We start from the raw sequence: 57,671 nt of genomic DNA on the forward strand, positions 1-57,671 counted from the left end.
GACGGAGGAACTGCTTTCTGTGGTGAAAAATACCAGTGATTTTTCGGACGCTTCCTATCTGCCCATGCGGACATATGGCAGACACACCGGGAAATCCCTGAAACTGTCCTGGAAAAAGGTGCGCGGAGCGAAAAACTATGTGGTTTACGCGGGTACACCCAACGGAACGTATCGGAAGGTGAAATCCACAGCCGGAAGCTCTGCCTCTGTGCGGAAGATTTCCGGAAGCCCTGTCCGGAAAGGGACTTACAAGGCAGTGGTGCTTGCTTATAACAAAATAGGAAAGGTGACTGCTGTATCCCAGACCGTTTTTACCGGAGGGGCAAAGAAGAAAATCCGTGTGAAAACCGCGAAAATCCGGATGAAAAAGGGCCGGTCTTACCGACTGAAGGTTTCTTCCGGGCAATCCAGAAAATACCGCGGCCTGCGTTATGTTTCCACGAATCAAAAGGTGGCGGCAGTCTCCGGCAGCGGAAAAATCCGCGCGGGGAAGCGCGGAAGGGCATATATTTACGTATATGCCCAGGACGGGTACAGTAAGAAAGTTAAGGTACAGGTAAAATAATATGCAAGGAAGAAGCACCCGGATTCCGGTAGAAGAGGGAATTCGGGTGCTTCTGCATCCGGAAACCCAAATGTGATAAGCGTCATGTTTTGCGCAGAATATTTGCGTAAGATGTGGCGCTTTTTGGTGATCGTGATAAAGTATGGGGTATCAGAAACTGAAGATGAGGAAGAAAGGACGATGGAAATGAAACTCAGACAGGCAAAGGGAAATACCTGGTATCTGGAAGACTGGCAGCTGATTCCGCTGTATAGGACAGACTCGCGCCATTGTATCCTGATAGATTCCGGGGATCTGACGCAGCGGGACAGCATCTGGCGCACACTGGAAGCAAATGGAATCCGTCCGGTCGGAATACTGGGAACCCATGTGCATACGGATCATTCGGTGAACCACGGATTTCTGAAGGAGAAGTATCGGATTCCGCTGGCGCTTCCGGCCGGGGAAGCAGCCATCTGCGCAAGCAGTACAATGCTGAAAGCCTATTATTACATGGTTACGGAAGGCCAGATTCATGCCTTTGAAGACTATTCCAATATGCTTGTAAACACGGAGTACAGCATCCCTGCAGGAAAAGAAACGGTTACATTCTGCGGCGCGGATTTTCAGATTCTGCGGACACCGGGACACTCGCCGGATCATATTTCCGTCATCACGCCGGATAACGTGCTGTGTACGGGAGACGCGCTGTTTTCCTCCGACTATCTGGTAAAATCAAAATTACCGTACTTTTTTTCGCTGCAGACAGCGATCGATTCCATGCAGGCATTAAAAAGTCAGAAGTCTGCGTGCTGTATCATGGCGCACTGCGGTGTAACCGAGGCGCTGCTGCCGGTAATCGAGGATAATATCCGCAGCATCGACACATGGGCACAGCGAATTCTGACGCTGGCAGAGCAGCCGCTTACCGTCAGCGAATATATTGCGGCAGTCTGTAAAGAATATTCCCTGCTTTCCTCCAGGCTGTTTAAGACCACCCTTTATGAGCGGAATATCCGTGTGTACATCGAATATCTGACGGACCGTGGAAAACTGACAGAGTACGCGGAGGAGGGAATGACGTATTATGTAAAATCTCATTAAATGTCATAAAATAATTGACAACATATTCTGACGTGCTAAGATAGAAATATAAATATTACATCAAAAAACAAATACATGAAAACAGCAGTGAACGAAATGAAACGCTGCTGACAGAGAATTTAACGGAGGGATACGATGAGAAGAAATGGGATCAAACGAAACCAGCCGGATGGCTATCGTGAAACTATTCAACGGGGAATTCAGGCGGTGCGGCACAGTTCCATGCGGCTGACAGAAGGAGTCGGGACAGAAGAAGAAAAGACTGAGAGACTGCGCAGGGAACTGGAAACTGCGGACGCTGTTGTCATAGGTGCGGGAGCCGGTCTTTCCACAGCGGCAGGGCTGACCTACAGCGGAGAACGGTTTAACCGGTATTTTTTCGATTTTGCGGAAACTTACGGAATACAGGATATGTATTCCGGCGGTTTTTATCCATTTCCGGATGAGGAAACCCGCTGGGCCTGGTGGGCACGTCATATTTACTTCAACCGGTATATTGACCCGCCGAAATCGGTATATCATCAGCTGCTGTCGCTGGTGAATGAGAAAGATTATTTTGTGATTACGACGAATGTGGACCACCAGTTTCAGAGAGCCGGCTTTGGGAAGGAAAGACTGTTCTATACCCAGGGAGATTACGGCTTGTTTCAGCAGGAAGACGTCTCGCTGCAGAAAACTTATGATAATCGGGACTGGGTGATGGAAGCAATGGCGGCGCAGGGATTTGCGCGGGATGAAAACGATCTCTTCCATGTGCCGGAAGACAGAAAACTGCGGATGCGGATTCCGACAGAATTGATTCCGGCCTGCCCGGATGACGGAAGCGCGGTTACGATGAATCTGCGGGCAGATGATACCTTTGTGGAAGATACAGGGTGGCACAGAGCATCTGCCGCTTACGCGGAGTTTCTCCGCAGACAGGAAAGCCGCCATGTGCTGTTTCTGGAACTGGGAGTGGGTGCTAATACCCCGGTGATCATCAAGTATCCATTCTGGGCGTATACGGCGGAAAATCCGAGGGCCTTCTATGCCTGCGTCAACAGAGGTGAGGCATACTGCCCGCGGGAGATTGCAGAGAGATCCGTATGCATCGACGGGAATATTGAAGAAGTATTGCAGAAGATGTTTAAGAAAAAGAACCAAAGAACCTAAAACAATCCTTGACGCAGGGGCATCATATGTGCAATTATTTTAGAAAAAAGGGAAATGAACCCGAAATATAAAATGGAGAATATGACAATGATAGAACGTAAGCGTTATCTTGATAAACTAATTTCCAGAATTGACAACAAGATGATCAAAGTGATTACCGGTGTCAGGAGATCGGGAAAAAGCACACTTTTATTCAATTTGTTTTATCATTACCTGATAAATTCCGGTGTTCCGGAAGATCATATCATTATGCTTTCGCTTGATGATATTGACAACAGTGAATACCGGGATCCGGAAAAATTGTATGCATTTCTGAAAGAAAAAATCCGCAATTCTTCGGAACAATACTTTATCTTTCTGGATGAAATCCAGCTTGCGATTTCTAAAGAAGAACTGAAACAGAAAGATACAAATGTCAGACTGTACGGCGTCCTGAACGGATTGCTGAGAAAAGGAAATGCAGATGTTTTTGTCACAGGCAGCAACTCGAAACTGCTTGCGACAGATGTGCTGACAGAGTTTCGCGGAAGAGGTGATGAAGTTCATATATTGCCGCTTGTATTTTCGGAATATTACCCTGCAGTTCATCAGCCAAAGGAAGAGGCCTGGCGGGATTATCTGCTCTATGGTGGGATGCCGCATATTCTCTCGTTGCATAATGATGAGCAGAAGACGCAGTATTTGAATTCCCTGAACAAAGAGATTTATCTGCGTGACATTCAGGAGAGATATGAAGTGACCAATCTGACGGGTATGGAAGAACTGATGAAGGTCATTGCATCATCAGTCGGTTCATTGACAAACCCTCAGAGAATTTCTGATACCTTTAAAAGTTCAGGAATGAAGGGGATCTCGTCCCCGACGATCAAAGAATATCTTACATATCTTCAGGATGCGGGCTTAATTTCTAAAACGGAAAGATATGACGTAAAAGGAAGAAAATACATCTCAACACCAGTGAAATACTATTACGCAGATACCGGGCTGAGAAACGCACTGCTCGGATTCCGTCAGTTTGAAGAAACGCATCTGATGGAGAATGTTATTTACAATGAGCTGCTTTATCGCGGGTATTCTGTCGATGTTGGTGTGGTACCTGTTCAAACGGCAGAAAATGGGTCAAGAATGAAAAGAAAGCTGGAGATTGATTTTATTGCCAATCAAGGCAGCAGGCGATATTATCTGCAGTCAGCCTTTGCAATCCCGGATCAGGAAAAGATGAATCAGGAACAGGAATCACTGGTTCGTGTACCTGATTCGTTTAAGAAAATCATCGTCACAGGTACGAATTCCCCTCTTTGGAGAAATGAACAGGGAATTACGGTCATGTCGATTTATGATTTCCTTCTGAATGACAACAGTCTTGAGATGTGATTTGCAAAAGCATAGGCGGCAGACTGCAGAAACAAGCAGAAAATATATTCTGGTGCGCAATAAATTAAATACCCCGGTGATCATCAAGTATCCCTTCTGGGCGTATACAGCCGAAAATCCGAAGGCCCGCTACGCCTGCATCAACAAAGGCGAGGCGTACTGCCCGGAGGAGATTGGGGACAGAGCCGTGTGTGTGGACGGGGATATTGGTGAGGTACTTAAGAAATTGAAAATATTTTCTGCAGACGTCGAGGCATACTGTCCGCAGGAGATTGCGGACAGAGCCGTGGGTATGGACGGAAATCCCGGGACAGCACAGAAAAAGCCGGTCTAGGCATCTGCCCGGGTCAGATGGCGGATCCAGGTATAGCTGCGGAATTTGATAAAGGTGGGCAGCCCTTTGAAAATCTGATCCGACTGGATGCAGATGACTACCAGTTCCACCGGAAGTTTCCACCAGAAAGCAGCCATGAAGGACAGAGGCATCACGATGCACCAGGTGCTGATCAGGTTCATCTTCATGGTGAATTCTCCGTTGCCGGCGCCCTGAATGATGCCGAAGCTGACAGGCATCTGATAAGACATGCCGATCATGACGAAACTTAAGATAATCAGCAGATGGTAGGCAATGGTCATGGTGTTGTCATTCAGGGTATACAGAGACAGCAGCGGTTTGCTCAGCAGGGCCAGCAAAGCAGCCAGAATCAGGCCGATTACCACATCGATCACCGCCATGGTGCGTCCGTCGGATTTTACCCGTTCAATGTCGCCCCGTCCGATGGACTGGCCGATCATAGCTGCGGAAGTGGCTGACATGGCGAGAATAACCACTTTCAGATAGGTATAAAAGGTAGTGGCTACCGAGTTTGCGGCGATAGCGTCTGCGGACAGATGGCCCAGAATGGCTGTCTGGAAAGGAACAGAGACTCCCCAGAATACCTGGGATACCATGATGGGAAGGTAGACCTTGGTGTAATCTTTCCGCAGCAGTTTGTCCACATGGAACAGCTCCCGGCAGAACAGATGAAGCTTGGTATCTGCCTTCAGCAGGAAAATGACTACGATGAGGAATTCCACGATACGGGAAATCAGGGTGGCGATGGCGGCACCTTCCACGCCCATGCGGGGGAATCCCAGATGGCCGTAAATCATGGCATAGTCCAGTACGGTGTTTATACCCAGGGATACCACAGAGATGTAAAAGGAGATTCGGACGGTACCTACGGCACGCAGAACGGCCATAAGAATATTCGAAAGGATGAACAGGATAAAGGTCCACTGGATATAAAACAGGTATTTGGCAGCTTCTGAAGTAATGCCGGCGTCATTGGTAAAGATATGGATCACCGGAACCGGCGCGATAGCGCAGAGGGCGATGATGACAATGCCGACGATCAGGCCGAGGCGCAGGGCGATGCCGGTCAGGCGCCGGATGGGATCTACCCGTTTTTCACCCCAGTACTGGGAAGCGAGAGCTACCAGCGCGTTGCCGATGGACAGCGCGAACTGATCTACCATGAAAAAAATCTGGTTGACAGTGGCAGCGCCGGACAGCGCGTCCTGGCTGTAACGTCCCAGCATAATGTTGTCCACCATGTTGACGCTGTAAGATACCAGATTCTGCAGTGCGACAATAATCAGCATGCCGAACAGCGCCTTGTAGAATGTCTTGTCTTTTGTAAAAAATGTTCCCTGTTTTGCGGGCATGAAAGGTTTCCTCCCTGTATAAGTTTCCAAATGTGGAATTTTCGTTTTGTCATGGCTTTTCCGCCATGCGCCGCCAACCGCTCTCTCGATGCCGTTCCCTGACGGTCACGTCCTCTCGATTGCGTTTGTCGCCCTATGAATCCGTGGCCAGTCCTGTCTGCCGGTGAGCAAGTTCCCCGCAGCCACTCCTGTCCACGTCTTCGCATGGCTTGTTAGTCGATAACATTATAAAAGATGATCCGCTTTTTAGTAATCCAATAAAATATAAAAAAAATACCAGTGAAATACCAGGTATACCCTGGTATTTTGTGTTATAGTAAGCAGTAAAAGTATGCAGATAGAACAAACAGAGGAACAAACAGAGGAACGAACAGAAGATTGAACAGAAGAACGGAGCAGAAATGGGCAGACCGTTTGAAGTAAATGGGAAGGAAAGAAACAGAAATGGATTTTGAACGCTATAATAATCAGGTGATCCCGCTGGAGACGATGTCCGGCCTCCACGTGGAATCCGTGGAAGAATTTCTGAACAGTCCGAAAGCGTTGCTGACGATTCTGGACAATATTCAGGAGGGGATCTATCTGATCAGCCCGGACCTGAATCTGGTATATCTGAACCAGGCACAGCGCAAATGGTATCATCTGGACAGGATTTCCCCCGGCGTGAAATGCTATGAAGCCTTTCACAATCGGGAAGAACCCTGTGTCGGCTGTCCGGCGATTCTGAGTATGCGCACCGGAAAGCCCCAGTATGATCTGACCAGATATGAGCAAAACGGCATGGATTTGGGAGTGCTGAGAATTTACAAAACAGCCATTACAAACAGCAGGGGAGAAGTGGTCCTGGTCCTGTGTTATACCCAGAACCTGACATCCATGATTTCGTCAGTGGTTGACCAGGTGGTATATCCCGGCGGCTCCAGGGCCGCAAGGCGGGCGGAGCACCGGGAACTTTCCCCCCGGGAGCAGGAAGTGGCGCAGCTGATACAGAAAGGATATACCAGCCGGCAGATTGCGGAGATGCTGGTGATTTCCAAAAAAGCCGTGGATTTTCACCGCAGCAATATCCGCAGAAAGCTGGGACTGTCCAGAGGAGAAAATCTGCGGTCCTGTTTAACCGGAAAACAATAGAAAGAATCAGATTTGGGAAGTACTCTGTTCTTTCCGAAACTGCCGCGGTGTCATATGGTATTTTTCCTGAAAGGTGCGGTTGAAGGTGGCCTGGCTCTGAAAACCGGAATCCAGATATATGGTGGTAATCGGTTCATCGGTTTCCGCCAGCATGGTGCAGGCGTAATCCAGCCGGATGTCATTCAGATACTGGTTGAAATTGCAGTGGAAGGTCCTGGAAAAAATACGTGACAGGGCAAAGGGGCTGCAGCCCAGATCCTCCGCCATTTTTGTCAGAGTGACAGGTTCATGGAAGTGGGCGGCCAGATAGGTGACGGTCTGGTAGACCAGATCGTGCTGTCCTGTGGATTCCCGGCTGACTAAAGGAATGGCGTTTAACGCGTGTGCCAGGATAATCTGCACAAAGGAGCGGCAGATGACGGCATAGCTTTTTTCCCGCAGATTTTCCCTGGAGATATTGGAAGCGGAAGGAAGCGAACGGGCTGCCCGGCGTTTGGGCATGGCGGCAGGAAGGCTGACACCGGGGGGCGCGTTTTTCAGCAGGTAGTTCAGGGCATAGGGAATATCCGGATGCACCGCGTCTTTTTTGATTACAGGATCCGTGGACTGGGTGACCAGCATCAGTTCCACAAAGGAATCAAAGAATATCGGCTCTGCCAACAGGTCAATATTGCGGCATCCGGCGGGATCGAAGACCTGGCTGTGATGAATCTGATTCGGAAAGACGACGGCAAAGTCCCCTTGCTCCATATGGTACAGATGGGTATCGATGCCAAGCTCCATGCTCCCCCGGGTGATATAGATCATTTCCACAGAGTGATGGAGATGGGGCGCATAGTGTACAGAAGCGAGTTCTGAAATTTCCAGAGAATTCTGGTTTTCTCGATAAATTGGTATCACGGGCAGTCACTCCTCAGGTGTTTGCAAGATTTGATTTATTTTTCTTCTGGTTTGCGAAGTATTATATATTAAAAATGTCTATAATACAATTGTAAACAAGATAAGGATGCACTTAAGGTACAAACTTTAATTGCTTACATATTGTATGAAAGGAGATTTTTATTATGTCAGATATAGCAGCAAAAATGCAGAATGCACAGAATAAAGTAAATTATGAGAAAAGAGAGCAGAAGGTTTCCCTGTGGAAGAGATTTGCGGCTTTTTATCGGGAAGGCATGATTGTGAATGGCAGAGCAATGGCCATGAGAGCAGAATCTTATCCTCGTTTCTGATGACAGACACAGACCCGGGAATACCGATGACACAGATGCGTACTTTTGAAAAGAGCTGATTTACACCTGTGACGGCAATGTTGCCGCAGTCGTGTAAATACAGCTCTTTTTGTGTTATAATAGACAAATCATGTGTTAGAACGAGTATCATATCCCGGAGGAGTCAATGAAGACATTAAGTATCGTCGTGCCGTGCTATAATTCCGCGGCTTATATGAGAACCTGTATCGATTCTCTGCTGACCGGAGGAACCGACATGCAGATCCTGATTGTGGATGACGGATCCGACAGGGATCGGACAGGAGAAATCGCGGATGAATATGCCAGGAACTATCCGGGCATCTGCCGGGCGATTCACCAGGAAAACCGGGGACACGGCGGTGCGATTAATGCCGGACTGGCGGCTGCTGAGGGGATGTTTTTCAAAGTGGTGGACAGCGATGACTGGCTGGAGCCGGAGGCGCTGCGCAGCATGCTTTCTGTATTGAACCGGATGATGCGCCGCCAGGACTGTGCGGATGTGGTGTTCAGCAATTATATCTATGACAACAGAGAGCGGAAGCATACGAAAACCATGCAGTACCGGAAATATTTTCCGCAGCACCGCATGTTTGGCTGGGAAGAGACCCGGCCGCTGGGGCTTTCCACTTATGTCCTGATGCATGCGCTGATTTACCGCACGGCGCTGCTGCGGGAAGAAATCGGACTGCATCTGCCGGAGCATACCTATTATGAGGATAATATCTATTCCTTTGTGCCGATGGCGCGGGCGCAGCGGCTGTATTATGTTGACGTGGATCTGTACCATTATATGCTGGGGCGGCCGGATCAGTCCGTCAGCACAGAGATGATGCTCAGGCGTGTCAGACAGCAGTACCGGATCAATCGTCTGATGATCAAAGCAGCAGAAGACATGAAATCGCTCACCGGCCGGCAGGCAGGATTTTTGACCCATCAGATGGCCCTGATTTTTATGGTAACCACCGTATTGTGTCTCCAGACCCGCCACAGGGACCAGCCGGCGAAGCTGTGGAAACTGCTGCAGGCTTCCAATCCCGGCCTGTATACGATGGTGGCACACAGTGCCATGGGACGCGCGGCCCGGATCCCGGGGCCGGTGGGGCACGGAATCATTCTTCTGGGAAATTATGTCGGCCAGAAAATAATCGGATTTCGCTGATCCGGGAAGCGGGGATCCGCCGGCGGAGAAGGAAAATCCCGCGGGTTATCCGGGGAGTGTACGGAAAGCCGCAAAAGGAAGATCCCGCGGACGACCCGGAGCGATCGGAAAACTGCAGACAGTCAGTGTCCGTACAGCGCAGCAAAGGTGCGGAAAAAGGCCTGGGCATTGTCCGACGGATGCTGCCCGCTGCGGCGTACCAGGCAGAGATCGCTGGTCAGGCTCTCTTCTGCCAGAAGACGCCAGGACAGCTGGGGGGCCAGCGGCAGTACGGAGGTGGGGACCAGCGCGACGCCCAGGCCGGCAGCCGCCCACTGGATGCTGGTACGGGCATCATCGTTGATGCAGGAGTAATCCGGACAGAGCTGTTCCGCTTCCATGGTCTGCCGGATCTGTTTTTCCCAGCGGCGGTAGACGATCAGCGGCAGGTGGTTTAAGTCTTTCAGCGTAACGGGCTGATCGGCGGGCAGATGACGGAAATATTGTTCTGTGCCCGCAGCAGCGAAGGAATCACTGCGGATACGCAGGATATCCAGTCCCCGGGACAGGAAAGGGGTGCGTATCAGCGCCAGTTCGATCCGCTGCCGTTCCAGGGCATCCAGCAGCAGGAAAGTGTTGCTGTCAAAGAGTTTGAACCGCACTTGCGCGTGATCCCGGCGAAAGGCGCGGATACCGGCAAACAGTTCCTCACAGGTTCCGGAGGAAATGATGCCCAGTTTCAGGCTGCCTCCCTTTCCCGCATGCAGGCTTTTCAGATCTTCTTCAGCGGAATCTTTCAGATCCAGGATTCTCTGGGCGTAATCGTAGAGCAGTTTCCCGGCTTCCGTCAGGCGGATCTGGCGGGCCCCTCGTTCAAACAGGAGTACCCCGTATTCCTGTTCTAATTTTCTGATCTGCATCGACAGCGGCGGCTGTGACATATGCAGACGTCTCGCGGCACCGGAAATGGTGCCTTCTTCTACTACGGCAGAAAAATAAGTCAGTTGTTCCATATTCATAAGGATTCTCCTTTGGCAGGTGCGTTTGGCAGGCACGGGAAATGTCCCGCGGAGCAGGCAGTCCCGGGTGAGTGTCTGTGTCATAAAACACTTTCTATATAAAAACAATATACATTTCTATAATATATATATGCTCTATATAGGAAGAACTATGTTATTATAACACAGGAAAGAGAAAACAGATGGGAGAATCATTATGAGAAAATTGCTTGTTTATATGAAAAAATACCGGAGAGATGCCGTGCTGGCACCGGTATTTAAATTAGTGGAAGCCTGTCTGGACCTGCTGATCCCCATTGTGGTGGCAGCCATTATCGATCACGGGATCGCCCAGGGAAACCGCCCTTACATTGTGAAGTGTTTCCTCCTGCTTCTGGTAATGGCAGCAGCCGGCATGGGCATATCCTTCGCGGCGCAGTGGTTTGCGGCCCGCTCCAGCGTGGGATTTGCCACAGAGATCCGCCAACGGCTGTTTGACCACATCCAGAAGCTGTCCTATACGGAGCTGGATACACTGGGCACGGATACACTGATTACCCGGATGACCAGTGATGTGAACCAGGTGCAGAACGGTGTGAACCTGGCTCTGCGGCTGTTATTGCGCAGCCCCTTTATCGTGGTGGGATCCATGGTGATGGCCTTTACCATTGATGTGCGCTGCGCCCTTGTTTTTGTGGTGACGATTCCGGCACTGAGTGTGATTATCTTCGGCATTATGTTTGCCAGCATTCCGCTGTTTAAAAAATCACAGGCCGCCCTGGATCGACTGCTGGGCACCACAAGGGAAAATCTTACCGGTGTCCGTGTCATTCGGGCTTTCTGCAAGGAAAAAGAAGAGGTGCAGGAGTTTGATGCCAGGAATGAAGCCCTGACCAAGATGAATGAGTTTGTGGGAAAACTGTCGGCACTGATGAATCCTGCGACCTATGTGGTCATTAACGCCGCTACAATTTTTCTGATTCATGAGGGCGCGCTCCGGGTGAATCTGGGGGCGATCCATCAGGGGGACGTAGTGGCCCTGTACAATTATATGGCGCAGCTGATCATTGAGCTGGTGAAGCTGGCCACGATGATTATCACGATTAACAAGTCGCTGGCCTGCGGCGAACGGATTCAGAGCATTTTGGAAGTGGAGCCAGGCATGGAATATCCACGGCTGCAGACACAGGACCGGCAGCCCGTGCCGGCCGGCGCAGGAGCAGAAGGAAACGAAGATGCGGTGGCTTTCCATCATGTATCCTTCTCCTATGACGGTTCCGGGGAAGACGCAGTGTCAGATATCGATTTTTCTGTGAAAAAGGGCGAGACTGTGGGAATTATCGGCGGCACCGGAAGCGGAAAAACCACTATTGTAAACCTGATCCCGCGATTTTATGATGTGACACAGGGCAGTGTGGAAGTGGACGGAAGCAATGTCAGGGATTATCCGGAAGGGAAGCTGATCGAACGGATCGGCGTCGTGCCCCAGAAGGCAGAACTTTTTGAAGGCAGTATCCGTGAGAATCTCCAGTGGGGAAAGGCGGACGCTTCCGATGAAGAACTGTGGGCGGCTCTTGCCACGGCCCAGGCCACAGAAGTGGTAAAAGGAAAAGACGGACAGCTGGATGCCCTGCTGGAACAGAACGGCCGAAATCTGTCCGGCGGTCAGAAGCAGCGGCTGACCATTGCGCGGGCGCTGGTCAAACAGCCGGAAATCCTGATTATGGATGATTCCGCCAGTGCGCTGGATTTCGCGACAGATCTGAATCTGCGCAGAGCGGTGCGCGCGCTTGGACAGCGGATGACTGTGTTTATCGTGTCCCAGCGAACGGCCAGCGTACGGACCGCGGACCAGATCCTGGTGCTGGATGACGGCAGACTGGTGGGACGGGGCACCCATGAGGAACTGATGCGGGACTGCGGCGTATATCAGGAGATCTATTACTCCCAGTATCCGGAAGAACGAAAGGAGGCGCAGGCATGAGCAGAGGATTCCGACGTGGCGGCGCGCAGAAGCCGCAGAAAGAAAAACAGAATGCCATGGATACGTCTTCCAGCATGGCAGTGTTAAAGAAAGTGCTGGCAGTCATCGGCCGGTATAAGGCGCTGCTGGCAGCCAGCATTGTGATGGCGGCTGTCTCTGTCATCATTCAGCTGTATATTCCGAATCTGTACGGCGATGCCATTGACGGCATCGTGGCGAAACACCGGGTGGATTTCTCCTTGGTGGCCTGGTACGGGCTTCGCATTGCGGTGCTGATGGTGCTGGCCGCACTGGCGACCTGGATCATGAACATCATCAACAACCGTCTGACGTTTCGGACTGTCAGGGATATCAGAGCCCGGGCGATCCGCCAGATTCAGGATCTTCCTCTGTCTTATCTGGATTCTCACAGTTCCGGGGATATTGTGCAGCGTGTCATCGCGGACATCGATCAGCTGTCGGATGGCCTGCTGTTAGGATTTACGCAGCTGTTTTCCGGGATTGTCACGATCATTGCCACACTGGTCTTTATGTTCCAGAGAGATATCGGAATCACCGTGCTGGTGATTGTGATGACCCCCCTGAGCTTTTTTGTGGCCCGTTTTATTTCCACCCGTTCGTTCCGGATGTTCCAGAAACAGACGGCAGTCCGGGGCCGGCAGACGGCGCTGATCAACGAAATGGTCGGCAGCGAAAAAGTGGTGAAGGCTTTCGGCCATGAAGAAACAGCCTCGGAACAGTTCCGTAAAGTGAACCTGGAACTGCAGGAATACTCCCAGAAGGCGGTGTTTTTCAGCTCCCTGACCAATCCGGGCACCCGGGCGGTAAATAATGTGATTTATGCGCTGGTGGCACTGGTAGGCGCCTTTCGGATCCTGGGCGGCAATCTGACCGTAGGCGGTCTGACCGTGCTTTTGTCCTACGCGAACCAGTACATGAAGCCTTTTAATGATATCAGCTCAGTGATTACGGAGCTGCAGAACGCGCTGGCCTGCGCGGCCCGGGTATTCGCGCTGATCGAGGCGGAACCCATGAGCAAAGAGCCGGATCGGGAACTGCAGGTGGCTCAGGGCAGTGTTGCCATTGAACATGCGGCGTTTTCTTATGAGAAAACAAAACCGCTGATTCAGGACTTTAATTTCCGGGCAGAGCCTGGTATGACCGTGGCGATTGTGGGTCCGACCGGATGCGGGAAAACCACACTGATCAACCTGCTGATGCGTTTTTACGATGTGGATGAAGGGAAGATTTCTGTGGATGGACAGGATATTTACCAGGTGACCCGGCAGTCCCTGCGGCGCGGATACGGTATGGTTCTGCAGGAGACCTGGCTGAAACAGGGAACCGTGCGGGAGAATATCGCTTTCGGACGGCCGGAGGCATCCGAAGAGGAAATCATTCAGGCAGCCAAAGAGGCCCATAGCTGGGAATTTATCCGCAGGATGCCGGAAGGGCTGGACACGGTGATTGACGATGACAGTCTGAGCCAGGGACAAAAACAGCTGCTGTGTATCACCCGGATCATGCTGACGCTTCCGCCCATGTTGATTCTGGACGAGGCGACTTCCAGTATTGATACCCGGACGGAAATCCGGATCCAGGAGGCATTCAGCAAGATGATGAAAGGACGGACCAGCTTCATTGTGGCACACCGGCTTTCCACCATTCGCAGCGCGGACCGGATTCTTGTCATGAAAGAGGGAAAAATCATTGAACAGGGAACCCATGAGGAACTGATGGCAGCCAATGGTTTTTATACGTCACTGTATAATTCCCAGTTTGCCGGCACCGCTTCATGAATGGAAAAGAAATCAGAAATTACGGCTTGCAATGGCGAAAAAGCAGGGCTATAATAGAATTAACAAGTGAACAGCGGGGAGCTTGAGGATGACAGCATCCGGACAGGCTGAGAGGAAGGTACACCTTCGACCCATACACCTGATTTGGATAATGCCAACGTAGGAAAGTCTGGAAATAAGATGAGAATACAGGGAAGACGCCAGTCAGGCGCCTTCCTTTTTTTCGTGTTTTTCGCTGTTTGCACAGGAATGAAAGGAAAGGAGCAGGGACCCGAATGGTACAGATTAACGGAGTACAACTGGACACAGCCGGCAGGACACTGGCGGATTATCTGCGGGAAGCGGGCTATGATCCCCGCGTCATTGCTGTGGAATACAATGAAGCAATTCTGCCCAAAGACAGGTATGCCGCTGTGATTCTGCAGGATGGCGATGTGGTGGAGATCGTACAGTTCATGGGCGGCGGCTGACAGACCGTCTGCAGACCGTAAGACACAGGAAGGGCGGAAGTTCCGGACAGAGTTCCGTCTGGGCAGAAACAGAAAGAAGGAGCAAAATGGAGACACAGGACAAATTAGTCATTGGCGGAAAGGAATTTTCCTCCCGGTTTATTCTGGGATCGGGGAAATATTCCCTGAAACTGATCCGGGCAGCAGTGGAAGATGCCGGCGCGGAGATCGTGACACTGGCGGTACGCCGGGCAAATACAACGGAAAAAGAAAATATCCTGGATTATATTCCGGAAGGAGTGACGCTGCTTCCCAATACTTCAGGAGCCAGGAACGCGGAGGAAGCCGTGCGGATTGCCCGTCTGGCCCGGGAGCTGGGATGCGGTGATTTCGTCAAGATCGAAATCATGCGGGATTCCAAATACCTGCTGCCGGACAATCAGGAGACGATCCGGGCGACAGAGATCCTGGCCCGGGAGGGGTTCGTGGTACTGCCTTATATGTATCCGGATCTGAATGCGGCCAGGGATCTTGTTTCGGCCGGCGCGGCAGCCGTGATGCCTCTGGCTTCCCCCATCGGATCCAACAAAGGACTGGCCACCAGAGAGTTTATTCAGATTCTGATTGATGAAATCGACCTGCCCATCATTGTGGACGCGGGAATCGGCAGACCGTCCCAGGCCTGTGAGGCAATGGAAATGGGCGCGGCGGCGATTATGGCCAATACGGCACTGGCCACAGCCGGGGATCTTCCGCTGATGGCTTCGGCTTTTCGCAAAGCCATCGAAGCCGGCAGACAGGCATATTTATCCGGACTGGGACGCGTGCTGCTGCGGGGAGCGGCGTCTTCCGACCCGCTGACCGGATTCCTGCATGACTGAGGAGGTGTACAGAGCAATGGAAAATGAGTTTATCTTTGACTCGGACCAGATGACGGCAAAGAGCCTGGAAAAAAAGCACCGGCTGGAAACCGATCCCTCCTCCCGGACGGATCATATGAAGTACCAGCCGGGGATGGAACAGATTGACTCGGACGTCTGTGAAAAAGTCATGGAGCAGATGAACAGTTATGACTGCAGTCAGTATACGGCCCGTGATGTCCGGGCGGCACTGGATCATGAGATCTGCAGCATCGAAGACTTCAAAGCACTGCTGTCTCCTGCGGCGGAACCGTTCCTGGAAGAGATGGCGCAGCGGGCACGCAGGGAAACAAGCAGGCATTTCGGCAATACGGTGTATCTGTTCACCCCGCTGTATATTGCAAATTACTGCGAAAACTACTGCGTATATTGCGGATTTAACTGCTACAATCAGATCACCCGTGTGAAACTGACGCTGGAGCAGGTGGAGCATGAGATGAAGGTGATCGCGGACAGCGGCATGGAAGAGATCCTGATTCTGACCGGAGAAAGCAGGGCAAAGAGCGATGTGAAGTACATCGGGGAAGCCTGCCGGCTGGCACGGAAATATTTCCGCATGGTGGGACTGGAGGTCTATCCGGTTAATACAGAGGATTACCGGTATCTGCACGAATGCGGCGCGGACTATGTGACGGTGTTCCAGGAAACATATGACACGGACAAATATGAGACCCTCCATCTGCTGGGGCATAAGCGGGTGTGGCCCTACCGGTTTCATGCCCAGGAACGCGCGCTTATGGGCGGCATGCGGGGCGTAGGATTTTCCGCGTTGCTGGGTCTGTCAGATTTCCGCAAAGACGCCCTGGCCACTGGGATGCATGTGTATTATCTGCAGAGAAAATATCCCCAGGCGGAGATGTCCCTGTCCTGCCCGCGTCTGCGGCCGATTATCAATAACGAGAAGATCAATCCCCTGGATGTGGGGGAGCGGCAGCTGTGCCAGGTGCTGTGCGCGTACCGGATTTTTCTGCCTTATGTGGGCATCACCGTATCTTCCAGGGAAAGCGCCCAGTTCCGCAATGGTATCGTAAAAATCGCGGCCACAAAAATATCTGCCGGCGTGTCAACCGGAATCGGAGACCATGAGAGCAAGTATACCGGCAGACAGGCACAGGAAAAAGAAGGAGACGAGCAGTTTGAGATCTGCGACGGCAGAAGCCTGTCCGGGATGTACGAAGATATGTCCGATGAGGGGCTGCAGCCGGTGCTGAATGATTATCTGTATGTATAAAAACGGAGGCGGCTTTTGAAAATCATAGGAGTAACCAGCCGGAAGCTGAGCAGAGAACCGTTTTTGGAACGAATCCGGAAAATTGTCCGCGGACATCCGGATGCTCTGATCCTTCGGGAAAAAGACCTGTCCCCGGAACAGTACCGAAGACTGGCGGCAGAAGTACTGGAACTCTGCCGCCGGGAGCAGGTGACGGGTATTCTGCACAGTTATCCGGCGGCCGCCCGAAGTCTGCAGGCTGCCGCGTTGCATGTCCCGCTGCCCGCCCTTGTGCAGATGTCTGCCGAAGAACGGAAGAGCTTTAGAGTCCTGGGCGCATCCTGCCATTCGGTGGAAGAAGCGCGGCAGGCGGAAGCGCTGGGCTGTACCTATCTGACCGCGGGCCATATTTTCGCGACGGACTGCAAGAAAGGGTTGCCGGGCCGGGGCGCTGAGTTTCTCACGGAAGTCTGCGGGGCCGTGCACATCCCGGTGTATGCCATTGGCGGAATTACGCCGGAGCGCCTGAAAGAGCTGCGCGATACCGGCTGTGCCGGTGTCTGCGTCATGAGCAGCCTGATGGGATGCGCGGATCCGGGCGCGCTGATTGATGCTCTGCGGGAATCAGATTTTATGGAGTGAAAAAAGACCTTTCTGTTCCGGAAAAAGATCCGGATCAGAAAGGTCTTTATGGCAGGCCTGTAAAAACAGTTCTGTATCATTGAGTCCCGCTGCCTGAAAAGCAGTCAGGGCATAAATTCGATTATCCGATCTGTACACCGAGCATCGGGAGCAGATATGTGCACAGGCAGGCGATGATTACGCACAGGACGCAGTACTTGGCGGTGGCGCTCATCAGCTTGCTTTCCTGACCGGACATACCGATGGCTGCTGCACCGATGGCAAGGCCCTGGGGGCTGATCATCTTGCCGATGCCGGCGCCCATGGTGTTAGCGGTAGCAAGCCAGTACGGGTTGGCGCCGATGGCTTCCGCTGTCTGCCGCTGCATATCGCCAAAGAGCACGGTGGTGGAAGTACCGCTGCCGGTTACGAAAGCGCCGATGACACCGATCAGAGGAGATACCAGCGGGAAGAAGTTTCCGGATTTCTCCAGGAGTCCTGCGATATCAGAGGTCATGCCGGAGTGGCTCATTACCTTGGCGGTGGCCAGTACGGCACAGATGGTGACGATGGTCTTCCAGTTGCTTTTTACCGTTTTGACAAAAACTCTGCCCATGGTACCAAAGCTTGCGCCCTGAATCAGTCCGCCGATGATGGCAGCGATGAAGATGATGACACCAGGGGTGTTGATCCAGGTAAAGCCCAGCGGATCACCGGTTCCCGTATAAATCTGGAAACTGCTCTTAATGGAGCTCAGCGGTCCGTTGATAAACGGGATGATCTTGCTGGTGCAAAGCAGGAAGATGAAGATCAGTACGAAAGGACTCCATGCTTTGATGCCTTCCTTTACGTCAAAATGTTCTTCTGCTGCGGCTGCGCCTTCACCGGATTCCGGTACTTTCTTCAGTACGCGGTATTCATCCGGAACCGGGCGGTTTTTGGTTTTTACACCAAGCAGGATGGTAACCACCATACATACGATGGAGCCGATGATATTCGGAAGCTCCGCGCCGATGCCGAAGGCAGTCAGAACCGCCGGGGCAACGAATGCGAGAGAAGAAATCACTGTGATGCCGAAGACACCTTTTAAAGCCTTGAATCCCTTGCCAAGAATGCAGATGGCGATAAACGGAGACAGGAACATCAGAATCAGTTCGATGACAGCGGTATTTGCTGCCAGGGTGCCTACATCCAGCCCGGTAACAGTGGCCAGTGTGGCGGTAGGTACGCCGACAGAACCGAAAGCGGTAGGCGTGGTATTGATAACGAAACAAGCGACTACCGTCAGAATCGGGTTGAAGCCTAACGCAACCATGATACCTGCCGGGATAGCGACTGCGGTACCGAATCCGGCCATACCTTCCATGAAGTTGCCGAATCCCCAGCCGATGATCAGCATCAGGATACGCTGATCCATGGATACGCTGGCAAGCATTTTCTTAATGGAATCCATGGCTTTGGTTTCCAGGGTCAGATTATAGGTAAACAGCGCCGCGATGATAACCAGAATAATCGGCCATAACGCGTTCAGCGTACCTTCCAGCGCAGCGGAAGCAGCGTCGACCGGGCGCATATGCCAGAACGGAATCGCGACTGCCTCAATGGCTGCGATGACCAGCGCGATCACGCAGGCTTTAAAGCCGGCCATCTTGATGCCGCTCAGTGCAACAATCAGCCAGATGATCGGGATTAAAGCAAGGATAAACTTGACAAATAACATAACACAATCCTCCTTTTGTTTTCTTGAAACATTTGTCTATTATAATGCCATATTGCCGGAGAAAATTCAATGCTTTTTATCAAAATAAACAAACGAAAAAAATAAATATTGTTATAATATAGACAAATTAGACAAAATATTATAGGAAAAACTTGACAAAACTTAGGGAGTATGACGAGAGTGAAGGGCAAATTGTACAAAAAGTCAAACAATAGAAACCTGTTGCACTTTCCGGAGCGATTTGTTTATAATATTTTCCGGACCGCTGTTTTTTGCAGAGACAGAGGTCCGGGCGGGGATACTTTTTGTTGATTTTTGCAGAGATGAACAAGTCGCTTTCTTATCCCCCGAAGAGCAGGCTGCCGCTTTTGCGGCAGCCTGTCCTGCTTTATGGTATACTTGACAGAAAAAGAAAGGAAGAAACTGCATGGGCCTGAATCGAACCAGTCTGAAATACCTGGCTGCCGCAGCGATGCTGCTGGACCATATTGCCGCGTTTGTGCTGATGCGGGGAAACGAACCGGGACTGTATGACCTGTTTCGCCTGATCGGCCGTCTGACGGCTCCTGTCATGTGCTATTTTCTGGCAGCAGGGTTTCAGCATACCAGTTCCCTGAAGCGCTATGTCCTGCGGCTTGCGGTATTTGCTGCTGTCGCGCAGCCGGCGTTTGTCTTTGCGCGATTCGGCGCCGGCTGGCCGCGGCATTTGTTTTCCGAGGGAAACATGCTGGTGACGCTGCTTCTGTCTTTGCTGATGCTGGCGGGAATCACCCGGGTGGGAATGTCCGCCGGGAGGATTGCAGCCGCGGCAGGCGCCGTGCTGCTGTCCCTGTTCTGCGACTGGGGCGGGTACGGCCCGCTGATGGTGCTTGTATTTTATATGCTGCGCAGTCAGCCGAAAAAAATGTGGCTGACCTACAGCCTGCTGGCTGTTTGCTGCTGGGGCGGCGCGGCGGCCGCGGCGGTTTCTTCCGGAGAAGCATGGTATCTGAGTCTGTGGAACGGCGGGATGCTCCTGGCGGTTCCGCTGCTGAAGTGTTATGACGGGAGCCGCGGCTCCGGGAGCAAATTTAACAAATGGTTTTTTTATGTGTTTTATCCGGCTCACCTGGCAGTGCTGGGAGGGATACGCTTTGCTGTAGCCTGAGGCGTCCCGCCGGCCGGAGGCGGTTTTGAGAAAAGGAAGGAAAACGGGCTCGGCCCGGAGAAAATTATGAGGACAAATCGATTTACACTGGGAATACTTGCCCCGGTCGATGCGGGGAAAACCACACTGGCAGAAGCGCTGCTGTACCAGGGCGGGAACATCCGGACTCTGGGCCGGGTGGATCACAGGGACGCCCTGTTTGATTATTACCGGCAGGAGCGGGAGCGGGGAATCACGATTTTTTCCAAGTGCGCGCAGCTTACCCTGGGCAGCAAAGAAGTGTCTCTTCTGGATACCCCGGGACATGCGGATTTTTCCGCAGAAATGGAACGAGCGCTGTCTGTCATGGATTACGCGGTTTTGGTCATCAGCGGCACAGAAGGCGTGCAGAGCCATACCCACACCCTGTTTTCGCTGCTGCGCCGCTATCATGTGCCGGCGTTTCTGTTTGTCAGCAAAATGGACCGCCCGGAAGCGGACAGGGCGGCGGTGTGCAGACAGCTGAAAGAGGAGCTGCAGGAAACCTGTGTGGATATCACCGGATATAGGGACAGGCTGGAAAACGATGAGGAGTTTCGCGAGGAAATCGCCCTCTGTGATGAAAAACTGACAGAGCGGTATCTGAACGGGGAGCCGATCGGCGCAGAAGATCTGCGGCAGCTGATTGGGGAGGAAAAACTCTATCCCTGCCTGTTTGGCTCCGCCCGGGAGCTGCAGGGCATCCGGGAACTGATGGAGGCCCTGGAAGAACTGAGCATCTGTCCGGATTATCCGGAGGCGTTCGGCGGACGGATTTTTAAGGTGGCCCGGGATGAAAAAGGCAGCCGTGTCACCTATCTGAAGGTTACCGGCGGCAGTCTGAATGTGCGGCAGGAAGTGACCGGTACGGACGGGACCCGGTCAAAGATCAGTCAGATCCGGATCTATTCCGGCGGACGGTATGATACGGTGTCAGAAGTCCCGGCGGGCACAGTCTGCGGGGTAACCGGGCTGGAGACGGCGCTGGCCGGACAGGGCCTGGGATTCGAAACAGAGGAAATCCGGCCGGAATTGGTGCCGGTCTTTACCTATTCGGTCCTGCCGCCGGAAGGGACGGATCTCCATCAGCTGTTTCGGAAACTTCAGCAGATGACAGAAGAGGAACCGGATCTGGCGGCAGAATGGAAAGAAGAAACCCAGGAAATTTTGCTGCGTCTCATGGGAGAAGTACAGATAGAAGTGCTGCAGCAGGAGATGGAAGAACGGTTTGGTATAAAAGCGGAGCTGGGCGAAGGCGCAGTGGTCTATCAGGAGACGGTGGAAGAACCGGTGATTGGAATCGGGCATTACGAGCCCCTGCGCCACTACGCGGAAGTGCATATCCGGATCGAACCGGGGGAAAGGGGCAGCGGTCTTGCGTTTGCCAATGAGTGTCCGGATGAACTGCTGGACCGCGGCTGGCAGCAGACGGCGATGAACTGTCTGAAAGAGATCCGGCATGTCGGAGTGCTCACTGGATCGGCGCTGACGGATGTAAAACTGACACTGCTGTCCGGAAAAGCGCACAAAGCTCATTCCCAGGGGGCGGATTTCCGGGAGGCGGCGGCCCGGGCGGTGCGTCAGGGGCTGATGAAGGCGGACCCGGTCCTGCTGGAGCCGATGTATGCCTATGAACTGACGGTGCCGGACAGCCAGGTGGGAAGAGCCATGACGGATTTAAATGGAAAAGGCGCCCAAGTGGCACCGCCGCGGCTGGCCGGGGGACGGGCGGTTTTTACCGGCAGGATTCCTGTGTCGGAAGTGAAGGGATACGGGATGGAGGTACTGTCTTACACCGGGGGAAAGGGGCAGTTTGCCGTGAAATTCGACGGATACGAAGTCTGCCATAATACGGCAGAGGTGCTGGAGGCCTGTGAGTACAATCCGGAACAGGATCGGGAGCATCCGGCCGGATCCGTGTTTTGCCGCCGGGGCGCGGGTATCTTTGTCCCCTGGGATGAGACAGATGCCTGGGCCAGTGTGCCGCCGGAAACAGCCGAAACGACGGATCCGCTTTCAGAACAGGCAGACACAGCGCGCGGACCGGGGGCTTCCGGTTCTTCGGCGCGCCGGACCGGAGGCGGATTTGCCGCTGCTTTCGAGGAAGACCGGGAACTGCAGGCCATTTTTGAGCGGACCTACGGCGGATCGAACAGGCAGAAGGCGAAAAAAACGGTTTCTTCGGCAGCCACCGTGTATTCTTCCAGACGTGAAAAAGAGAAAAAACCGGAAGCCTCCTATCTGCTGGTGGACGGATATAATATTATTTTTTCCTGGGAGGAACTGAAAGAACTGGCCAGAGTGAATCTGGATGCCGCCAGGGAGCAGCTGATGGATATTATGAGCAATTACGCCGGATACCGCAGGGACCGGCTGATCCTGGTGTTTGATGCATATAAGGTAAAGGGCGGCACCGAGCATGTGATGCGGTACCACAATATCGATGTGGTATATACCCGGGAAGCGGAAACCGCAGATGCTTACATTGAGCGGGTGACCCGTTCCATCGGGGCGCGGAACGATGTGACCGTGGCCACGTCTGACGGACTGGAACAGATGATTATCTGGGGGCACGGCGCAAAGCGGATGTCCGCGCCGGAACTGAAGACCGCGGTGGAGGATGCCGGGATGGAACTGCGGGCCTATATGAAAGAGCAGCGCAGAATTACCGGGCATCTGTTCGATGATGTGTCGGACCGGGACGCGCAGTATCTGGAAAATATCCGTCTGGGGCGTACAGAACCGGAAGAAGAATAAAACCGTATCCGATACGTCCAAAAAAGTGGTTTATGCAAAATCTGCTTGTATCATGCTGGACATTTCTGTAAAATGTACTACAAAGGGTCAGTCTGCCCCAAAGCGAGGCCGCCGTGCAGCGCGATGGGCCGGAACAAAGCAGATTGGTACAGCAACGACGGGGCAGAAAGCCCGAAGCACTTTTTGGAAGGAGTGTGATTGGACATGGTAGAATGGAAGGATTTTGCACAGAAATATGCAGATAAATGCCGCAATCACGATGTGATATCCGAGGAACTGTTTGACCGGTACGGGGTAAAACGGGGCCTGCGTGATAAGAACGGGGCAGGTGTGGTAACCGGCCTGACGAACATCTCCAGGATTGACGCGTTTAAAATGAAAGACGGGAAAAAAACACCCTGCGACGGCGAACTGCGGTACCGCGGCTATAATATCTGTGACCTGGTGGAGGGTATCCACGGCCGCCGTTACGGATATGAGGAAATCGCGTATCTGATTCTGTTCGGAGAACTGCCTTCGGAAGCGGACCTGAATTTCTTTATCGATATTCTTTCCAGATGCCGCCGGCTTCCTACAAATTTCACCCGGGATGTCATTATGAAGGGCCCCACCGGCGATCTGATGAATTCCATGACCCGCAGTGTGCTGACACTGGCGTCCTATGTGGACAATCCCCATGATACGTCCCTGGAAAATGTGCTGATCCAGTGTATTCAGCTGATCAGCGAATTCCCGATGCTTGCAGTTTACAGCTATCATGCCTACAATCACTATGTCAGAGATGACAGTCTGTATATTCACCGGCCGGATCCGAATCTTTCCACCGCGGAAAATATTCTGATGATGCTGCGGCCGGACAAAAAGTTTACCGCTGTGGAGGCAATGGTGCTGGATATCGCCCTGATTCTCCATATGGAGCATGGCGGCGGCAACAACTCCACGTTTACCACCCGGGTGGTTACTTCCGCCGGATCGGACACCTATTCGGTAATCGCCGCAGCGCTTTCTTCCCTGAAAGGACCGCGGCATGGAGGAGCCAATGCCAAAGTGGTGGAAATGATGCGGCATATCCGGGACAATGTGTCGGACATTACAGATGAGGACGAAGTCAGAGATTATCTGGGCCGGATCCTGATGGGAGAGGCCTTTGACGGAAAAGGGCTGATCTATGGCATGGGACACGCGATTTATTCCAAATCCGATCCCAGAGCCAATATTTTCCGCGGCTTTGTCAAACGGCTGGCCGAGGAAAAAGACCGGAAAGATGTCTTTGACTTTTATTCTATGGTAGAGCGTCTGGCTCCGGAGGTCATTGCGGATAAAAGACGGATCTACAAAGGTGTCAGCGCCAATGTGGATTTTTACAGCGGTTTTGTCTACAGCATGCTGGACATCCCGGTGGAGCTGTTTACGCCGATGTTTGCCATGGCGCGTATTGTGGGATGGAGCGCCCACAGACTGGAAGAACTGGTAAATGCGGATAAAATCATCCGTCCGGCCTACACCAGCGTGGTGACGGACCGTGATTACATTCCGATAGAAGAGCGAAAGGATACCCATGTCTGATAAGGAAAAATCACTGGAAACACTGTCTGATTCCGTGTATTACAAAGAATATCTGGGAGAGGCCCGGGCCGCGGATACGCTGTCCGCGGGAGAACTGAACGTATTGTATGAAATGCTCCCTTCCAGGGATCCGGCAGTGACAGACCGTATTGTCAACGGCTGGCTGATGCGGATCATTGCCATGGCGGCAGAGGAGTCGGAAGCGCCGGTTCCCGCCGATGATCTGATCCAGGAGGGAAATATGGCGCTGTGGACCGGGCTGGCGCAGATCGATCATCCCATGCCGGGAACAGAGGTGGACGAACTTCTGAAACAGACGGTACAGAATGCGATGCGGGATTATATCCGGATGGAAACCGGGCACAAATCCCAGGAAGAGGCGGCTGTCGGCAAGGTGGCGCTGGTACGTCAGGCACAGGAGTATCTGGCGGAGACCAACGGAGAAGTGCCGGATTTGAAGACTTTAAGTGAATTTACCAAACTGAGTGAAGCGGAAATCACAGATGTGCTTGCGCTGCTGAAAGAATAACAGCGGAAAAAAGCTGCTGAATCAGGAAGCCCCCGGAAAGGAAGTCGTTCTGACGGGGGACGGATGGTTCAGCAGCTTTCTTCCGGCGCCAGGTTGCAGGCTTTGTCCATCAGGATCTCCATGAAGATCGGAATAATCGGATTCAGGTTGGAGCGGCACCAGACAGCAGTCAGAAACAGAAGGTCTGTCGTGCCTTCCAGGGGGACGTTGGCGACGGCCCTGTTTAAGAGGGAGATGCTGTTGGAATCCTGTACCGTGTATCCCAGGCCGGATTCGATGTTCAGCAGCATGTCCTGAATACTGCGGGCCGTGATGATCTTGCGGGGGGTGAAGCCGTTGGCGGCGCACAGGTCGATAAGGCTGTTGTAAGCGCCGTGGGATACATCCGGAGAGATGGCGATTAGGGTATCTTCCGCCATCTGGTTAATGTTGACGCCGGATTTTCCCGCCAGCGGATGGGATTTCGGCATGGCGCACACGCCGGTGCTGCAACGGAAATTCTGGGAAACGATTTTATCCTGGGGGAAATCGGTCAGATCAAACGCCATCGTCAGGGCGATATCTACCTGACCGTTCAGGACATTTTCCCGGAGATCCTTGAAATTTCCGGACTGAATGTCTACATTGATGAGCGGGTGTTTCTTTCGGAGGGTTTTCAGTACTTCCGGCAGGAAATTATCGGAACGCTGCGTCTCGATGACGCCGATGCGCAGAAGGCCGCTCTGGCCGATTTCCACATTGCGCGCCTGATCCACAGCCTGGTCGATTTCCTTCATTAAGCGGGAAAATTCGCGGTACAGAACAGCGCCGCCCGGGGTTAAGCGGACGTATTTCCTGGTGCGGATAAAGAGCTTCATATTCAGTTCGTTTTCAAGATTGGATATATTGCGGCTGAGGGAAGACTGCGCAATAAAGAGATGATTGGCAGCTTCGGTAAAATTCAGGCACTGGGCCACCTGAAGAAAACATTGAATCTGAAAGGTTGTCATCCTTGCCTCCGAAAGGGTATGCGTCTGCATACCGGCACTTTATTTTGTAAGTATTTTATCCAATTGAAGGGAAAAAAGCAAGAAATTACAGCCGGAGGGCGAAGGCCTCGGAAAGGAGAACCCGGAATGGAACAGAACTATCAGAAAGAAAGAGCGGCAGTGACGGATGTCTGCCATAAATTATGGCAGAGGGGAATCGTCGCGGCAAATGACGGAAATGTGTCCGTGAAACTGGATGAGAATCATTTCCTCTGCACGCCTTCCGGTGTCAGCAAGATCGATATTACACCGGATATGCTGGTGGAAGTCGATGGAAGCGGACAGGTGCTGTACGCAAAGGACGGCTTAAAACCTTCCTCCGAAATGAAAATGCACTTCCGCTGTTATGAGAAGAGAAAGGATGTCAGGGCAGTGGTACACGCCCATCCGCCGGTGTCTACCAGCTACGCGTCCATGGAACGGGCGCTGGACGGCTATCAGATTATGGAATCCATCGTCAATCTCGGCGCCGTTCCGGTGGCGCCCTACGCGCGTCCCTCTTCGGACCAGGTGCCGGATTCCATTACCCCGTATCTGGAACACCATGACGCGATTCTGCTGGCCCATCACGGCGCCCTGACGCTGGGAGACTGTCTGCAGACCGCATATTTCCGTATGGAGACACTGGAAATGACAGCGAAGATGTCTCTTTGCATCCATTTGCTGGGCGGCGAGAAGGATCTGCCCAGGGAAAAAATTGACGAACTGATCGACTTAAGAGAGAACGGGTACCGCCTGACCGGACGGCATCCGGGTTATGTAAAATATAACAGCACAGAGGAAATCGGCGAATGATCGTATTTGTAACCGGCGGCAGCGGCAGCGGCAAATCGGAATACGCGGAGTCCGTGAGTCTGGCACTGGGGAAAAACAGAAAAAAAATTTACCTGGCTACGATGCGGAATCAGAACGCGGTCAGTCAGGCGAGGGTGGACCGCCACAGAAAATTAAGAGCGGGCAAAGGGTTTGAAACCCTGGAACAGGCAGCCGGACTGGAAGACATCCGTCTTCCGGGAAGACCGGTGGTGCTTCTGGAGTGCCTGTCCAATCTGCTGGCGAATGAGATGTTCGCGCCGGCAGACGGGACGGACAGAAAGGAACGGCTGCAGGAAGTGATCCTCGGGGGAATCCGCCATCTGGCACAGGAAGCAGAGCACCTGGTGATTGTGAGCAACCAGGTGTTTTCTGACGGCCGTGCCTATGATCGGGAGACCTTGCGTTACATGCAGGTGTTAGGCGGATTAAACGCCTCCTGCGGGGAGATGGCAGATGAAGCCTGGGAAGTAGTCTGCGGGATACCGGCGGCGCTGAAACAGACAGGAGCAGAAAATGAAGTTAATTGAAAATCTGATCGTGGCATTTTCCATGTATTCCAAGATACCGATGCCGCATATCGAATGGAACAAGGAAAATATGCGTTATACACTTTGTTTTTTTCCGCTGATCGGGTGTGTGATCGGCCTGTTAAACTGGGCCTGGTTCCGGATAACCCTGCTGGCGGATTTCCATTCCTCCTTTGTGACGGCAGTCTTTCTGCTGATCCCGATTCTTGTCACCGGAGGAATTCATATGGATGGTCTGCTGGATACCGCGGACGCCCTGTCCTCCTGGCAGCCAAGGGAGCGGCGGCTGGAAATTCTGAAGGATTCCCATGCGGGAGCCTTTGCCATTATTACCTGCTGCTGTTATTTTATTGCGCTGTTTGGAATCTGGTCGCAGATTACGCCGAAGGCATTGCTGGTGCTGGGCGTCGGCTTCAGCTTAAGCCGGGCCCTCAGCGGCTACGGCGTGGCTGTCATCCCCTGTGCCAAAGGCAGCGGACTGGCCCATACGTTTGCGGAAGCAGCAGACCGGAAGATCTGCCGCAGGGTGCTGACAGCAGAAATCGTCCTGTGTGCCGGCACCATGACTGTCATAGATCCGGTGCGGGGCGCGTTTGCGGCGGCTGCCGCCTTTCTGACCTTCCTGGCCTGCCGCCGGCTGGCCCTGCGCAAGTTTGGCGGTACCACAGGGGATATTCAGGGATTTTTTCTTCAGATGTGTGAACTGATTATGACTTTTGCGGCTGTACTGGGAGGTGCCTTATGTTCCTGATTGTCGGAGGAAGATTTCAGGGAAAAACCGAATTTGCCCGCAGGCTTGCGGAAAAACAGAAAAAAACGGGGTCCCTGCAGGTCCTGGACTGCCGGGAGATTCCGGAGGGACAGCCGGTGGAACTGTCGCTGGGACAGATGGCGCAGGCAGATGTGGTGGCCTGTTATGAAGTGTTTGTAAAGAAGCTGCTGGAAGAACAGCGGAACGCGGCAGCACTGACGGAAGATCTGGTGTGCGGGAATCCGGAAGTAATTGTGACGATGACGGAGCTGGGGTGCGGCATCGTTCCGATGGATGCCGGGGACGTCGCGTGGAGAGAGGCCAGCGGCAGAATCGGCTGTGCCCTTGCCGCAGGAGCAGAGGAAGTCTGGCGGATGGTCTGCGGGCTGCCCCAGAAGTTAAAATAGTGTACCGGGCAGAAAAAATAATGCTTCCGGCAGTCTGCACAAAGAAATAACATGGGAAAAGAGACGGTTTTACGCGGAACACGCGGAGCCGTCTTTTTGTATTTTTCGGAAAATATGTGAAATCCTGCCAATGTCAAATAAAATTCCATGTGTTATAGTCCAAATGTAACAAATGTTGGAGCGCAAGGGGGCAGAAAAGTTATGAAAGAAATTTTTGAACAATACGGAGCGGTTATCATTACCATTGTCGCGATTATTGCGCTGCTTGCCATTCTGCACGCGTTGCTGGACCAGTCGGATGGAGGTATTGTATACCGGGCCTTTACCGGTGTGCTGGAAGATTTCTACAAAAATGCCCAGGGATATCTGCCGGGAAAGTAAGCAATACAGGGGGAAGGAAAGTTGCGGGAAGAGAAGAAGTGGGATTATGTCCTGGAACCGGAAGATTACGGACCGCTGTGGCGGTGGGTCAGGGATACGGATATTACGGATATTGATTACAACGGAACCTCTTTATGGATTACCGACAGCCGGAATATACGCAGGCAGGAGTCTGCGGCAGGGATCAGCGCCGCCTTTGTGGAGCGATTCTGCGCGCTGATTGCCAATCAGGTGAGCTGTCAGTTCAACAAGGTAAACAATCTGCTGGAAGCGGAGACAGACTGTCTGCGGATCAGCATTGTCCATGAGTCCGCGGCGATTTCCGGCCGCAGTATCTGTATCCGCAAGTCATTGCCGATCTGCAGAATTACCTGCGAAAGCGCGGTGCAGACCGGATACTGCAGTGAGCGGATCCTGAATTTCCTGATTCATTGTGTCCGGGCGCAGATGAATCTGGTTTTTATTGGGGAGCCCGGCTGCGGCAAGACAGAAGCGGCAAAATTTTTTTCCACATTTATTCCGGCGCAGGACCGGGTGATTACGATTGAGGATACGCCGGAGTGGCACTACCGGGAGATGAACCCGGGAAAAGACTGCGTAGAGATCCGGGTGGGGCCGCATATGACGTATACCAAGGCGATCCGTACCAGTCTGCGGCAGAATCCCCGCTGGCTGATGCTGTCGGAAGCCAGGTCCACAGAAGTGAAGAGCCTTCTGGAATGTCTGTCCACCGGCGTGCACGGGATTACGACACTGCATGCGGATGATGTGCGCAAGGTGCCGGACCGGATTTTGAATATGATGCCGGACCGGACAGACGCGGATCGGCTGGAAAATGATGTCTATGCGTTCCTGGATACGGCGGTGCTGATTCGAAGAGTCTGGGATCCGGTCAGCGGAACCGTCCGGCGCGCGATTGACCAGATTGGCATTCTGTCTAGGGATCCCGCAGGCAATCACATGGTACAGATTCTGGAGGGCGGACAGGAAAATGGGACAGCGCTTCCCGAGGATTTCTTGGAACGCATGCGGAGAAACGGAATTACAGATCCCTATCGGACGGATGGACCCGACAGGGCAGAAAACCGGTTACTGAAAAAATAAGACCGACGCTTTCAGTCCGGCAGACAGGGAGGAATTGCGGATGAGCAGAAAGAACAGAAAGATCCGGCTGCGGAACAAAAGGAACAGGCATCCGGACAGGGCGGATTTCCATGGGTATGGACTGGCGGAGCATCCGGCGCGGCAGGCCGCTGTGTTTTTCGCCGCGGCAGGGCTCTGCGGGCTGTTCTGCGCGGGATTTCGGACCGGCTGGCTGTTTTTCTTTCTTACGGTGGCAGCAGTGGAGACACAGGTGCCGTCCCTTCTGTATCTGCACTGGCGCAGAGTGTATGAGACCAGGCGTTTTCAGGAAGTGCGGGCTTATATGGAGCAGATGGAATATTCTTTTCTGGAGAGCGGGAAGCTTTTAAACGCCTGGAAGGAAACCTATGCAGCCATGCCGGAAGGCCCGATGGGACATCAGCTGAGGGAAGCGCTGCATACGGTACTGGAGGCTAGCACACCCGGACGTCCGGAACGCTGTGCCTGCAGACAGATCGAGGAGAATTACGGCTGCCCGGAACTGACGCGTATGCACGACTTTCTGCTGAACGCGGAGGAGATCGGGGGAGATATGCGGGAATCCATCCGCATTCTGCTGAAAGAAGGGGAATTATGGGAAAAACGTGTGCAGAAGCATCGAAAGGAACAGCTCCGGTATCTGCGGGACGTGGTTGTGGCCATCGGTCTGTCGGCGGGAATCTGCATGGCGGCACTGGCAATGCTTCCGGGAGAAACACGGATTTATGCCCATCCGCTGGTGCGGATCACGGATCTGGCCCTGATTTTTCTGGATATCCGGATTCTGCGCCGAACCATGGCGGCAGTCTCCGGATCTTTGCTGCAGCAGAAGGAAACACAGCGGGAGATACTGCTTCGCTATGAACGGTACCAAAGCTGGACACCGGAAAAAGAAAGAAAAGTTTCACTGGTTCTGGCGGCGATACCGGCCGCGGGGATGGCGGCCGCCGGGGCGGCGCATCTGGACAGCCTGCTTCCGCCGCTGGCTGCAGCAGCGGTACTGGCCCTGTTTCAGCATAGAATCCGGCATGGACTGGACAGAAAACGTGTCCATACAGATATGTGCCGGGCTTTTCCGGAGTGGCTGCTGCAGATGGGGCTGCTGCTGCAGAGTGAAAATGTACATGTAAGCATTACACGGTCGCTGGATCAGGCGCCGCTGATCCTGCAGGAGGAATTGCGGAAGCTGCTGCGGGGAATGAAGCGCAGCCCGGAATCCCAGACACCCTATCAGAATTTCCTGAAAGAATATGGGGTGCGGGAAGCGGCGCCGGCAATGCGGATGCTTTATACAGTGGCAGCGGGAAGCGGCGGAAATCCGTCGGATCAGATTGCCGCCCTTGTGGAAAAAAACATGGATCTGTACGATCAGACCAGGCGGGAGGCAGACGCGGACCGGCTGGCAGGCCTGTATACCATGTTTCTGATTCCTTCTGTGACCGGCATGCTGAAACTGGCGGCAGATATGACCATGTTTATGCTGACCTATTTCGGGACGCTGGCCCGGCTGGGCAGCTGACAGATTACAGATTACAGGGAGGAACTGTGCATGAGTGAAATCATCAAAGCGTTTCTTGGAATTTATCTGATTGTCCTGTTTCTGACCGTATCCGTCAGTCTGCTGGGAGTTTCGGCCGAGCGGGCCGGGGCCAGCGAGGCGCTGCACACCTATGCGAGAGAGCTGCAGGAAGGCAATTACGCCCGGCCGGTTTTTCAGACATGCGGAAAACAGGCAGCGGAAAAGTGCTGGAAACTGACGGCTGATCTGGAGTATGACACGGGCACCGGGCAGCGTGTGGAGATTTCAAAAGAGGGGGAGCCAGACAGAATCCCTCCGACGGGTCAGGCGGCAGGAGAAATACGGAAGGCGCGTCTGTGCCTGGAATATCCGGTCAGGCTGCCGCTGTTTCGGATTTATGGGAGCGGAAAAGTGTTTTGTACGGCATAAAGCAGACCGGAAGAGTGTTCTGCACGGCATAAAGCCGGCCGGAATGAATTCCATGGCAGAACGAGGAGGGAAAAACAGTGAAAGAACTATTGGAGGAGTATGGCTTAAGCCTGGTTTATCTGTGTGCCGGAGGAGTTTTCGCGCGCGTGCTGCTGCAGGTTCTGAAGCAGGTATCCTAGGGAACACGGAAAGACGGAGGGGAGCGTTTGTATGAAACAGATATTCCGTACCTACGGCGCGGCGCTTCTGACGGGTGCGGCGGTTTTGCTGGCGCTGTCTCTGCTTCTGACAGGAAGCGGCGGACAGGGAACAGGATTTTTTTCTGCAGCCGGTGGACTGACAGCAGGAGCCTGGTCGGGAGAAACAGCCGGAAATCCGGAAAAAGGAGCAGAAAACAAGATGGATCCTTCCGCAGAAAAGAACCGTCTGCAGCTTACGCTGCAGCCGGGAGTGATTTCGGCCGGCCGGGAATACAAAGCGGAAGATCTTTTTGCGGCCTTCGATCCGCAGGGAAAGCCGGCGGAGGCAGAATTTTACGCAGCATCGGTACGGCCGGCATCCGGCTGCCGAATTTCACGGAATCCTGCGGCCGGCGGTCAGTCGTTTTATTTTTCCAAGGCTGGTATTTATGAGGCATCCATCTGCCTGACGGACCGCCGGGGTTCTGTGGTGCGGAGAAGCTTGCGTATCCCGGTCGACTGCGGAAACAGAAACAGGGAGTGATCAATGAAAACAGCAGTATTCGGGGCAGTGACAGTTCTGCTGGCGATTCTGAGCCTTGCGGTTCTTCTGACGGTCAGGGACAGGGAAATCCGCAGCAGTGAACTGCAGCAGGCGGTTACACTGGCAGTGCGGACAAGCCTGCGGGAACAGATGCTGTCCGGAACGGAGGAACCGGCCGGACAGTCTGAGAAACAGAGACAGATGACCGAACAGGTGCAGCAGAGAATTCTGGAGCAGATCGGGCGTCGGTCCGAAATCTGTATTGAAGTGCTGGAAGCGGATGCGGGGATGGGAATTCTGTCGGTAAGGGTTACGGAAACCTGGCCGGAGCTGAACGGCTCCACCGGCCGGCTGGTATGTGTGCGGACCGCTGTATGGGACAGAAACCGGTGAAACGGAACAGAAAGGGCAGGGATATGAAACGACAGGGAAAGAGACTTCTGGCAGGCATGCTGGCCGGAATGGCCGTATTCTGGTCCTGTCCGGCGGGACTGCTGGCAGATGCGGGGATGGGAAAAGGCGTATATAAAGTGGCGACGGCATCCGGACTGTACCGGGCGGTGCGGGATCCTTCCTGCAGAAAAATAGTGCTGGGAGGAAATATCGTTCTGAAAAACAGTCTGCAGGTGTCAGAAAATCTGACCATCTGTGCTTACAGCCGCCGGGAAATTGCGGCGCAGCAAGCGGTGGCAGAAGTGACGGACAATGGGAAACTGACGCTGGATGGCAGCGTTACCCTCCGGTCTGCCGATCCGAAGGCAAGGGTGCTGTCTGCTGCGGGGCGGCGCTCCGCTGTTGCGGTAAAAGGGAATACGGTGATCCGGGGCGGCGCTGTGGGTATTTACAGCCGGGGAAATGAAATAACGGTCAGCGGTGGAAAAATCACCGGAGCGGCAGAACACGGAATTTTGATGAACCGGGGTGTATTGAAGATGAGCGGCGGCGTCATCTGTGCCAATGGAACCCTGGGCAGCAGCCGGAACCGGGGAAGTTACGGCGGCGGGATTTTTCTGTATGATGGCGCCGTACTGCGGATGGATGGAGGGATACTGGCAGGCAATCGCGGATGCAGCGGCGCGGCGCTGTATATTGATGATAACTGCAGCGCGAAAATCACTGCGGGAAGAATCGGCGGGATCGACGGATACTACGGGGCGCCATCGCTGAACCGCCCTTCTGTGCCAGATGAATGGAAAGGAAATTACGCCAGGGAGTCCGCGCCCGGCGCGGCGGGCAGGAAATATGCCGGCGGAGAGGGCGGAGCAGTTTACAACCGGGGGCTTCTGGAGATTTCCGGCAGCAGACAGCGCCCGGTATCCATGGATTACAATATCGCGAAAGGACAGTCCGGCGGAGGCGCCATCGGCGCGGCGGGAGGCAGCGTATGCATCACCGGATACGTGCAGCTGAATCAAAACAGAACCTGGTCCTCGGACGCGAAAGAGGCGGCGCAGATGATGTATGGTTCCGACCGGAACGGAGAAGGCGGGGCCATTCGGATCGGATGGGTGGATTCGGTGGAATGTACGCAGCTGTTCCTTGGATGCAGCCGGAAGGGGCGGCCGGTGGAAAGCCATATTGCCATCTGTGGAAACAGGGCCAGCGGGGATGGAGGAGCCATCATGGTGTCCAACCATATGTTTGAGCTTTGCCGGGCAGTGGGCAGCCGCGGGGCAGACGGGAGCCCGCAGCGTTCGGAAATCCTGATTGCGGATAATTACAGCGCGGAAGACGGTGGAGGCGCCTTAAAGGCAACGGGAGGCAGTCTGTATCTCAGCGGCTGCACTTTTCGGAATAACAGGAGCCGTACCACAGGAGGGGCGGTAGCCAGCGCTTCCGGCCATACAGAAATCCATTACAATGTTTTCCTCGGAAACCGTTCGAAGGGAACCGGGAGCGGCATACAGCTGTATCACAGCAGCGGGGGAAGTACCGCTGCCGGCAGCATACGGGGAAATCTGTTTCAGAATAACCGGTCAGATTCCGGCGGAGTGCTGAGTATCAGCCGTCTGCGGAAAAGGAAAGTGACAGTCGCGGACAATCGTCTGCTGCGCTCCCGTCCGGCAGCCTGTCTGTATCGCGGCAGCCAGGTGACAGCCGGCGGGAATCAGATCATACAGACGGCAGGAGACGGCGTAAGAATCTCCGGAGGAGCGGTACATATGTCCGGGGAACAGATATCCGCCAGTGAAGGACATGGAATTTTCAGCAGCGGAACGCTGTATCTGCGGGATTCCCGGATTCGTGACAATCGGGCCGGATATGGAAGCGGCATTCTCCTGTCCGGCCAGGGGAAACTTTTTCTGCAGGGAGAACTGCAGATGCGGGAGACGGATGAGATTTACCTGAAAGAACAGACGGAAATCTGCGTGTGCGGCACGGTTCGGCTGCCGGACGCCGGTCAGCTTTCCATCGGACTTCCCGGAACACAGCGCCGGCCGGGCCGAGTGATGGTCAGAAATCAGAGCAGCCAGTCCGATGAGGCGCTGTTTGAACCGGCGGGAAGAACCAGCCTGTTCCGACTGTCATTTTCCCGCACGGTCAACGGCGCGTCGGCAGTGCTGCGCATGTCCGGAAGGGAACAGCAAAAAGCCGGTGCGGGGAGCCCTTCCCAAAATGGTACGCTGTATCTGAGTGAAGCCTATCCGATTCGCTATCACGGAAATCGGGGCAAAAGTTTTGGCAGTCTGTCATCCGATGATATTCGGGTACCGAAGACACAGATCAAATACTGGCAGGAGGATCTTAAGCTGTCTGTGCAGGAACCGGAGTTATCCGAACGCGCGCGCAGATACAATTACTTTTTCGGATGGATTCGGAAGTCAGACGGGAAAAAGCAGACAGGAACTGTTTTCACCGAAAATCATTCCGAAACGTTTCTGGCAGACTGGAAAGAAAATACTCCGCCTCAGGTGCAGCTGCCGGAACGGTATTTCAGTCTTCCGGCGATACAAAAGGGGAAAGTGACAGAAAAAGTACTGAAAGACGGACTGGATGCTTCAAAGATCCGGGATAAGGAAAGCGGCGTAACGGTGCGGTTCCCGGACTGGGATCCGCTGGAGGCGGCAGAGAACCGGGGAACAGGAAGTCACAGGATACAGGTGCTTGCCACGGATGAGCGGGGCAGAAGTACCTCTGCCTGGATGGTGCTGCATATTGTGGATCCAAGCCTGCCCCCGGGGGCAGAAGGCCGCCTGCGTATGATCAGTCCGGATTACAGCAGAAACAGCCGGGAAACGGGGGGATTTTCAGAACAATCGGTCTGGAGAACAGAAGAAGGACAGCAGCGGCTGGAGCAGCTGTGGGCGCGTCAGAACTCCGGAAAAGAATATAGAGCCAGAAGGTTTTCCTGGGAGGAGATTCTCCGGCTGAAAAAAATAAAACAATAAAATAAAACATGGATCAGGTAAAATGTCTGTTTCCTTCCGAACTGCGCGTGGTGAAGCGGAATATCTTATGTTATACTGTGTTTTATGAGCAGACGACGAAAACAGAAAAAAAATAAAAAACCGCTGATTCTCGCAGGCGCTGTGATCCTGGCGATTCTGATCCTTCTGGGATTGTTTCGCTGCGGCGCGGGAAGGATGGCGGGACGGAATGCTTCCTATACCGTGAAAGACGGGGTTCCGGATTTTATTACGGTGGATCTGCTGACGGTCAATCCCTATTCCAGGCCGGGCACTGCGTTAAAATCAGTAAACGGGGTTGTCATCCACTATACAGCCAACCAGGGATCTTCCGCCCAGGCCAACCGGGATTATTTTGAAGGCCTGAAGGATTCCCATGTGACAAAGGCCAGCGCACATTTTGTTGTGGGGCTGAAGGGAGAAGTGATTCAGTGCATTCCCACGGCAGAAATGGCTTACGCTTCCAACAGCCGCAATTCGGATACCGTGGCAATTGAGTGCTGTTACAGGAAAACGGACGGTTCCTTTGAATCAGCGACGTATGCCTCAGTGATCAAACTGACGGCATGGCTGTGTCTGAAATACAATCTGTCTGCGGAGGATGTCATCCGGCATTATGACGTGACAGGGAAAAACTGTCCGAAATATTATGTGGAGCATCCGGACAAATGGAAGACCTTCCGTAAGGATGTGAACGCCATGCTCAAAAAAATGAAGAAAAACAGTTAAGCAAGGAGAGACTGAATGGAAACAGGCAGGAAACAGGCGCTGCTGCAGGAATGTTATAACCGCCTGAAACGCAGAGAGGAAATCAGGGAAAATCTGATTTTGTTAAAAAAAGAACTGAAGGACCCCCAGGGGATGCTTCTCTGGAAACAGATCAGCGGGGGAGATGCTGACAGCATCATGCGCTGCCTGTCGGATCAGGATCCGAAGGTCAGAAAGAACGCGGCGCAGATCCTGGGGGCACTTCGTGTTGCGGATGCGGTGGATGTGCTTATGGATGCCTATGAAGCCGAAGACAGGAGATTTGTGCGCCCCGCATATCTGCAGGCGCTGCGCGGAATGGACTGTTCCGAATATTTGCCGGACCTGAAAAAGCGTCTGAAGGAACTGACGGAACAGCCGGCGGCGGCAGATGAAAAGAAACATCTGCGGGAGGAAATCCACGCCCTGGCCGAACTGCTTCAGTCACAGGAAGGAGCCGGACACAGGTTTCAGGGATACGGACAGACCCATCGGGTTTTTCTGAAAACAGAGCATCCCTTTGTCAAAGGGGTGGCGGATCGGATAACCGAAAAACATAAGGTTATGAAAAGCGGGGTACTGACTGAAACCGCGCAGCTGAAGGAACTGATGCAGATCCGGTCGGTTGACGAGTTTTTGTTCCTTCTGACTGCGCGGAAGCTCCCGGCGGATCTTTCAGATCTGGCGAAAGAGCTGATGGAGGAAGGCCTCGGCACATTTCTGGAAAAAAACCACAGCGGTACTGGCCCGTTCTGCTTCCGGATCGAGATGCTGGGGGTGGCGGATCCGGAAGAAAAGCGGCGTCTGGTCAAAGAAGCGGCGGAAAAGCTGGAAGAAGCCAGCCGGTTTTTCCTGATCAACTCACCTTCCGGCTATGAGGTGGAAATCCGGCTGATCCGGGGACAGGACAGACGCTGGGTATCTTTCCTGAAACTGTATACCCCGGAAGACAGCCGGTTCCGGTACCGGCGCGGCTGGGTGGCCGCCGGAATGCAGCCCCATGTGGCTGCCGGCCTGCTGGATTTGGCGCAGCCCTGGCTGAAGGAACACGCGCAGGTGCTGGATCCATTCTGCGGCGCGGGAATCTGGCTCATCGAACGCAACTACAGGAGTCCGTCCCGCAGTGCCTACGGCATTGATACATTCGGAGAGGCCATTGATAAGGCGCGGATCAACGCGGAGACCGCGCATATGCCGATTCATTTTGTGCACAGGGACTTCTTTGATTTCCGTCATGAGTATCTGTTTGATGAGATCCTGGCAGACATGCCGGAGATTGCGGGAGCTTCCCGGGAAACGCTGGATCAGTTTTATGAAAGATTCTTCCGGAAGGCCAAAACCCACCTGACAGAGAATGGAATTATCCTGTGTTATTCCAGGGAAATGGGACGGATCAAGAAACAGCTGCGGATACAGAAGGAATACCGACTGATTGCGGAATATGAGATCAATGCCAGAAGCGGCAGGTATTTTTTCGTGATCGGGAGAAGAAAAGGAAACGGCGGACAGCAGCAGGAGAGGCATTGACTATCCGATAACTGCATGATAATATGATTTCATCAATTTATCATGTCACCGATTTATCACAGCGCAGTGACGGTGATGACGGGAGGAAAGCTTATAATGAAAAAGAAGATTATCAGTGTCATGCTGACAGCAGCGATGGCGGTTGGTATGCTGACAGCCTGCGGCTCTTCATCCGACAAGGGAGGATCAGCAGGAAGCAGCGCATCGTCTGACAAGACATCAGTATCCGCACAGGAGGAGACGATGACCGCAGACCAGGCAAGAAAGCAGGAGTCCGGCAGGACCAAGCTGGTGCTGGGATTTGACGCGGAGTACCCGCCTTATGGATATATGGCGGACGACGGCAGCTATACCGGATTTGACATCGAGCTGGCCAAGGCAGTCTGCAAGCTGGAAGGCTGGAAGCTGGTGCCAACGCCGATCAACTGGGATTCCAAAGACCAGACACTGAATTCCGGGGAAATTGACTGCATCTGGAACGGATTTACCATCAACGGCAGAGAAAAGGATTATACCTGGTCAGAGCCCTATGTAAACAATACACAGGTGATTGTAGTAAGCGCGAAATCCGACATTTCCAAGCTCAGTGATCTTTCCGGCAAGACGGTGGGCGTACAGGCGGCTTCCGCAGCCCTGTCCGTTCTGGAAGATTCCCAGAAAAAACTGGCAGACAGCTTCGCAGCTTTGAATCAGTTCGCGGATTACAATGTAGCGTTTACAGAACTGCAGGGCGGTTCTTTGGATGCGCTGGCCATTGATGTGGGTGTGGCGCAGTACCAGATCAAAAAACGGGGCACAAGTGACTACAGGATCCTGGACGAAAAGCTGAATTCCGAACAGTACGGCGTCGGATTCAAAAAAGGCAATACCGCCCTGGCAGCAATCATCAACGATGATATGAACAAGCTGGCAGCAAATGGAACGGTCACCAAACTTGCCAAGAAATATGATATTGCGGATATGATCTGTCTGGATACCGGCAAGAGCAGCTCCTCGAAAAAGGACGCGAAATAATCCGGACGCAGATGGATCCGATAGCAGAGGACCAAAAGAATCAGGCTGTTGCGTATGCAGCAGCCTGATTTTATGGTAGTGACCGCCCAGGCGCGGCTTTTAGTAATTACCCGGAGGAAATAAGTTATGACAATGAGTTTTTCTGTGATGATGCAGCAGATGGGGCATGGAATGATCACATCCATCGGAATTTTTCTTTGGACCATCATCCTGTCCATGCCGTTCGGCCTGCTGATCTGTTTTGGGCGGATGTCCAAAAACCCGATTCTGCGCAATATAATCAAAATCTATATCTCCATCATGCGCGGCACGCCGCTGATGCTGCAGCTAATGGTATGGTATTTTGGCAGCTTTTATCTCTTCCAGGCAAGCCTCCCGCCGAAAATTCTTGCAATTATTGTGGGATTTGTGCTGAATTACGGCGCGTATTTCGCGGAGATCTATCGGTCCGGCATCGAATCCATTCCGCCGGGACAGTATGAAGCGGCGCGCATTATGGGATATACTTCCAGACAGACCTTTACGAAAATCATTTTTCCGCAGATGATGAAACGGGTGCTGCCGGCCATCACCAACGAGGTGATTACACTGGTAAAAGACACCTCCCTTGCCTTTGCCATTTCTTATATGGAGCTGTTCAGCGTAGCCAAGGCAATTTCCGCGGCGCAGACTTCCATGGTTCCTTTTGTTGTGGCGGCAGTATTCTATTATGTATTTAACTATGTGGTGGCATTCGTGATGGAATGCATCGAGAAGAAGATGAACTATTATCACTAAGGAGGAACAGGTTTTTATGAATATTCTTGAAATGAATCATATTAAAAAGAGCTTTGGTGATAATGAAGTGCTGAAGGATATCAGCATCCGGGTGAAGGAAGGGGAGATCCTTTCCATCATCGGCCCGTCCGGATCCGGCAAATCCACGCTCCTTCGCTGCGCGACACTTCTGGAAAAGATTGACGAAGGGGAGATCCTCTATCTGGGCGAGCGCAGTGTCTTCAAAGACGCTTCCGGCAGACTGGTGTGGCCGAACGGAGAACAGGAGAAACGGCTGCATTCCATTTACAGCCTGGTATTTCAGAATTTTAACCTGTTCCCCCATTTTTCCGTGCTGAAAAATGTCATGGACGCGCCGGTGAATGTGCAGAAGCGCAGCCGTGAGGAAGTCAGGAAAGAAGCCATGGAAATCCTGGCAAAAGTGGGCCTGGAAGACAAAGCGGATTCCTATCCCTGTGAACTGTCCGGCGGCCAGCAGCAGCGGGTGGCCATTGCCCGGGCGCTGGCGCTGAACCCGAAAATTATCTTTTTTGATGAACCGACGTCCGCGCTGGATCCGCAGCTGACCGGGGAAGTGCTGAAAGTTATCCGGCAGCTGGCGGAAATGCATATGACCATGGTGATTGTAACCCATGAAATGACCTTTGCCCGGGATATCTCCGATAAAATCGTATTTATGAAAAACGGGTATGTCGATGCTTACGGCACGCCGGAGGAAGTGTTTAATGCCGAAGGAAATATTCAGGAGTTTCTTGGCGCATACGGAGATGTGATGAATTAACAGCCGGTAACACGGGGAAAAGGAGGCGGCGTATGCCCGAATTTCAGGTAGAATTGAAAAAAACAGTGGACGATTCCTATACGATAGAAATCGGACAGCATCTGGCGCAGCAGCTGGCAGATGATCTCGCAGGGGGGCTGGCCGGAAGGGTCAGCAAATTCGCGATTATTACAGATTCTGAAGTGGAGCCCCTTTATGCCGCTCCGATTGCCGCAGAACTGACGAAACGGGGGATGAAAAACGATACGTTTGTCATTCCGGCGGGTGAGCAGAGCAAAACCAGGGAAATGAAGGCAGAGCTGGAAGATCAGATGCTTGCGGCGGGATACCGGAGAGACTGCTGTGTCATCGCGGCAGGCGGCGGAGTGGTTACCGATCTGGCCGGATTTCTGGCCGGAACCTATGGCAGAGGCGTGCCGTTTGTCAATTACGCCACGACGCTGCTGGCTGCGGCAGACGCATCGGTCGGCGGAAAGACGGCGGTTGATACCCCGCTGGCTACGAATCTCATCGGACTCTTTCATCAGCCCAAAAAGGTATATATTGACCTGGCAGCCTGGAGCACGCTGCCGAAGCGCCAGATCTGCAGCGGACTGGCCGAGACCATCAAGCATGCCTGTCTGGCAGACAGTGCATTTTTCGAATATCTGGAAGCCCATATGGAGGATCTGCTGCGGCTGGATCCGGACGCGTGCCTGCATATTGCGGAGGAAAACTGCAGAATCAAGTACCAGGTAGTGATGCAGGATGAGAAAGAGACCAGCGGCCTGCGGGAAGTGCTGAATCTCGGGCATACCGTGGGACGTGCCATTGAGACGGTCAGCGGATACCGCCTGCTGCACGGCGAAGCTGTGGCAATCGGCCTGGCGGCCCAGGCGCGTCTGGCGGCGGAACTGGGCTTTATGTCTGAAGCAGAGGAAGCCCGTGTGACGGAATTGCTTCGGCGGGCACAGCTGCCGGTGCAGATTCCGGAGTATATTGACCGGGAAACACTGGTGAAGAAATTATATACCGACAAAAAGGTAAGAGACGGCAGGATCCGCTTTGTGCTGGAAAAGGGAATCGGGTCTGTGATGCGTTTTGCGGATGGCAGCTATTCCCTTCCGGTCACGGAGGAACAGGCACGCCGCATTATCAATGAAATCTGAGACAGAGTGACACACAGCAGAGAAAACAGGCAGGCTCTGCCACTGCGCGGAACCGCCGCGTCAGTGCGGACGGAAAGAGGGATCAGAAATGGTTTATCGACAGATACCGTCAGAAGAAAATAACAGCTTGCGCTATCAGGTCTGGGACGGCCCGCGGGAAGCGGCTGCCTTTTCCTGCGTCCTGCATGAGGCGGGCGGATGTGATATTCAGGATCTGACCCTTCAGCCGGAATATGACACGTATGAAAATCTGGACCGGATTCTGGAGTTTATTCGCTATAAAGCCCTTGTCTGCGCAAAGGACGCGGTGTATGTCCGACTGGATGCCCGCAACTATACCCGTCTGGAACAGTTCAAAAAGTTCGGATTTTATCAGATTGATCAGTATATCACATATGGAAATTACGGACAGGAATCCTGCGTCTGTGTGCTGAAGTATCTGCTGCGGTAGCAGACCAGGTGCAAATCATCCGGCAGGTACAGAACAGGCACCACGGCAGCAAACCGGCCGGCAGGCACAGATCAGGCGCCACGGCAGCAAACCGGCTGGCAGGCACAGACCAGGCACCACGGCAGCAAACCGGCCGGCAGGCACAGACCAGGCACCACGGCAGCAAACCGGCCGGCAGGCACAGACCAGGCAGCCATGGCAGCAAATCAGACGGTAAGTCATAAGTACAGGAGACAGAAGCATGGGAAATTTAAGTCATCTGGAACCTTCAAAAGTATACGATTATTTTGAGCAGATCAGCCGGATTCCCCGCGGATCAGGCCATACCCGTCAGATCAGTGACTGGCTGGCAGCGTTTGCCCGGTCACATCATCTGTTCTGGCGCCAGGACGAAGCGGGAAATGTTCTGATCCGCAAACCGGCATCCGCCGGCAGAAAAGACCGTGACGAGCTGATTCTGCAGGGACATATGGACATGGTGGCAGTGCGGGAGCCGGGCTGCCCGACAGACCCGGAGAAGGATCCGCTGGTTCTGCGGGAGGACGGCATGTACCTCTGGGCAGAGGGCACGTCCCTGGGCGGTGATGACGGCATCGCTGTGGCCTATATCCTGGCGATCCTGGATGCGGAGGATCTGGAACACCCGCCGCTGACTGCGCTGTTTACCGTGGATGAGGAAGTGGGGATGCTTGGCGCGCAGGCTCTGGATCTGTCGGATGTTTCTGCCAGACAGATGATCAACCTGGATTCGGAAGAAGAAGGCACCCTGTTGACGGGATGCGCCGGAGGTGGTACGGTAGAGTGCAGATTTCCCGCCGCAAGGGAGTCTGTATCCGGCATGCAGGCGGAACTTGTGATTTCCGGCCTGACCGGCGGGCATTCCGGCGAGGAGATTCATACCGGAAGGGCCAATGCCATTGCCCTTCTGGGCAGATATTTTCTGGAATTTCCCGGGGAATTCCGCTGGCGGATCCTGACAGTATCCGGAGGCGAAAAAGACAATGCCATTGCGACGGACAGCCGCGTACAGCTGCTGTTTCCGGAAGCAGGCGAAGCGATACAAAAGCAGGTGGAAGCGTATACCGAATGGTTTCGCCGGACTATCGGTCAGGAGTACCATCAGACCGATCCGAACCTGAAGGTTTCTTTCTGCTGGTCGGGTGTGGAGCAGAAGCCCGCGCTGACCGCAGAAGCTTCCCGGGCGCTCTCCCTGGCGCTGATGCATCTGCCGTGCGGGGTGCAGCGGAGAATGCCGGGAATGGAGGAAATGATCGAAACGTCCCTGAATCCCGGAATTCTGGCACTGGATGCCGAAGGAAAGGATGGGACAGGGGAGTTTGTCATTACGTACTGTGTCCGCAGTGCCAGAGAATCCTGCAAACAGGCACTGATTGCAAGGATGCGGAGCCTGACAGAATGCCTGGGCGGACATTTGCGGATCAACGGGCTTTATCCGGCCTGGGAATACAGAGAGGAGTCCCCGCTGCGTGCCTGCATGACGGAGGCATATCAGGAGTACTACGGCAGGGAGCCGGTGACGAAGACCATTCATGCCGGCCTGGAATGCGGTATTTTTGCAGGAAAAATCGAGGGCCTGGACTGTGTTTCCATCGGTCCGGATATTCTGGATATTCATACCACAAGAGAACGGATGAGCATCGCCTCGGTGCGCAGGGTATGGGAATATCTGCTTCTGGTGCTGAAAAAACTGTAGATGGGAGCGTAGGTATGAGCAGCTCGGAAGAACTTCCGAATCCGGTCCGCGCACAGAAGGAACGCGAGAATGGTTCCGGCGGACAGAAAAAGTGTTTGAATGAATATGAAGACGACAGCTGCGCAGCCCGGTATGAACGCCGGGCTCGGGCTTACCGGCGTCAGTTTCATAGCCATCCGGAGACCGGATGGCTGTGCTTTTATGCCACAGCGGTCATTGCGGAACAGCTGAAAGCATGCGGATACAGGCTGCTGGTGGGAAGAGAACTGCTGGGAGATCTTTCGCTTGCGGATCCGCCTGCAGAAGAAGAGACAGACCGGGCGATCCGCAGGGCCCGCGACCGGATCAGTCACAGCGGCGGACAGGCCAGCATGGCGGCAGTGACTTACTGGCTGAACCGCATGCAGCGGCGGACCGGCGCGCTTGCCATACTGGAACCGGCTGCCGGCAGATGGGAGCATACGGTCATGTATCGCTTTGACATGGATGCGCTGCCCATTGAGGAAAGCGAAAAACCGGGGCATTTTCCCCGGGCGGAAGGCTTTGCCTCAGATCTGCGGGGAGTATCCCATGCCTGCGGCCACGACGGACATATGGCAGCGGGTCTGGTGTGCGCGGAACGAATTGCCCGGGAGAAGATTGCGGACCGATGCCGGACCAGGTTTCTGTTTTTGTTTCAGCCGGCGGAAGAAGGGGTGCGGGGAGCATCTGCTGTGGCGGAGCGCCTGCCGCTTCTGGTCGGAGGAAGGATTGACCGCTTTTTTGCCGGACACATCGGGTTTACCAGTCCGGACTGTTTTGTGGCAGGCGCCGGGGGATTCCTGGAAACCAGTAAGTTTGACGCGGTGTTTACGGGAAAAAGCGCCCATGCCGGCCGTAATCCGGAAGAAGGACGCAACGCGCTGCTGGCCGCGGCCCAGGCAGTGACGGCCATGTATCAGATAGAAAAACCGGACAGCGGAATCGGCCGGATTAACGTGGGCGTGATGCATGCCGGAGAAGCCAGAAACGCCATTGCGGCCCATGCCAGAATTATGGTGGAAACCAGGGGTTCCGGCAGTGCCGAGAACAAATACATGAAAAAACAGGGAATATCATGTATAATGAACGCAGCCAGAGAGAACGGAGTATCGGCAGAGATCCTTCCGATGGGAGAGTCCGTGTGCGCGGACAGTTCTCCGGATCTGGCAGAAAAAGTCCTGACCATGCCATCGGTCAGAAACCTGTATTCCGAATGCAGGGCCAGCCAGGCATTCGGGGCAAGCGAAGACGCGGCTGTGCTGATGAACTATGTGCAGCGCCGGGGCGGCGCGGCCGTATATATGCTGTTCGGCACGGCACTTGCGGCAGACAACCATCAGCCGGATTTTGATTTTGACGAGTCGGTTCTCGGGCGGATGCTCAGAATATTTTACGAATCCGCCCTGCTGGAATGGAATTGAGGTAATACAGCAGTGAAAAGAAAGAATCACATACACGGAACATTTGGAACAGCCAGACGCCTGCTGGCCTGCGCGGTCAGCGCGGGAATGATCGGTACACTGACGCCGGCGGCGGTCTTGGCAGCAGAGCCCGCAGCTTCCGCGGATGGGAAGGCAGTGACAGTGGCATATTCCCCGAAAAAGGCGGCGGATGTCCTTGCGGCAAATTCTGAGACGGAGTCCCGGGAGATCCATGATACAATAAAGATCGATACGGAGACGGGCACCGTCACGGAAAACGGAACCAAAACAGATCTTAAGGAAGCGCTGGATGTGTCAGCCAGGACAGAACAGAAGCTGACAGACGGAACGAAAACCCAGAATACAGAAAAAATCACCGATTATCTGAACGGGCAGGGCATCTATCAGGTCAGACAGACCGCTGCCGGAACCCTTCAGGTGGACGCGCCCTATCAGATGCAGCGGATCATTGTGTCCCTGCGCCGGCCGCTGAAAGACAGCTTCGGCGCGTCCCATGTGATGTATTATCAGACTGCCGGACAGTATGTGCTGTCTTACAGCAGCGAACAGGCGACCCGGACAGCGTTTGAAAAACTGGCAAAACAGTACGGTTCGAACCATGTGATGCTGGATACCGCGGTGCGTCTCAGTGAAAACAGACAGGCCGGCAGCAGCGCCGGGGCGGCAAAGGCAGCTGCGGTTCATACAGCCGCTTCTTCCCAGTCCTCGCCCCAGCTGCTGAAGGGGGACTATGTATCCTGGGCGACGCACCAGTCTGGCCTGGATACCCTGAAGGAATACGCGAATGCCAACAAAAAGCTGGGCAAAGTCAAGGTGGCCATAATCGATACCGGGATTATCAAACAGCATGAGCTGTTTGAGGGAAGGACGATTTCCAGACAGAGCACAGCGATGGTAATGGACCAGGATGATGTCTCCGGCCTGAAATACTCCTATCAGGATGTGGATCAGGTCAGCGGCCATGGCACCCATGTGGCAGGCATCCTTGCGGATGCCACCTCTGATCAGGTGCAGCTGCTGATTATCCGGGCGTTTACGGCAGATGCCACCGGAGAGCCATACGCCAGCCTTTACGATCTGGCCATGTCCGTGGAATATGCCAAGGAGAGCGGCGCTTCCGTAGTCAATATCAGCGCCGGCATCAACCATATCCCGGGCAGACGCCGGGATTATGCCTCCAAAGCCCTCTATGAGGCCCAGAAAGAGATGTATCGCTACATGGAGTCCGTGTTGAAAAGCGCGTACCGGGACGGCGTGGTTGTCTGCTGTGCTTCCGGCAACCGGGAAAACGCGTCAGATTCCCTGCTTATTTCCAAACAGCAGAGCTATCCGGCCTACAGTCCTTATGTGCTGGCAGTCGGAGCCATTACGAAAAAAAGAAAACGGGCGAACTTTTCCTATTACGGAAAAGAACTGGATTTTGTGGCAGGCGGATACAACATTCTGAGTGCCTCCCGCTTTGCGGAAGACGAGTATGTGTACAACAGCGGAACTTCCATGGCCGTGCCGATTGTATCTGCGGCGGCAGCCATGGTGCGCCTGTACCATCCGGGGTATTCCAGAGGATCTGTGGTCAAAGTCCTGCGCCAGCATGCTTATTACGGCAAGAATGGCGGCCGGACCGTGAAGCAGGGATATGGCTACATAAAAATCAGTAATCCGTCCCAGGCCAGCTTGAAGAAAAAACAGTTGATCAGCGGAGTAAAGAAAAGCTACAAACTGGTCAGCAAAGGGAAAACCGTCAGACTGAAGGCAAAGAGCAGCAGCGGACAGAAGGTTTCCTACCATACCGGTAATGCGTCGGTGGCGTCGGTTTCTTCCAAAGGCACGGTCAAACCGCGGAAAAAGGGAAAAACCACCATTACCATCAAAGTACCGAACAATTCCCGGTATGATTACGCAGTAAAAAAAGTAACCGTCACCGTACGGGCTAAAAAATAAATCCGGGCACCGGCGGTGGGCGGCCCGCCCGTTTCCGGCGGCCGGAAAGCCTTCGGTTTCCAACGGTTGATTTCTGCGTTCAGCTGTGGTAGAATAGCACTTGTTTTATGCGGATCAATATCCGTGAAGGCATTTTGACAGAGACAGACCGGGAGTTCCGGCCGGACAGGATAGAAGAGAGCCAGGCGCGCGGCCGGCAGCTCGGAGATCTGGAGGTATCCGATGAGTTTAGCAACCATTAAGATTATTGTTGAGATTGCATTTATCGCGATCTGTGTGATTATGAATATTATTGTCCTGATGCAGGAAGGCAAGTCCGCGGGACTTGGGTCTATCGGCGGCATGGCGTCCAACATGGATTCCTACTGGAGCAAGAACAAGGGCCGTTCTATGGAAGGACGCCTGGTAAAAGCGACCAGAATACTGACTGCCGTATTCCTTGCGGCGGCCGCTGTTCTCAATATCGGAAGCTTTTCATAAGACCAAAGGATCGATCGGGACTGTCGGAAGATGGTTCCGATTTTTTTCGTGATAGTGGAAAACCGTGCCTGTGAGCGTTCCGGTGAGACGGCAGGTACGGAAGCAGGAAACAGCCAGGACAGAAAGGCGGATGAAATGAAAAAAAAGAAACCACAGGTACTGGTCGGTGAATATACTGCGCATCCGCGGGGATTCGGATTCGTATCGGCAGAAGGGGAATCAGAGGATATTTTTATCCCGCCGGGGAAAAATAACGGCGCGCTCCATCAGGATACGGTGGAGATCGAGGTCTGTCCTTCTTCCGGAAAGCGGAAAGAAGGGCGTGTACGCGCCATTCTGGAACACGGGCTGGAAAACGTAGTAGGTACGTATCAGCAAAGCAGAAACTATGGCTTTGTCCTTCCGGACAATCCGCGGATCCATACGGATATTTTTGTGGCAAAAGAGCGCAGCCTGGATGCCAGGGACGGACAGAAGGTAGTGGTGGAACTGACCGATTTCCATGAGCCGGGAAAAAATCCGGAAGGCGCGGTGACCAAAGTCCTGGGCTTCCCGGAGGAACCGGGGGTGGATATTGAGAGTATCATCCGGGAGTACGATGTGCCGGATGCCTTCTCCCGCAAAATCCTGAATCAGGCGGACCGGGTGGCCAAGCCGGTTTCCGAAGCGGACCGGGCCGGACGCAGTGATTTCCGAAGCTGGCAGACGGTGACGATTGACGGCGAAGATGCCAAAGATCTGGATGACGCCATTACGCTGACAAAAGAAGGGGGCATCTATACCCTGGGAGTGCATATCGCCGATGTGACCAATTATGTCCAGGAGAACAGCGCGCTGGACCGGGAAGCCCTGAAACGGGGCACCAGCATCTATCTGGTGGACCGGGTGATTCCCATGCTTCCGCAGGCGCTGTCCAACGGCATGTGTTCGCTGAACCAGGGCGAGGACCGTCTGGCGCTGAGCTGTGTCATGCAGATCGATGAATCGGGAAAAATGCTGAGCCATCAGATTGTGGAAAGTGTGATCCGGGTGGACCGCAGAATGAGCTATACGGCCGTAAATCAGATCATTACGGAGCAGGATCCGGCGGTACAGGCGGAATACGCGGAGCTGGTGCCCATGTTTTTCCGCATGAAGGAACTGTCTGCCATTATCCGCAGACACCGGGCAGAACGGGGATCCATTGATTTTGACTTTCCGGAAACCAAGGTGGTGCTGGATGACCGGGGCGTTCCGGTGGACATTCATCCCTATGAACGCAACGCGGCGACGAAGCTGATTGAAGACTTTATGCTGGCCGCCAACGAAACCGTTGCCGAGCATTTTTTCTGGCAGCAGCTTCCTTTTGTCTATCGGACCCATGAGGCGCCGGAGGCAGACCGGATCCGGGCGCTGAGTATTTTTATCGCCAATTTCGGCCTCCATATTCACGGGGCGGTGGGGCACAAGGTGCATCCGAAGGAAATCCAGAAACTGCTGGCAGAAATTGACGGGGAGCCGGAAGAACCGCTGATCGCGCGGCTGACCCTGCGGGCAATGCAGCAGGCGAAGTATACGACCGTCTGCACCGGACACTTCGGCCTGGCAGCCAGATATTACTGCCACTTTACCTCGCCGATCCGCAGGTATCCGGATCTGCAGATCCACAGGATCATCAAGGAAAATATCCGCGGACGCTTGAAAGAGAACCGGATTGAGCATTATAATAAGATTTTACCGGGAGTTGCCGAGCAGAGCAGCCGTCTGGAACGGCGCGCGGAAGAGATGGAGCGGGAAACCATACGTCTGAAGAAGACCGAGTATATGGAAAATCATCTGGGTGAATGCTTCGACGGCGTGATTTCCGGCGTGACGGCATACGGGTTTTATGTGGAGCTTCCCAATACTGTGGAAGGCCTGGTGCATATCAGCACACTGCATCAGGATTATTTCACCTTCTGTGAAGACACCTGGGAACTGGTGGGTGAGCATACGGGCATTGTCTATCGTCTGGGAATGCCGGTGCGGATACAGGTGGCACACACAGACCGGCTGATGCGGACGATCGATTTTGTACTGGCTCCGGAGGAGCAGGAGGAGCAGAACCATGAGCAAAGAATCAGTTCGACTGATCGCGAATAATAAAAAAGCATATCACGACTATTTTATTGACGACAAATACGAGGCAGGCATTGAACTGCACGGAACGGAAGTCAAGTCACTGCGTATGGGAAAGTGCAGCATCAAGGAAGCCTTTGTCCGGATCGAAGACGGGGAAGTGATCATCTACGGGATGCATATCAGCCCCTACGAAAAGGGAAATATCTTCAATAAAGATCCCATGCGGCCGAAGCGGCTTCTGCTGCATAAGTATGAGATCCGCAAGCTGGCAGGCAAGATTCAGCAGAAGGGGTATACCCTGGTGCCGCTGCGGGTGTATTTAAAGGGCAGTCTGATGAAAGTGGAAATCGGACTGGCCAGAGGAAAGAAACTGTATGACAAACGCGCGGATATCGCGAAAAAAGACCAGAAGCGGGAAGCCCAGCGAGAATTTAAAATCCGCAATCTGTAATGGAACAGGCCGCGGAGAAAGGAAGCCCAGATATGAGTAAACTGTCACATTTAGACGAACTGGAGGCAGAAGCCATCTACATCATCCGCGAAGTGGCGGCGGAGTGTGAGAAGCCGGTGATGCTGTATTCCATCGGCAAGGATTCATCGGTGATGCTGCATCTGGCGATGAAGGCTTTTTATCCGGCGAAACCGCCGTTTCCCTTCCTGCATGTAAATACCACATGGAAATTTAAGGAAATGATCGAATTCCGGGACAAAACCGCGAAAGAGCTGGGCATCGAAATGCTGGAATACATCAACGAAGAAGGGGTAAAACAGGGAATCAATCCCTTCGACCACGGGGCGGCCTATACGGATATCATGAAGACCCAGGCCCTGAAACAGGCCCTGAAAAAATACGGATTCACCGCGGCCTTCGGCGGCGGACGCCGGGACGAGGAGAAGAGCCGTGCCAAGGAACGGATTTTCTCCTTCCGGAACGCGGAACAGGCCTGGGACCCGAAAAACCAGCGTCCGGAGATGTGGAAGCTGTACAACACAGAGATCAACAAAGGCGAGTCCATCCGTGTCTTCCCGATTTCCAACTGGACGGAAACGGATATCTGGCAGTACATCAAACGGGAAAACATCCCCATCGTACCGCTGTATTTCGCGGCGGAGCGACCGGTGGTGGAGCGGGACGGCCAGCTGATCATGGTGGATGATGACCGGATGCGCTTAAAACCGGGAGAAAAGCCGGAAATGAAGATGGTGCGGTTCCGTACCCTGGGCTGTTATCCGCTGTCCGGCGGCATCGAGTCCCAGGCCACAACCATTGACGAAGTCATCGAAGAGACACTGTCCGCAGTGGAATCCGAGCGTACCAGCCGTGTCATCGACCGGGACGGCGGAGCGGCAAGTATGGAAAAACGCAAAAGAGAGGGATATTTTTAAAATATGTTAAACCAGTTCTCAAGAACACAGCTTTTGGTAGGAAAAGAGGCCATGGACCGGCTGAAAGAGGCCCGGGTGGCGGTATTCGGAATCGGCGGCGTAGGCGGGTATACCGTGGAAGCCCTGGTGCGCAGCGGTGTGGGGGCCATTGACCTGATTGATGATGACAAGGTGTGCCTGACCAATCTGAACCGTCAGATCATAGCGACCCGGAAGACCATCGGAAGTTACAAGGTGGATGTAGAGGAAGAACGGATCCACGCCATCAATCCGGACTGCGCGGTACGCACCTACAAGACGTTTTATCTGCCGGAAACCGCGGATCAGTTTGATTTTCATGAGTACGACTATGTGGTGGACGCCATTGATACGGTAACCGGCAAACTGCAGCTGATCCAGGCGGCCTATGATGCGGGGACTCCTGTCATCAGTGCCATGGGCGCCGGAAACAAACTGGATCCCACCGCCTTTGAAGTGGCGGATATCTACGAAACATCCGTCTGCCCGCTGGCCCGGGTAATGCGGCGGGAACTGCGCAAACGGGGCATCCCGCATCTGAAAGTGGTTTATTCCAAAGAAAAAGCCACCCGCCCCATTGCGGATGATTCCATCAGCTGCAGAACCCACTGTGTCTGCCCGCCGGGGACGAAACGCACCTGCGCGGAACGGCGGGATGTGCCGGGCAGCGTGGCATTTGTGCCGGCGGTGGCGGGACTGATTATCGGCGGAGAAGTCGTGAAAGACCTGATGGGGGCATCTGCCCTGAAAAATACGGAAAAGTATTGACGCCGGGGAACAGACTGCTATAATAATAGCGACACAGAGATCGGGGATGTAAAGGTTTCGACGGGGTCTCTGAAGCTGGAGAAGCGAGCCGCACGGGATGCGTCAAATTCCACCCTAAATTTAAACGCTAAAGAAGATAATTTCGAATTAGCAATGGCTGCCTAATCGCAGCTGCTTGTCTGCCGGCCTGCACCCATACGGGCTGACCAGGCATCAAACCATGTGGGAAACGACTTATACAAAGCTTTGCGTATAAGGGCGTAACATGAAGCTACTGAAGTCAGTAACCTGTCACCGGGTGCCTGATGGAGGGAATGTCAGAACAGTGACTACGCTCGTAGAAGAACAGCGGATCAGATTTCGGACACGGGTTCGACTCCCGTCATCTCCATGGAAAGTTCCCGCAATGATAGGGGAATGCATTATGGGGTTATCGGATAATACCGATTTCAGCCCCTTATCACTGAAACAGACAGGATCCCTGATATATTCAGCACTTCTTAAGAAGCTGCATTATAGCAGGGATCCTCTTTCTTTGATATCATCCGGATTTTGGCGCAGACTATCCCCATAATCCTTCTTTTTGCGGGGGCTTTTCTTTTACGCTGCAGAACTCTCTGTTTTTGGCTCGAATTCCTTCAGCTGCCCTGTCTGGAACCTATGGTATTTATTGATGTTCCGTCCGATCACAAACAGCATGAATTCCTTATACACTTTTTTGGATGATCGGTAGTTGAACCGGCGGAACCCCTCGTTTTCCTTGATGTCGCCAAAATGGCCTTCCGTCTGGATCGATCGGACCTGACGGTTATAGATGCCGTGCTCACTCTGGATGTTCCTGTGGCTCTCTGCTTTCAGCTCCTCCCAGGACTCATTGATCTTCATCATCTTGTTTTTGTCAGCATCCCGACCGGCATCATATTTATACAGGCATCTTCCTTTATGCGCGCATCCGCTGCAGTCCGCACATCCGTACACTTCCATGGTTTGTGTATAACCGTCCCGTTTATGTCTCTCTGTCCGGATATGCCGGAGGCTGCGGCCGTCATGGCAGCGGTAGTAACCCCCCTCATCATCTGCGCATTTCTCCATGTTGTAATGCCTGCCGATGTCGTTTTTATATGCGCGTGTTTTCATCTTCTCGTGTTCCTGCAGCTTGATGTAGCTGGTGATCCCGTTTTCTTTCAGATACAGGAGGTTCTTTTCGCTGCAGTATCCGCTGTCCGCAGTGAACTCTTCTGGATATCTCCCAAAGGCTGCTTTGTGTTTTTCCGCCACCGGGATCAAAGTATCATAGTCTGTCCGGTCGTTACTGACATAACTGTGGATAATGAAGTAGTTTTCCACTGCGATCTGTACATTATATGCCGGCTTTAACTGGCCGTTGAGCATGTGGTCTTCTTTCATCCGCATGAATGTTGCTTCCAGGTCTGTCTTGGAATAGCTGTTCCTGTCATCACCCATGATCTCAAAGCATTCCTTGTATTTCATCAAACGCCTTCCGCAGTTTTCCAGTTCCTCGTATAGCTTCTGGAGCTCCGTCCTGCGTTTCCCTTTTCCATTGGCGAAGATGATGTCCTCACCGTCTGCGATCTGCTTTAAGTTCTTCTGGAGCGTCAGCATCTCCAGCGGGGAGCAGTTGCTGATCCGGATCCGTGTATTGTTGGGAAGCTTTTTGTGTTTTGTGAGCTTTCTCTTCCTGTTCTTTTCAATGACTTCACGGACTTTGCCCATCCCTTCGATGGCAAACATCTTTACATTGTCTAATCCGTACTTTTCCTTATATCCTTCCTGATCCAGCAGCGTATTGTACCTTGCATAGAGCATATCAATCGTATCGAGCAGGCCGGCCAGATGGTAATTGATACTCCCCCTCCAGACGAACGTATACCGGTTGGCATTCGCCTCCAGCTTTGTCCCGTCCAGGAACAGGGTATCCAGGCTGATCAGGCCTTCCTTATGCAGGCGCAGGATGAACTGATAATGCAGATCATCCAGGATATCACCCGTCAGCTTCTTTCCGATGAAGTCGTAAAAGGCATCACGTTTCGGCTTCTCGCCTTTTGTCAGCCAGATGAAAGCGACATCCCGTTCACAGAGTTCAACGATCCGGTCCACGGAACGTATGCCCCGCATGTTCGCGTAAGTGACGACAGCAAACATCATGATCGGATTATACCCGGTTCTTCCCTTGGCAGAATAACGGCCGAGCAGACCGGAATAATCAAGATCCTCCATCACTTTTTTAAGGGTATAGACGGGGTCGTCGGCGGGTATGCCGATCTGATATAAGCTGAAGTTAATCTTCAGTTGCCCTTTTTCGAAAAAATCGTTATAATAATGATGTTTTTTTAGCATAGTTACATTATACAATGTAACGGGAGAAAGGTGGTCAGAAACGGCCATCTTTTTTCTTTTATTTCAAAGATGTCAGTCCTATCTGCGGACGCCAGCCCTGACAGTCGCTTTCGCGGTGGCTGTTTGCCAGAGTCAATATGATCAGTTCGGGGAGAACTTGGGATATCAGCCTTGCGGGATCCATCCTCTGGTGATGTCATACATTCGGCACGCAAGGTTTATGAGCCAGATCATATGAACAGAAAAGGATCCGACCAAACTCATTTCGAGTCTGGACGGATCCCGTTTTTAGCCGTCTATTTCCCGACAGCCCCTTTTTTGCCTGGAAACAAGGGGAGGCAGGCAAAAGGATCACAGCATCATAACTGCAAGAGTATCCCATCTATATATTTTATATATGGGTAATAACAGCAATACAGCAGGACAAGGAAAAGAGGCTGTTGCAGGCTTTTGTTTGTATTTTATTGTGGACAAAAATGCTCCAATCTGGAAATTATAGACGGAAGGAGTATAATGAACTGCAACTTACAAATGAAAATATTCGTTTTGCGCCGATGAGCCAGAACTGATGACGCAAACGGATGTACCCATGGCATCGAATGATGTTCCGTTTTTCCGCTGAAAGAGTATTCTGTGATACACAGGAGAAAATGGAGCATTTCGATATATGATTTCGATAGAATCAAGCAACTGAGAGAAAGGGAAGGGGAAAGAAAGCATGAAGTCGAAAGCAGTTCGCAGATTATTATCAGTCGGAAGTGTTACGGTGACACTTGCCGGGGGAAGTATGCTGCAGCCGGCCATTACCGCGTATGCGGGGGAAACGCCTGCCGGAGCCCAGGAGAAAGCCCAGGAGGCATCCGCCAAAGCCGGAGCAGATACCTCCGACAGCGGACAGACAGAGTCAGCAGGGGCAAGCCGTGGAAAAACAACGAAGATTACCAATCCAGACGGAACCGTCACCACACACCATGAGCATCCGGATGATTATGCGGATGCGGTAGAAGCGGCAGCAAAAGCGCCAGCAGGGGGCACCAAAGAGACAAAAGTATCCGAAGACGGCAAAACCACAACGCATGCACTGCACTGGACGGATGCGGATCAGACAGAACATACGCGAACCGTGCATGACACAGATACCAGTACGGATCCGACCGAACAGACTGTGACAGAGGACGGTTCATCCGTTCAGACAGATTATTCGGAGCCGATATACGATCATACGGATGAAAAAGGCGTAAAGTGGTATCGGGTAGGGGAACGTCTTGTGAAAAACCCGACGACTACCATTACGCGGAATTCCGGAAAGTCAAAGAAGGCAACGGTTAAAGAGACAACCAAAAAAACGGAGACCCATCAGGAACAGTATACAGAGACAGAAACCTATACAGAAAAAGAAAAAGTACAGGTCGGAACCAAGAAGGAGAAAATTAAAGAGCCCATTTCCGGAATTTACGGGAATGACGAAACCCTGGCGGCCATCAAAAGCACCCTGGGGGATTATGGCGTAACCGCCGGCGAAGTGAAAGTCGAGAATGACTTTGAGTCCAATGTGCATGCGGGTGTCCTCTTCGCAAACAAGGATATGGGTACAAGCGCGCACTATATATACAGATACCAGCAGATTCCGAACCAGGCGGACACTGACGGCAAAAACAGTACGGTAGAAGGATTCCGCCAGGACATGGAGCGGCTGCAGTTCCGCCAGGGCGAGGACGCTTCTCTGACCACTGCCTTCGGCAATACTGATACTTCGAAGGAAATGGTAACCAGTGAGAAGTTTAACAGCGATCCGAATGACCACAGGTATAACATTCAGGTAGATGCAGATAAGAACGGGACGGTGGATCAGACAGTGACCGTAAGCAATGTGTCCTCGGTGACGGTAAAAGACGCCTCCTGCAAGGAAGTTGGTCAGACCTTAGACGCGGTGACTGACCTGGCAACACAGCTGATGGAGAAGCAGGAGTCAGCAGGCGTGACAAAGGGTACAGCGGATCAGAACAACAGCAGCCTGGATGTAAGAAACGCGGCCGGACAGGCAGGCGGGAAGAACGGTTATGAAGTGGTCTACGCGACGGTTACAGCAGTACCGACCGTCGAACTGGACTGGTCAAACGTAGATCAGGCAAAGCTTGGACAGGATGGATACTGGGGGATGTCTTCTGAGGAACAGGCAGAATACGTCACTACACACCAGATCGGAAAAGTATCCTATCAGCTGGCCGGATTTACGGGAACAGATACCATGAAGGTTTCCATGAAGGGAAATCAGATCATCGTCATCAATGTGCAGGCGGGCAATGCCTCCGAGATCAAGCTGAATCAGTTCCGGATTTCCGCGGATGAGGATGGAAAGATCAATGAATTCCGTTCCCAGGATCAGGATGCGAACACCTCCAGATACGCCCAGCAGATCGTATTCAACTTCGGGGATTATCAGGGAGATCTTCTGTTTGAAGGATCTCTTGCAGGCACCTTTATCGCGCCGAAAGCCAATGTAACAGTAGCGCATACCTCTACAGGCCAAATTGTTTCAAAGTCTTTCCGGAATACAAATGGAGAATGGCATTATACCGGCAACAGCGCGGGAACCAGGATAACAGAAACAGAAGTGCCGCTGTATGAGGAGCGGGAGGTGACAAAGACCCGTGAAGTGACCAGAACCAGGGACGTAACCAGAGATATCATCGAAAACAATCTGTATTACCTGACCTGGAAAGACGCAGATGTGATAACGCATACAGGCGGCGAGGAGACGACAGAG

General features: G+C 53.2%; 51 protein-coding genes, 1 other RNA gene and 1 riboswitch (2 of these 53 running past the window's edge). Of the genes, 46 read left to right on the forward strand and 6 right to left on the reverse strand.

Translation table 11 applies throughout. The features are described from left to right. The 5 genes from CXIVA_RS08685 to CXIVA_RS14375 form a co-directional block, all read left to right on the forward strand. On the forward strand, window positions 1-565 hold the final stretch of the coding sequence (locus CXIVA_RS08685; protein ID WP_013977645.1) for an Ig-like domain-containing protein. Its footprint begins 1,025 nt before the window's first position; the window shows 565 of its 1,590 coding nt (coding positions 1,026-1,590); the start codon falls outside the window, past its left edge; it ends in the stop codon at window positions 563-565. Between the two features lie 180 nt (window positions 566-745). Next, a complete protein-coding gene (locus CXIVA_RS08690; RefSeq protein WP_013977646.1) occupies window positions 746-1,648 on the forward strand; it encodes an MBL fold metallo-hydrolase in 903 nt (300 codons plus the stop codon). Between the two features lie 222 nt (window positions 1,649-1,870). After that, window positions 1,871-2,800 (forward strand): hypothetical protein, encoded by a 930-nt coding sequence (locus tag CXIVA_RS08695; RefSeq protein WP_347475646.1) that lies wholly within the window; start codon window positions 1,871-1,873, stop codon window positions 2,798-2,800. 141 nt (window positions 2,801-2,941) lie between these two features. Beyond that, window positions 2,942-4,174 (forward strand): ATP-binding protein, encoded by a 1,233-nt coding sequence (locus tag CXIVA_RS08700; RefSeq protein WP_347475647.1) that lies wholly within the window; start codon window positions 2,942-2,944, stop codon window positions 4,172-4,174. Window positions 4,175-4,226: 52 nt separating this feature from the next. After that, window positions 4,227-4,508, forward strand: coding sequence for a hypothetical protein (locus CXIVA_RS14375; protein ID WP_013977649.1), 282 nt, complete (start codon window positions 4,227-4,229; stop codon window positions 4,506-4,508). Here the strand turns inward: CXIVA_RS14375 and CXIVA_RS08710 are convergent. Further along, on the reverse strand, window positions 4,505-5,881 hold the full coding sequence (locus tag CXIVA_RS08710; RefSeq protein ID WP_013977650.1) for an MATE family efflux transporter: 1,377 nt from the start codon (window positions 5,879-5,881) through the stop codon (window positions 4,505-4,507). The two genes, CXIVA_RS14375 and CXIVA_RS08710, sit on opposite strands and share 4 nt — an antisense overlap. Window positions 5,882-6,325: 444 nt before the next feature. On the opposite strand from CXIVA_RS08710, the gene CXIVA_RS14235 reads away from it, so the two are divergent. After that, complete coding sequence (locus CXIVA_RS14235) at window positions 6,326-7,012, forward strand: PAS and helix-turn-helix domain-containing protein (RefSeq protein ID WP_013977651.1); 687 nt, start codon at window positions 6,326-6,328, stop codon at window positions 7,010-7,012. Between the two features lie 6 nt (window positions 7,013-7,018). Here the strand turns inward: CXIVA_RS14235 and CXIVA_RS08720 are convergent, their stop codons facing one another. Beyond that, the gene (locus tag CXIVA_RS08720; protein ID WP_013977652.1) at window positions 7,019-7,912 is read right to left on the reverse strand and encodes an AraC family transcriptional regulator; all 894 of its coding nucleotides are present in this window, start codon (window positions 7,910-7,912) and stop codon (window positions 7,019-7,021) included. 164 nt (window positions 7,913-8,076) lie between these two features. Here CXIVA_RS08720 and CXIVA_RS14125 point away from each other — a divergent pair, with 164 nt between their 5' ends. Next, window positions 8,077-8,244: a hypothetical protein gene (locus tag CXIVA_RS14125; RefSeq protein WP_013977653.1), complete on the forward strand. Its 168-nt coding sequence runs from the start codon at window positions 8,077-8,079 to the stop codon at window positions 8,242-8,244. A 166-nt stretch (window positions 8,245-8,410) separates the two neighbouring features. Further along, entirely contained in the window at window positions 8,411-9,424 is a 1,014-nt protein-coding gene (locus CXIVA_RS08725) for a glycosyltransferase family 2 protein (RefSeq protein ID WP_013977654.1), read from the forward strand. A gap of 122 nt (window positions 9,425-9,546) precedes the next feature. Here CXIVA_RS08725 and CXIVA_RS08730 read toward each other — a convergent pair whose 3' ends face one another. Further along, the gene (locus tag CXIVA_RS08730) at window positions 9,547-10,422 is read right to left on the reverse strand and encodes a LysR family transcriptional regulator (protein ID WP_013977655.1); all 876 of its coding nucleotides are present in this window, start codon (window positions 10,420-10,422) and stop codon (window positions 9,547-9,549) included. 196 nt (window positions 10,423-10,618) lie between these two features. On the opposite strand from CXIVA_RS08730, the gene CXIVA_RS08735 reads away from it, so the two are divergent. From CXIVA_RS08735 to CXIVA_RS08760, 6 genes are all read left to right on the forward strand, one after another. Further along, window positions 10,619-12,385, forward strand: a complete 1,767-nt coding sequence (locus CXIVA_RS08735; protein WP_013977656.1) for an ABC transporter ATP-binding protein — start codon at window positions 10,619-10,621, stop codon at window positions 12,383-12,385. A 74-nt stretch (window positions 12,386-12,459) separates the two neighbouring features. Beyond that, the gene (locus CXIVA_RS08740) at window positions 12,460-14,184 is read left to right on the forward strand and encodes an ABC transporter ATP-binding protein (RefSeq protein ID WP_347475648.1); all 1,725 of its coding nucleotides are present in this window, start codon (window positions 12,460-12,462) and stop codon (window positions 14,182-14,184) included. A gap of 64 nt (window positions 14,185-14,248) precedes the next feature. After that, a riboswitch (TPP riboswitch) is annotated at window positions 14,249-14,367 on the forward strand. Between the two features lie 92 nt (window positions 14,368-14,459). Beyond that, complete coding sequence (gene thiS / locus CXIVA_RS08745) at window positions 14,460-14,654, forward strand: sulfur carrier protein ThiS (RefSeq protein WP_013977658.1); 195 nt, start codon at window positions 14,460-14,462, stop codon at window positions 14,652-14,654. A gap of 86 nt (window positions 14,655-14,740) precedes the next feature. After that, window positions 14,741-15,514 (forward strand): thiazole synthase, encoded by a 774-nt coding sequence (locus CXIVA_RS08750; RefSeq protein ID WP_013977659.1) that lies wholly within the window; start codon window positions 14,741-14,743, stop codon window positions 15,512-15,514. 16 nt (window positions 15,515-15,530) lie between these two features. Next, window positions 15,531-16,784 (forward strand): 2-iminoacetate synthase ThiH, encoded by a 1,254-nt coding sequence (gene thiH / locus CXIVA_RS08755; RefSeq protein ID WP_013977660.1) that lies wholly within the window; start codon window positions 15,531-15,533, stop codon window positions 16,782-16,784. A gap of 15 nt (window positions 16,785-16,799) precedes the next feature. Beyond that, window positions 16,800-17,405 (forward strand): thiamine phosphate synthase, encoded by a 606-nt coding sequence (locus tag CXIVA_RS08760; RefSeq protein WP_013977661.1) that lies wholly within the window; start codon window positions 16,800-16,802, stop codon window positions 17,403-17,405. 121 nt (window positions 17,406-17,526) lie between these two features. On the opposite strand, the gene CXIVA_RS08765 is transcribed toward CXIVA_RS08760, so the two are convergent. Beyond that, on the reverse strand, window positions 17,527-19,104 hold the full coding sequence (locus CXIVA_RS08765) for a lactate permease LctP family transporter (protein ID WP_013977662.1): 1,578 nt from the start codon (window positions 19,102-19,104) through the stop codon (window positions 17,527-17,529). A 427-nt stretch (window positions 19,105-19,531) separates the two neighbouring features. On the opposite strand from CXIVA_RS08765, the gene CXIVA_RS08770 reads away from it, so the two are divergent. The 4 genes from CXIVA_RS08770 (at window position 19,532) to CXIVA_RS08785 (ending at window position 25,121) form a co-directional block, all read left to right on the forward strand. Further along, window positions 19,532-20,251 (forward strand): TraX family protein, encoded by a 720-nt coding sequence (locus CXIVA_RS08770; RefSeq protein WP_013977663.1) that lies wholly within the window; start codon window positions 19,532-19,534, stop codon window positions 20,249-20,251. 66 nt (window positions 20,252-20,317) lie between these two features. After that, window positions 20,318-23,026, forward strand: coding sequence for a TetM/TetW/TetO/TetS family tetracycline resistance ribosomal protection protein (locus CXIVA_RS08775; RefSeq protein ID WP_013977664.1), 2,709 nt, complete (start codon window positions 20,318-20,320; stop codon window positions 23,024-23,026). Window positions 23,027-23,230: 204 nt separating this feature from the next. Next, window positions 23,231-24,592 (forward strand): citrate/2-methylcitrate synthase, encoded by a 1,362-nt coding sequence (locus CXIVA_RS08780; RefSeq protein WP_013977665.1) that lies wholly within the window; start codon window positions 23,231-23,233, stop codon window positions 24,590-24,592. Further along, a complete protein-coding gene (locus CXIVA_RS08785; RefSeq protein ID WP_013977666.1) occupies window positions 24,585-25,121 on the forward strand; it encodes a sigma factor in 537 nt (178 codons plus the stop codon). Before CXIVA_RS08780 ends, CXIVA_RS08785 begins: the two co-directional genes overlap by 8 nt. A 68-nt stretch (window positions 25,122-25,189) precedes the next feature. Here CXIVA_RS08785 and CXIVA_RS08790 read toward each other — a convergent pair whose 3' ends face one another. Continuing rightward, the gene (locus CXIVA_RS08790) at window positions 25,190-26,110 is read right to left on the reverse strand and encodes a LysR family transcriptional regulator (RefSeq protein WP_013977667.1); all 921 of its coding nucleotides are present in this window, start codon (window positions 26,108-26,110) and stop codon (window positions 25,190-25,192) included. 126 nt (window positions 26,111-26,236) lie between these two features. Here CXIVA_RS08790 and CXIVA_RS08795 point away from each other — a divergent pair, with 126 nt between their 5' ends. The 27 genes from CXIVA_RS08795 to ssrA all read left to right on the forward strand — a co-directional run bounded on the left by CXIVA_RS08795 (window position 26,237) and on the right by ssrA (window position 52,940). After that, window positions 26,237-26,944 carry a class II aldolase/adducin family protein gene (locus CXIVA_RS08795; protein WP_013977668.1) on the forward strand — a complete coding sequence of 236 codons (708 nt, stop codon included), beginning with the start codon at window positions 26,237-26,239 and terminating at the stop codon, window positions 26,942-26,944. Then, window positions 26,941-27,492 (forward strand): bifunctional adenosylcobinamide kinase/adenosylcobinamide-phosphate guanylyltransferase, encoded by a 552-nt coding sequence (locus tag CXIVA_RS08800; protein ID WP_013977669.1) that lies wholly within the window; start codon window positions 26,941-26,943, stop codon window positions 27,490-27,492. The genes CXIVA_RS08795 and CXIVA_RS08800 overlap by 4 nt, the downstream gene beginning before the upstream one ends. Next, window positions 27,479-28,243 (forward strand): adenosylcobinamide-GDP ribazoletransferase, encoded by a 765-nt coding sequence (locus tag CXIVA_RS08805; protein WP_013977670.1) that lies wholly within the window; start codon window positions 27,479-27,481, stop codon window positions 28,241-28,243. The genes CXIVA_RS08800 and CXIVA_RS08805 overlap by 14 nt, the downstream gene beginning before the upstream one ends. Next, window positions 28,234-28,650 (forward strand): bifunctional adenosylcobinamide kinase/adenosylcobinamide-phosphate guanylyltransferase, encoded by a 417-nt coding sequence (locus tag CXIVA_RS08810; RefSeq protein WP_013977671.1) that lies wholly within the window; start codon window positions 28,234-28,236, stop codon window positions 28,648-28,650. Before CXIVA_RS08805 ends, CXIVA_RS08810 begins: the two co-directional genes overlap by 10 nt. 201 nt (window positions 28,651-28,851) lie before the next feature. After that, window positions 28,852-29,031 (forward strand): hypothetical protein, encoded by a 180-nt coding sequence (locus tag CXIVA_RS08815; RefSeq protein ID WP_013977672.1) that lies wholly within the window; start codon window positions 28,852-28,854, stop codon window positions 29,029-29,031. A gap of 21 nt (window positions 29,032-29,052) precedes the next feature. Further along, complete coding sequence (locus tag CXIVA_RS08820) at window positions 29,053-30,135, forward strand: ATPase, T2SS/T4P/T4SS family (RefSeq protein WP_013977673.1); 1,083 nt, start codon at window positions 29,053-29,055, stop codon at window positions 30,133-30,135. A 40-nt stretch (window positions 30,136-30,175) separates the two neighbouring features. Next, the gene (locus CXIVA_RS08825) at window positions 30,176-31,672 is read left to right on the forward strand and encodes a hypothetical protein (protein ID WP_013977674.1); all 1,497 of its coding nucleotides are present in this window, start codon (window positions 30,176-30,178) and stop codon (window positions 31,670-31,672) included. Between the two features lie 30 nt (window positions 31,673-31,702). Continuing rightward, a complete protein-coding gene (locus tag CXIVA_RS08830) occupies window positions 31,703-32,101 on the forward strand; it encodes a hypothetical protein (protein WP_013977675.1) in 399 nt (132 codons plus the stop codon). A gap of 210 nt (window positions 32,102-32,311) precedes the next feature. After that, on the forward strand, window positions 32,312-32,824 hold the full coding sequence (locus CXIVA_RS08835; RefSeq protein WP_013977676.1) for a hypothetical protein: 513 nt from the start codon (window positions 32,312-32,314) through the stop codon (window positions 32,822-32,824). A 3-nt stretch (window positions 32,825-32,827) separates the two neighbouring features. Continuing rightward, window positions 32,828-33,217 (forward strand): hypothetical protein, encoded by a 390-nt coding sequence (locus CXIVA_RS08840; RefSeq protein ID WP_013977677.1) that lies wholly within the window; start codon window positions 32,828-32,830, stop codon window positions 33,215-33,217. A 23-nt stretch (window positions 33,218-33,240) separates the two neighbouring features. Further along, entirely contained in the window at window positions 33,241-36,213 is a 2,973-nt protein-coding gene (locus CXIVA_RS08845) for a right-handed parallel beta-helix repeat-containing protein (RefSeq protein ID WP_013977678.1), read from the forward strand. Between the two features lie 84 nt (window positions 36,214-36,297). Further along, window positions 36,298-36,960 (forward strand): peptidoglycan recognition family protein, encoded by a 663-nt coding sequence (locus CXIVA_RS08850; protein ID WP_013977679.1) that lies wholly within the window; start codon window positions 36,298-36,300, stop codon window positions 36,958-36,960. Between the two features lie 15 nt (window positions 36,961-36,975). Continuing rightward, window positions 36,976-38,505, forward strand: coding sequence for a HEAT repeat domain-containing protein (locus CXIVA_RS08855; RefSeq protein WP_013977680.1), 1,530 nt, complete (start codon window positions 36,976-36,978; stop codon window positions 38,503-38,505). A gap of 96 nt (window positions 38,506-38,601) precedes the next feature. After that, window positions 38,602-39,519, forward strand: coding sequence for a transporter substrate-binding domain-containing protein (locus CXIVA_RS08860; RefSeq protein WP_013977681.1), 918 nt, complete (start codon window positions 38,602-38,604; stop codon window positions 39,517-39,519). Between the two features lie 132 nt (window positions 39,520-39,651). Continuing rightward, entirely contained in the window at window positions 39,652-40,296 is a 645-nt protein-coding gene (locus CXIVA_RS08865; protein ID WP_041728859.1) for an amino acid ABC transporter permease, read from the forward strand. A 16-nt stretch (window positions 40,297-40,312) separates the two neighbouring features. Then, the gene (locus CXIVA_RS08870) at window positions 40,313-41,077 is read left to right on the forward strand and encodes an amino acid ABC transporter ATP-binding protein (RefSeq protein WP_013977683.1); all 765 of its coding nucleotides are present in this window, start codon (window positions 40,313-40,315) and stop codon (window positions 41,075-41,077) included. A gap of 32 nt (window positions 41,078-41,109) precedes the next feature. Next, a complete protein-coding gene (gene aroB, locus CXIVA_RS08875) occupies window positions 41,110-42,225 on the forward strand; it encodes a 3-dehydroquinate synthase (RefSeq protein ID WP_013977684.1) in 1,116 nt (371 codons plus the stop codon). 88 nt (window positions 42,226-42,313) lie between these two features. After that, complete coding sequence (locus CXIVA_RS08880) at window positions 42,314-42,676, forward strand: hypothetical protein (protein WP_013977685.1); 363 nt, start codon at window positions 42,314-42,316, stop codon at window positions 42,674-42,676. Between the two features lie 241 nt (window positions 42,677-42,917). Continuing rightward, a complete protein-coding gene (gene pepD, locus CXIVA_RS08890) occupies window positions 42,918-44,390 on the forward strand; it encodes a beta-Ala-His dipeptidase (RefSeq protein WP_013977687.1) in 1,473 nt (490 codons plus the stop codon). A gap of 14 nt (window positions 44,391-44,404) precedes the next feature. Continuing rightward, window positions 44,405-45,832 (forward strand): amidohydrolase, encoded by a 1,428-nt coding sequence (locus CXIVA_RS08895; RefSeq protein ID WP_013977688.1) that lies wholly within the window; start codon window positions 44,405-44,407, stop codon window positions 45,830-45,832. Between the two features lie 12 nt (window positions 45,833-45,844). Then, window positions 45,845-47,794 (forward strand): S8 family serine peptidase, encoded by a 1,950-nt coding sequence (locus tag CXIVA_RS08900; RefSeq protein ID WP_013977689.1) that lies wholly within the window; start codon window positions 45,845-45,847, stop codon window positions 47,792-47,794. Between the two features lie 222 nt (window positions 47,795-48,016). Beyond that, window positions 48,017-48,274: a preprotein translocase subunit SecG gene (gene secG / locus CXIVA_RS08905; protein ID WP_013977691.1), complete on the forward strand. Its 258-nt coding sequence runs from the start codon at window positions 48,017-48,019 to the stop codon at window positions 48,272-48,274. 30 nt (window positions 48,275-48,304) lie between these two features. Then, complete coding sequence (gene rnr, locus CXIVA_RS08910) at window positions 48,305-50,395, forward strand: ribonuclease R (protein ID WP_013977692.1); 2,091 nt, start codon at window positions 48,305-48,307, stop codon at window positions 50,393-50,395. Continuing rightward, window positions 50,361-50,825: an SsrA-binding protein SmpB gene (gene smpB, locus CXIVA_RS08915; RefSeq protein WP_013977693.1), complete on the forward strand. Its 465-nt coding sequence runs from the start codon at window positions 50,361-50,363 to the stop codon at window positions 50,823-50,825. Before rnr ends, smpB begins: the two co-directional genes overlap by 35 nt. Then, window positions 50,825-51,760, forward strand: a complete 936-nt coding sequence (gene cysD, locus CXIVA_RS08920) for a sulfate adenylyltransferase subunit CysD (RefSeq protein ID WP_347475623.1) — start codon at window positions 50,825-50,827, stop codon at window positions 51,758-51,760. Before smpB ends, cysD begins: the two co-directional genes overlap by 1 nt. A 3-nt stretch (window positions 51,761-51,763) precedes the next feature. Continuing rightward, window positions 51,764-52,546, forward strand: a complete 783-nt coding sequence (locus CXIVA_RS08925) for a tRNA threonylcarbamoyladenosine dehydratase (RefSeq protein ID WP_013977695.1) — start codon at window positions 51,764-51,766, stop codon at window positions 52,544-52,546. Window positions 52,547-52,588: 42 nt separating this feature from the next. Further along, window positions 52,589-52,940: a transfer-messenger RNA gene (ssrA, locus tag CXIVA_RS13665) on the forward strand. Window positions 52,941-53,146: 206 nt separating this feature from the next. On the opposite strand, the gene CXIVA_RS08930 is transcribed toward ssrA, so the two are convergent. Further along, the gene (locus CXIVA_RS08930) at window positions 53,147-54,904 is read right to left on the reverse strand and encodes an IS1182 family transposase (RefSeq protein ID WP_347475624.1); all 1,758 of its coding nucleotides are present in this window, start codon (window positions 54,902-54,904) and stop codon (window positions 53,147-53,149) included. 718 nt (window positions 54,905-55,622) lie between these two features. Here CXIVA_RS08930 and CXIVA_RS08935 point away from each other — a divergent pair. Continuing rightward, window positions 55,623-57,671, forward strand: the 5' portion of a protein-coding gene (locus CXIVA_RS08935; protein ID WP_013977696.1) for a hypothetical protein. It continues 531 nt past the right edge of the window; 2,049 of the gene's 2,580 nt are visible here — the first part of the coding sequence; it begins with the start codon at window positions 55,623-55,625; the stop codon falls past the right edge of the window.

Source organism: Clostridium sp. SY8519, assembly GCF_000270305.1.
Lineage (GTDB): Bacteria > Bacillota > Clostridia > Lachnospirales > Lachnospiraceae > SY8519.

Excerpts from the sequence above, each read along its gene's own strand:
- CXIVA_RS08785 (WP_013977666.1), top strand. The coding sequence starts at position 24,585 with ATGTCTGATAAGGAAAAATCACTGGAAACACTGTCTGATTCCGTGTAT.
- CXIVA_RS08930 (WP_347475624.1), bottom strand. The coding sequence starts at position 54,904 with ATGCTAAAAAAACATCATTATTATAACGATTTTTTCGAAAAAGGGCAA.
- CXIVA_RS08795 (WP_013977668.1), top strand. The coding sequence starts at position 26,237 with ATGGAACAGAACTATCAGAAAGAAAGAGCGGCAGTGACGGATGTCTGC.
- CXIVA_RS08830 (WP_013977675.1), top strand. The coding sequence starts at position 31,703 with ATGAGTGAAATCATCAAAGCGTTTCTTGGAATTTATCTGATTGTCCTG.
- CXIVA_RS08780 (WP_013977665.1), top strand. The coding sequence starts at position 23,231 with ATGGTAGAATGGAAGGATTTTGCACAGAAATATGCAGATAAATGCCGC.
- CXIVA_RS08765 (WP_013977662.1), bottom strand. The coding sequence starts at position 19,104 with ATGTTATTTGTCAAGTTTATCCTTGCTTTAATCCCGATCATCTGGCTG.
- CXIVA_RS08790 (WP_013977667.1), bottom strand. The coding sequence starts at position 26,110 with ATGACAACCTTTCAGATTCAATGTTTTCTTCAGGTGGCCCAGTGCCTG.
- CXIVA_RS08730 (WP_013977655.1), bottom strand. The coding sequence starts at position 10,422 with ATGAATATGGAACAACTGACTTATTTTTCTGCCGTAGTAGAAGAAGGC.
- pepD (WP_013977687.1), top strand. The coding sequence starts at position 42,918 with ATGGGAAATTTAAGTCATCTGGAACCTTCAAAAGTATACGATTATTTT.
- thiS (WP_013977658.1), top strand. The coding sequence starts at position 14,460 with ATGGTACAGATTAACGGAGTACAACTGGACACAGCCGGCAGGACACTG.
- CXIVA_RS08870 (WP_013977683.1), top strand. The coding sequence starts at position 40,313 with ATGAATATTCTTGAAATGAATCATATTAAAAAGAGCTTTGGTGATAAT.
- CXIVA_RS08925 (WP_013977695.1), top strand. The coding sequence starts at position 51,764 with ATGTTAAACCAGTTCTCAAGAACACAGCTTTTGGTAGGAAAAGAGGCC.
- CXIVA_RS08850 (WP_013977679.1), top strand. The coding sequence starts at position 36,298 with ATGAGCAGACGACGAAAACAGAAAAAAAATAAAAAACCGCTGATTCTC.
- CXIVA_RS08895 (WP_013977688.1), top strand. The coding sequence starts at position 44,405 with ATGAGCAGCTCGGAAGAACTTCCGAATCCGGTCCGCGCACAGAAGGAA.
- CXIVA_RS08805 (WP_013977670.1), top strand. The coding sequence starts at position 27,479 with ATGAAGTTAATTGAAAATCTGATCGTGGCATTTTCCATGTATTCCAAG.
- CXIVA_RS08750 (WP_013977659.1), top strand. The coding sequence starts at position 14,741 with ATGGAGACACAGGACAAATTAGTCATTGGCGGAAAGGAATTTTCCTCC.
- CXIVA_RS08865 (WP_041728859.1), top strand. The coding sequence starts at position 39,652 with ATGAGTTTTTCTGTGATGATGCAGCAGATGGGGCATGGAATGATCACA.
- thiH (WP_013977660.1), top strand. The coding sequence starts at position 15,531 with ATGGAAAATGAGTTTATCTTTGACTCGGACCAGATGACGGCAAAGAGC.
- CXIVA_RS08735 (WP_013977656.1), top strand. The coding sequence starts at position 10,619 with ATGAGAAAATTGCTTGTTTATATGAAAAAATACCGGAGAGATGCCGTG.
- smpB (WP_013977693.1), top strand. The coding sequence starts at position 50,361 with ATGAGCAAAGAATCAGTTCGACTGATCGCGAATAATAAAAAAGCATAT.
- CXIVA_RS08835 (WP_013977676.1), top strand. The coding sequence starts at position 32,312 with ATGAAACAGATATTCCGTACCTACGGCGCGGCGCTTCTGACGGGTGCG.
- CXIVA_RS08845 (WP_013977678.1), top strand. The coding sequence starts at position 33,241 with ATGAAACGACAGGGAAAGAGACTTCTGGCAGGCATGCTGGCCGGAATG.
- CXIVA_RS08725 (WP_013977654.1), top strand. The coding sequence starts at position 8,411 with ATGAAGACATTAAGTATCGTCGTGCCGTGCTATAATTCCGCGGCTTAT.
- CXIVA_RS08770 (WP_013977663.1), top strand. The coding sequence starts at position 19,532 with ATGGGCCTGAATCGAACCAGTCTGAAATACCTGGCTGCCGCAGCGATG.
- CXIVA_RS08710 (WP_013977650.1), bottom strand. The coding sequence starts at position 5,881 with ATGCCCGCAAAACAGGGAACATTTTTTACAAAAGACAAGACATTCTAC.
- CXIVA_RS08690 (WP_013977646.1), top strand. The coding sequence starts at position 746 with ATGGAAATGAAACTCAGACAGGCAAAGGGAAATACCTGGTATCTGGAA.
- CXIVA_RS08855 (WP_013977680.1), top strand. The coding sequence starts at position 36,976 with ATGGAAACAGGCAGGAAACAGGCGCTGCTGCAGGAATGTTATAACCGC.
- rnr (WP_013977692.1), top strand. The coding sequence starts at position 48,305 with ATGGTTCCGATTTTTTTCGTGATAGTGGAAAACCGTGCCTGTGAGCGT.
- CXIVA_RS14125 (WP_013977653.1), top strand. The coding sequence starts at position 8,077 with ATGTCAGATATAGCAGCAAAAATGCAGAATGCACAGAATAAAGTAAAT.
- CXIVA_RS08880 (WP_013977685.1), top strand. The coding sequence starts at position 42,314 with ATGGTTTATCGACAGATACCGTCAGAAGAAAATAACAGCTTGCGCTAT.
- aroB (WP_013977684.1), top strand. The coding sequence starts at position 41,110 with ATGCCCGAATTTCAGGTAGAATTGAAAAAAACAGTGGACGATTCCTAT.
- CXIVA_RS08695 (WP_347475646.1), top strand. The coding sequence starts at position 1,871 with ATGCGGCTGACAGAAGGAGTCGGGACAGAAGAAGAAAAGACTGAGAGA.
- CXIVA_RS08825 (WP_013977674.1), top strand. The coding sequence starts at position 30,176 with ATGAGCAGAAAGAACAGAAAGATCCGGCTGCGGAACAAAAGGAACAGG.
- secG (WP_013977691.1), top strand. The coding sequence starts at position 48,017 with ATGAGTTTAGCAACCATTAAGATTATTGTTGAGATTGCATTTATCGCG.
- CXIVA_RS08740 (WP_347475648.1), top strand. The coding sequence starts at position 12,460 with ATGGCAGTGTTAAAGAAAGTGCTGGCAGTCATCGGCCGGTATAAGGCG.
- CXIVA_RS08815 (WP_013977672.1), top strand. The coding sequence starts at position 28,852 with ATGAAAGAAATTTTTGAACAATACGGAGCGGTTATCATTACCATTGTC.
- CXIVA_RS08840 (WP_013977677.1), top strand. The coding sequence starts at position 32,828 with ATGAAAACAGCAGTATTCGGGGCAGTGACAGTTCTGCTGGCGATTCTG.
- CXIVA_RS08775 (WP_013977664.1), top strand. The coding sequence starts at position 20,318 with ATGAGGACAAATCGATTTACACTGGGAATACTTGCCCCGGTCGATGCG.
- CXIVA_RS14235 (WP_013977651.1), top strand. The coding sequence starts at position 6,326 with ATGGATTTTGAACGCTATAATAATCAGGTGATCCCGCTGGAGACGATG.
- CXIVA_RS08800 (WP_013977669.1), top strand. The coding sequence starts at position 26,941 with ATGATCGTATTTGTAACCGGCGGCAGCGGCAGCGGCAAATCGGAATAC.
- CXIVA_RS08700 (WP_347475647.1), top strand. The coding sequence starts at position 2,942 with ATGATCAAAGTGATTACCGGTGTCAGGAGATCGGGAAAAAGCACACTT.
- CXIVA_RS08860 (WP_013977681.1), top strand. The coding sequence starts at position 38,602 with ATGAAAAAGAAGATTATCAGTGTCATGCTGACAGCAGCGATGGCGGTT.
- cysD (WP_347475623.1), top strand. The coding sequence starts at position 50,825 with ATGGAACAGGCCGCGGAGAAAGGAAGCCCAGATATGAGTAAACTGTCA.
- CXIVA_RS08810 (WP_013977671.1), top strand. The coding sequence starts at position 28,234 with ATGTTCCTGATTGTCGGAGGAAGATTTCAGGGAAAAACCGAATTTGCC.